The organism is Ruegeria hyattellae, from assembly GCF_041537925.1.
In the GTDB taxonomy this organism is placed as follows: domain Bacteria; phylum Pseudomonadota; class Alphaproteobacteria; order Rhodobacterales; family Rhodobacteraceae; genus Ruegeria_C.
Genome location: NZ_JBGOSH010000012.1, coordinates 114,785 through 172,455, shown reverse-complemented (window position 1 = coordinate 172,455; position 57,671 = coordinate 114,785). Strand labels below are relative to the sequence as shown.

At 58.9% G+C, this 57,671-nt stretch carries 45 protein-coding genes, 2 tRNA genes and 4 pseudogenes (2 of these 51 running past the window's edge); 19 read left to right on the top strand and 32 right to left on the bottom strand.

Annotation, left to right across the window (positions count from 1 at the left end; genetic code table 11):
• The 4 genes from AB1E33_RS22980 to AB1E33_RS22965 form a co-directional block, all read left to right on the top strand.
• Nucleotides 1-571 carry the end of a Na/Pi cotransporter family protein gene (locus AB1E33_RS22980; protein WP_372579575.1) on the top strand. 1,109 nt of this gene lie to the left of the window's left edge, so only the last 571 of its 1,680 coding nucleotides appear in the window; the start codon falls outside the window, past its left edge; its stop codon occupies nucleotides 569-571.
• A 150-nt stretch (nucleotides 572-721) separates the two neighbouring features.
• Nucleotides 722-1,825: a 3-isopropylmalate dehydrogenase gene (leuB, locus tag AB1E33_RS22975; protein ID WP_372579574.1), complete on the top strand. Its 1,104-nt coding sequence runs from the start codon at nucleotides 722-724 to the stop codon at nucleotides 1,823-1,825.
• A 127-nt stretch (nucleotides 1,826-1,952) separates the two neighbouring features.
• Entirely contained in the window at nucleotides 1,953-2,936 is a 984-nt protein-coding gene (locus AB1E33_RS22970; RefSeq protein ID WP_372579573.1) for a DMT family transporter, read from the top strand.
• A gap of 102 nt (nucleotides 2,937-3,038) precedes the next feature.
• Nucleotides 3,039-3,115 (top strand) — tRNA-Pro (locus tag AB1E33_RS22965).
• Nucleotides 3,116-3,450: 335 nt separating this feature from the next.
• On the opposite strand, the pseudogene AB1E33_RS29610 reads toward AB1E33_RS22965, so the two are convergent.
• The 3 genes and pseudogenes from AB1E33_RS29610 to AB1E33_RS22950 form a co-directional block, all read right to left on the bottom strand.
• Nucleotides 3,451-3,909 (bottom strand): annotated as a pseudogene (locus tag AB1E33_RS29610) (transposase).
• 827 nt (nucleotides 3,910-4,736) lie between these two features.
• Nucleotides 4,737-5,987: an ABC transporter substrate-binding protein gene (locus AB1E33_RS22955; RefSeq protein ID WP_372579572.1), complete on the bottom strand. Its 1,251-nt coding sequence runs from the start codon at nucleotides 5,985-5,987 to the stop codon at nucleotides 4,737-4,739.
• An 893-nt stretch (nucleotides 5,988-6,880) separates the two neighbouring features.
• A pseudogene (locus tag AB1E33_RS22950) lies at nucleotides 6,881-7,365 on the bottom strand (IS5 family transposase); the annotation flags it as partial.
• Between the two features lie 436 nt (nucleotides 7,366-7,801).
• Between AB1E33_RS22950 and AB1E33_RS22945 the strand changes: the two are divergent.
• Nucleotides 7,802-8,523 (top strand): annotated as a pseudogene (locus tag AB1E33_RS22945) (IS5 family transposase).
• Nucleotides 8,524-8,880: 357 nt separating this feature from the next.
• Here the strand turns inward: AB1E33_RS22945 and AB1E33_RS22940 are convergent.
• The 4 genes from AB1E33_RS22940 to rpsJ are packed head-to-tail and all read right to left on the bottom strand — an operon-like array spanning nucleotide 8,881 to nucleotide 10,843.
• A complete protein-coding gene (locus tag AB1E33_RS22940) occupies nucleotides 8,881-9,177 on the bottom strand; it encodes a 50S ribosomal protein L23 (RefSeq protein WP_039523333.1) in 297 nt (98 codons plus the stop codon).
• The gene (gene rplD / locus AB1E33_RS22935; protein WP_372579571.1) at nucleotides 9,174-9,791 is read right to left on the bottom strand and encodes a 50S ribosomal protein L4; all 618 of its coding nucleotides are present in this window, start codon (nucleotides 9,789-9,791) and stop codon (nucleotides 9,174-9,176) included. The genes AB1E33_RS22940 and rplD overlap by 4 nt, the downstream gene beginning before the upstream one ends.
• Nucleotides 9,788-10,513, bottom strand: coding sequence for a 50S ribosomal protein L3 (rplC, locus tag AB1E33_RS22930; protein WP_372579570.1), 726 nt, complete (start codon nucleotides 10,511-10,513; stop codon nucleotides 9,788-9,790). Before rplC ends, rplD begins: the two co-directional genes overlap by 4 nt.
• A 15-nt stretch (nucleotides 10,514-10,528) precedes the next feature.
• On the bottom strand, nucleotides 10,529-10,843 hold the full coding sequence (rpsJ, locus tag AB1E33_RS22925; RefSeq protein WP_005621947.1) for a 30S ribosomal protein S10: 315 nt from the start codon (nucleotides 10,841-10,843) through the stop codon (nucleotides 10,529-10,531).
• Nucleotides 10,844-11,242: 399 nt separating this feature from the next.
• Between rpsJ and AB1E33_RS22920 the strand changes: the two genes are divergently transcribed.
• Together AB1E33_RS22920 and AB1E33_RS22915 are read left to right on the top strand one after the other, a co-directional pair.
• Nucleotides 11,243-11,319: transfer RNA gene (locus tag AB1E33_RS22920), tRNA-Arg, on the top strand.
• A gap of 272 nt (nucleotides 11,320-11,591) precedes the next feature.
• A pseudogene (locus AB1E33_RS22915) lies at nucleotides 11,592-11,942 on the top strand (IS5 family transposase); the annotation flags it as partial.
• A gap of 115 nt (nucleotides 11,943-12,057) precedes the next feature.
• Here AB1E33_RS22915 and AB1E33_RS22910 read toward each other — a convergent pair.
• The 6 genes from AB1E33_RS22910 to AB1E33_RS22885 all read right to left on the bottom strand — a co-directional run bounded on the left by AB1E33_RS22910 (nucleotide 12,058) and on the right by AB1E33_RS22885 (nucleotide 18,145).
• Nucleotides 12,058-12,438, bottom strand: coding sequence for a RidA family protein (locus tag AB1E33_RS22910; protein ID WP_372579580.1), 381 nt, complete (start codon nucleotides 12,436-12,438; stop codon nucleotides 12,058-12,060).
• Nucleotides 12,439-12,662: 224 nt separating this feature from the next.
• A complete protein-coding gene (locus AB1E33_RS22905) occupies nucleotides 12,663-13,718 on the bottom strand; it encodes a D-TA family PLP-dependent enzyme (RefSeq protein ID WP_372579569.1) in 1,056 nt (351 codons plus the stop codon).
• The gene (locus AB1E33_RS22900; protein ID WP_372579568.1) at nucleotides 13,715-15,181 is read right to left on the bottom strand and encodes a M81 family metallopeptidase; all 1,467 of its coding nucleotides are present in this window, start codon (nucleotides 15,179-15,181) and stop codon (nucleotides 13,715-13,717) included. The genes AB1E33_RS22905 and AB1E33_RS22900 overlap by 4 nt, the downstream gene beginning before the upstream one ends.
• 88 nt (nucleotides 15,182-15,269) lie before the next feature.
• Nucleotides 15,270-16,310 carry a TRAP transporter substrate-binding protein gene (locus AB1E33_RS22895; protein WP_372579567.1) on the bottom strand — a complete coding sequence of 347 codons (1,041 nt, stop codon included), beginning with the start codon at nucleotides 16,308-16,310 and terminating at the stop codon, nucleotides 15,270-15,272.
• 36 nt (nucleotides 16,311-16,346) lie between these two features.
• Nucleotides 16,347-17,630, bottom strand: a complete 1,284-nt coding sequence (locus tag AB1E33_RS22890) for a TRAP transporter large permease (RefSeq protein WP_372579566.1) — start codon at nucleotides 17,628-17,630, stop codon at nucleotides 16,347-16,349.
• The gene (locus tag AB1E33_RS22885; RefSeq protein WP_372579565.1) at nucleotides 17,627-18,145 is read right to left on the bottom strand and encodes a TRAP transporter small permease; all 519 of its coding nucleotides are present in this window, start codon (nucleotides 18,143-18,145) and stop codon (nucleotides 17,627-17,629) included. The genes AB1E33_RS22890 and AB1E33_RS22885 overlap by 4 nt, the downstream gene beginning before the upstream one ends.
• Nucleotides 18,146-18,336: 191 nt before the next feature.
• Between AB1E33_RS22885 and AB1E33_RS22880 the strand changes: the two genes are divergently transcribed.
• The gene (locus AB1E33_RS22880) at nucleotides 18,337-19,272 is read left to right on the top strand and encodes a MurR/RpiR family transcriptional regulator (protein WP_372579564.1); all 936 of its coding nucleotides are present in this window, start codon (nucleotides 18,337-18,339) and stop codon (nucleotides 19,270-19,272) included.
• Nucleotides 19,273-20,149: 877 nt separating this feature from the next.
• On the opposite strand, the gene AB1E33_RS22875 is transcribed toward AB1E33_RS22880, so the two are convergent.
• The gene (locus AB1E33_RS22875) at nucleotides 20,150-21,256 is read right to left on the bottom strand and encodes a mandelate racemase/muconate lactonizing enzyme family protein (protein ID WP_372579563.1); all 1,107 of its coding nucleotides are present in this window, start codon (nucleotides 21,254-21,256) and stop codon (nucleotides 20,150-20,152) included.
• Between the two features lie 430 nt (nucleotides 21,257-21,686).
• Between AB1E33_RS22875 and AB1E33_RS22870 the strand changes: the two genes are divergently transcribed.
• The 7 genes from AB1E33_RS22870 to AB1E33_RS22840 are packed head-to-tail and all read left to right on the top strand — an operon-like array spanning nucleotide 21,687 to nucleotide 34,715.
• A complete protein-coding gene (locus AB1E33_RS22870) occupies nucleotides 21,687-24,062 on the top strand; it encodes a glycogen/starch/alpha-glucan phosphorylase (RefSeq protein WP_372579562.1) in 2,376 nt (791 codons plus the stop codon).
• A 2-nt stretch (nucleotides 24,063-24,064) separates the two neighbouring features.
• Complete coding sequence (gene glgB / locus AB1E33_RS22865) at nucleotides 24,065-26,275, top strand: 1,4-alpha-glucan branching protein GlgB (RefSeq protein ID WP_372579579.1); 2,211 nt, start codon at nucleotides 24,065-24,067, stop codon at nucleotides 26,273-26,275.
• A gap of 24 nt (nucleotides 26,276-26,299) precedes the next feature.
• Nucleotides 26,300-27,559, top strand: a complete 1,260-nt coding sequence (gene glgC / locus AB1E33_RS22860) for a glucose-1-phosphate adenylyltransferase (protein WP_372579561.1) — start codon at nucleotides 26,300-26,302, stop codon at nucleotides 27,557-27,559.
• 1 nt (nucleotide 27,560) lies between these two features.
• The gene (glgA, locus tag AB1E33_RS22855) at nucleotides 27,561-28,997 is read left to right on the top strand and encodes a glycogen synthase GlgA (RefSeq protein ID WP_372579560.1); all 1,437 of its coding nucleotides are present in this window, start codon (nucleotides 27,561-27,563) and stop codon (nucleotides 28,995-28,997) included.
• The gene (gene glgX, locus AB1E33_RS22850; protein ID WP_372579559.1) at nucleotides 28,994-31,099 is read left to right on the top strand and encodes a glycogen debranching protein GlgX; all 2,106 of its coding nucleotides are present in this window, start codon (nucleotides 28,994-28,996) and stop codon (nucleotides 31,097-31,099) included. The genes glgA and glgX overlap by 4 nt, the downstream gene beginning before the upstream one ends.
• Nucleotides 31,096-33,087 carry a 4-alpha-glucanotransferase gene (locus tag AB1E33_RS22845; RefSeq protein WP_372579558.1) on the top strand — a complete coding sequence of 664 codons (1,992 nt, stop codon included), beginning with the start codon at nucleotides 31,096-31,098 and terminating at the stop codon, nucleotides 33,085-33,087. The genes glgX and AB1E33_RS22845 overlap by 4 nt, the downstream gene beginning before the upstream one ends.
• Nucleotides 33,084-34,715, top strand: coding sequence for an alpha-D-glucose phosphate-specific phosphoglucomutase (locus tag AB1E33_RS22840; RefSeq protein ID WP_372579557.1), 1,632 nt, complete (start codon nucleotides 33,084-33,086; stop codon nucleotides 34,713-34,715). Before AB1E33_RS22845 ends, AB1E33_RS22840 begins: the two co-directional genes overlap by 4 nt.
• A 15-nt stretch (nucleotides 34,716-34,730) precedes the next feature.
• Here AB1E33_RS22840 and AB1E33_RS22835 read toward each other — a convergent pair whose 3' ends face one another.
• The 11 genes from AB1E33_RS22835 to AB1E33_RS22785 form a co-directional block, all read right to left on the bottom strand.
• Nucleotides 34,731-35,843, bottom strand: a complete 1,113-nt coding sequence (locus AB1E33_RS22835; RefSeq protein ID WP_372579556.1) for an alpha-hydroxy acid oxidase — start codon at nucleotides 35,841-35,843, stop codon at nucleotides 34,731-34,733.
• Nucleotides 35,843-36,397, bottom strand: a complete 555-nt coding sequence (gene comE, locus AB1E33_RS22830) for a sulfopyruvate decarboxylase subunit beta (RefSeq protein ID WP_249710699.1) — start codon at nucleotides 36,395-36,397, stop codon at nucleotides 35,843-35,845. The genes AB1E33_RS22835 and comE overlap by 1 nt, the downstream gene beginning before the upstream one ends.
• Complete coding sequence (locus tag AB1E33_RS22825; protein ID WP_372579555.1) at nucleotides 36,394-36,900, bottom strand: sulfopyruvate decarboxylase subunit alpha; 507 nt, start codon at nucleotides 36,898-36,900, stop codon at nucleotides 36,394-36,396. Before AB1E33_RS22825 ends, comE begins: the two co-directional genes overlap by 4 nt.
• A gap of 42 nt (nucleotides 36,901-36,942) precedes the next feature.
• Nucleotides 36,943-37,359, bottom strand: a complete 417-nt coding sequence (locus tag AB1E33_RS22820) for a universal stress protein (RefSeq protein ID WP_372579554.1) — start codon at nucleotides 37,357-37,359, stop codon at nucleotides 36,943-36,945.
• A gap of 30 nt (nucleotides 37,360-37,389) precedes the next feature.
• Nucleotides 37,390-38,370 carry an alcohol dehydrogenase catalytic domain-containing protein gene (locus tag AB1E33_RS22815; RefSeq protein ID WP_372579553.1) on the bottom strand — a complete coding sequence of 327 codons (981 nt, stop codon included), beginning with the start codon at nucleotides 38,368-38,370 and terminating at the stop codon, nucleotides 37,390-37,392.
• Entirely contained in the window at nucleotides 38,367-39,128 is a 762-nt protein-coding gene (locus AB1E33_RS22810) for an SDR family NAD(P)-dependent oxidoreductase (protein WP_372579552.1), read from the bottom strand. Before AB1E33_RS22810 ends, AB1E33_RS22815 begins: the two co-directional genes overlap by 4 nt.
• Entirely contained in the window at nucleotides 39,121-40,428 is a 1,308-nt protein-coding gene (gene hisD / locus AB1E33_RS22805) for a histidinol dehydrogenase (RefSeq protein WP_372579551.1), read from the bottom strand. Before hisD ends, AB1E33_RS22810 begins: the two co-directional genes overlap by 8 nt.
• 12 nt (nucleotides 40,429-40,440) lie before the next feature.
• Nucleotides 40,441-41,769: a TRAP transporter large permease gene (locus AB1E33_RS22800; RefSeq protein WP_372579550.1), complete on the bottom strand. Its 1,329-nt coding sequence runs from the start codon at nucleotides 41,767-41,769 to the stop codon at nucleotides 40,441-40,443.
• An 11-nt stretch (nucleotides 41,770-41,780) separates the two neighbouring features.
• On the bottom strand, nucleotides 41,781-42,293 hold the full coding sequence (locus AB1E33_RS22795) for a TRAP transporter small permease (RefSeq protein WP_372579549.1): 513 nt from the start codon (nucleotides 42,291-42,293) through the stop codon (nucleotides 41,781-41,783).
• A gap of 113 nt (nucleotides 42,294-42,406) precedes the next feature.
• Nucleotides 42,407-43,552: a TRAP transporter substrate-binding protein gene (locus tag AB1E33_RS22790; RefSeq protein ID WP_372579548.1), complete on the bottom strand. Its 1,146-nt coding sequence runs from the start codon at nucleotides 43,550-43,552 to the stop codon at nucleotides 42,407-42,409.
• 23 nt (nucleotides 43,553-43,575) lie between these two features.
• Nucleotides 43,576-43,761, bottom strand: coding sequence for a hypothetical protein (locus AB1E33_RS22785; RefSeq protein WP_372579547.1), 186 nt, complete (start codon nucleotides 43,759-43,761; stop codon nucleotides 43,576-43,578).
• A gap of 136 nt (nucleotides 43,762-43,897) precedes the next feature.
• Between AB1E33_RS22785 and AB1E33_RS22780 the strand changes: the two genes are divergently transcribed.
• Together AB1E33_RS22780 and AB1E33_RS22775 are read left to right on the top strand one after the other, a co-directional pair.
• A complete protein-coding gene (locus AB1E33_RS22780) occupies nucleotides 43,898-44,923 on the top strand; it encodes a LacI family DNA-binding transcriptional regulator (protein ID WP_372579546.1) in 1,026 nt (341 codons plus the stop codon).
• A gap of 35 nt (nucleotides 44,924-44,958) precedes the next feature.
• Nucleotides 44,959-46,536: a gamma-glutamyltransferase family protein gene (locus tag AB1E33_RS22775; RefSeq protein ID WP_372579545.1), complete on the top strand. Its 1,578-nt coding sequence runs from the start codon at nucleotides 44,959-44,961 to the stop codon at nucleotides 46,534-46,536.
• A gap of 21 nt (nucleotides 46,537-46,557) precedes the next feature.
• Here AB1E33_RS22775 and hspQ read toward each other — a convergent pair whose 3' ends face one another.
• On the bottom strand, nucleotides 46,558-46,884 hold the full coding sequence (hspQ, locus tag AB1E33_RS22770) for a heat shock protein HspQ (RefSeq protein ID WP_372579544.1): 327 nt from the start codon (nucleotides 46,882-46,884) through the stop codon (nucleotides 46,558-46,560).
• Between the two features lie 354 nt (nucleotides 46,885-47,238).
• Here hspQ and AB1E33_RS22765 point away from each other — a divergent pair, with 354 nt between their 5' ends.
• Entirely contained in the window at nucleotides 47,239-47,817 is a 579-nt protein-coding gene (locus AB1E33_RS22765) for a transglycosylase SLT domain-containing protein (RefSeq protein WP_372579543.1), read from the top strand.
• Nucleotides 47,818-47,936: 119 nt separating this feature from the next.
• On the opposite strand, the gene AB1E33_RS22760 is transcribed toward AB1E33_RS22765, so the two are convergent.
• The 4 genes from AB1E33_RS22760 to AB1E33_RS22745 form a co-directional block, all read right to left on the bottom strand.
• On the bottom strand, nucleotides 47,937-48,524 hold the full coding sequence (locus AB1E33_RS22760) for a LolA family protein (protein WP_372579542.1): 588 nt from the start codon (nucleotides 48,522-48,524) through the stop codon (nucleotides 47,937-47,939).
• Nucleotides 48,525-48,563: 39 nt separating this feature from the next.
• Complete coding sequence (locus AB1E33_RS22755; protein ID WP_372579541.1) at nucleotides 48,564-51,443, bottom strand: DNA translocase FtsK; 2,880 nt, start codon at nucleotides 51,441-51,443, stop codon at nucleotides 48,564-48,566.
• A gap of 16 nt (nucleotides 51,444-51,459) precedes the next feature.
• On the bottom strand, nucleotides 51,460-52,641 hold the full coding sequence (locus AB1E33_RS22750) for an aminotransferase class I/II-fold pyridoxal phosphate-dependent enzyme (protein ID WP_372579540.1): 1,182 nt from the start codon (nucleotides 52,639-52,641) through the stop codon (nucleotides 51,460-51,462).
• Between the two features lie 108 nt (nucleotides 52,642-52,749).
• Entirely contained in the window at nucleotides 52,750-54,078 is a 1,329-nt protein-coding gene (locus AB1E33_RS22745; protein WP_372579539.1) for an amidase, read from the bottom strand.
• 48 nt (nucleotides 54,079-54,126) lie between these two features.
• On the opposite strand from AB1E33_RS22745, the gene AB1E33_RS22740 reads away from it, so the two are divergent.
• Nucleotides 54,127-55,389 (top strand): FAD-dependent monooxygenase, encoded by a 1,263-nt coding sequence (locus AB1E33_RS22740; RefSeq protein WP_372579538.1) that lies wholly within the window; start codon nucleotides 54,127-54,129, stop codon nucleotides 55,387-55,389.
• Nucleotides 55,390-55,399: 10 nt separating this feature from the next.
• Here the strand turns inward: AB1E33_RS22740 and AB1E33_RS22735 are convergent, their stop codons facing one another.
• Nucleotides 55,400-56,926: an MFS transporter gene (locus AB1E33_RS22735; RefSeq protein ID WP_372579537.1), complete on the bottom strand. Its 1,527-nt coding sequence runs from the start codon at nucleotides 56,924-56,926 to the stop codon at nucleotides 55,400-55,402.
• A 91-nt stretch (nucleotides 56,927-57,017) separates the two neighbouring features.
• Nucleotides 57,018-57,671 carry the 3' portion of a LysR family transcriptional regulator gene (locus tag AB1E33_RS22730; protein WP_372579536.1) on the bottom strand. The gene runs 258 nt beyond the window's last position, so the window shows 654 of its 912 coding nt (coding positions 259-912); its start codon lies beyond the right edge, outside the window — the gene reads right to left on this strand; its stop codon occupies nucleotides 57,018-57,020.

The following is a 57,671-nucleotide window of genomic DNA, read 5'->3' as shown; positions in this document are numbered from 1 at the left end:
GAAGCACATCAATGAGCAGGATGAATTCGTCAATTCGGCCTTGGACGGGGTCCGCAGATATGCCGCGACGCTTCCCACCGATGAATTGGCCCGGCCTCAACGCAAAGAGCTTCGATCACTGGTCGATTACGCCATCGCGTTGGAAGCCGCCGGAGATATCATCGTCAAACGACTGCTTCCCCTGGCGGAGGAAATGCACGAAAGCGATCAGAACTTCAGCCCTGCTGGTCGCAGCGAATTGGAGTACATTCATGGAAGCGCGTCCAAAAACCTCAACTTGGCGACGAATGTTCTGATAAGCTCTGACCTGGAAAGCGCCCGTCAATTGCTTCAGCGAAAGACCGAAATGGGTCGCATAGAGCGAAAAAGCCGCAAGCGACATCTGCAAAGGCTCAATCAGGGCGATGTCGACAGTCTTGAAACAAGCGACAAGCATGTTGAAACCGCCTATCTCATGAAAGAGTTCAACTCGTGGATCGTGTCGATCGCGCACCCGATTCTGGATCGCGAAGGCCAACTGCTGAAATCGCGTTTGGCTAACGAAACAGCACCTGGGCAGGCTGCCAGATAATCAGGTTTATTGCGCCGAAGTCTGACAGTGCAAGTGTGCGTGCCAAAACAGCCCGCAATTGCCGCGTGAACTGCACCAATCTCCGCACCGCATTGACGCTGATCGGCTTGCGCGATAGGGCGATGTCGACAATTCGCAAGGAGAACCCTGATGTCCAACCCTTCGCTTCTCATTCTGCCCGGTGACGGAATTGGTCCCGAAGTCATGACCGAAGTGCGCAAGATCATCGGCTGGTTCGGTGACAATCGCGGCCTGGGTTTCGATGTCAGCGAAGATCTGGTGGGCGGCGCGGCCTATGACGCCCACGGCACGCCGTTGCACGATGACACGATGGCAAAGGCGCAAGAGGTGGATGCGGTTCTGTTGGGCGCGGTGGGGGGTCCGAAATACGATGATCTGGATTTCAGCGTGAAGCCAGAGCGCGGGCTGCTGCGGCTGCGCAAGGAGATGGACCTGTTCGCCAACCTGCGCCCGGCGCAATGTTTCGATGCATTGGCGGGTTTCTCGTCGCTGAAGAAAGACATCGTTGCTGGCCTGGACATCATGATCGTGCGCGAGCTGACGTCGGGCGTCTATTTCGGTGAACCGCGTGGCATCATCGAGGAAGGCAACGAGCGGGTGGGCATCAACACCCAGCGCTATACCGAGTCGGAAATCGAGCGCGCCGCCCGTGCCGCCTTCGAGCTGGCAATGCGCCGAAGCAAGAAGCTGTGTTCGATGGAAAAAGCTAATGTGATGGAATCGGGCATCCTCTGGCGCGAGGTCGTGGCCCGCATCGCAGCCGACTACCCCGAAGTCGAACTTAGCCATATGTATGCCGATAATGGCGCAATGCAGCTGGTGCGCGCACCCAAGCAGTTCGACGTGATCGTAACCGACAACCTGTTCGGCGATATTCTGTCCGACTGTGCTGCCATGCTGACCGGCTCGCTCGGCATGCTGCCCTCGGCCAGCCTGGGTGCTCCGATGGCCAATGGCCGCCCCAAGGCGATGTACGAGCCCGTCCACGGCTCGGCCCCCGATATCACCGGTCAGGGCAAGGCCAACCCGATCGCTTGTATCCTCAGCTTTGCCATGGCGCTGCGTTACAGCTTCGATCAGGGCACCGAGGCTGATCGTCTGGAGACGGCGGTGGAAAAAGTGCTGGCTGACGGTGTGCGCACCGCCGACCTGCTGGGCGAAGAGGGTGTTCAGCCGGTATCGACCTCGCAGATGGGCGACAAGATCGTCGAGGCGCTGAACGCCAGCCTCTGAAGACGCAGCATCGCGACAATGACAAACGCGGGCATTTGCCCGCGTTTTTTTGTTCGGGCGGTCTTTACCCTGATCGCGCTTTGCCCGATGATTGCGCCAACATCTCTCTTGAAAAAGTCGACCGACCATGCCGCAGCCGGGCAGAAATCTTCAGGGCAGCCTGTTCGGGCTGTTGGCCTTCGGGGTCTTTTCGACCCACGACGTCTTCATCAAATTCCTTGGCGGCAGTTATTCTCCGGTCCAGTTGCTTTTTTTCTCGGGGCTATTGGGATTTCCGCTGGTCGTGCTGATGATGATGGGGGATGCCAGCGAAGGCCATCTGCGCCCTGTGCACCCGTGGTGGATTGCCGGGCGCTGCACGGCAATGATTTGCAGCGCTCTCGGTGCGTTTTATGCCTTCACCAACCTGCCGCTGGCGCAGGTTTATTCGATCCTGTTCGCGGCACCGCTGATCATCACGGTGCTAGCGATCCCTGTGCTGGGTGAAAAGGTGGGGCTGCACCGCTGGGCCGCGGTGACGGTCGGTCTGATTGGTGTGATCATCGTGCTGCGCCCCGGCGACGCGCATCTGTCGCTGGGGCACCTGGCCGCTCTGATCTCTGCCATTGGAGGCGCCGCCAATTCAGTCATCGTGCGCAAGATCGGGCGCGAGGAACGCAGCGTCGTGCTCCTAATCTATCCGATGATGACGAGCTTTCTGGTGTTGGGCTGCGCTCTGTTCTTTGTCTACAAGCCGATGCCGGCCGCGGATTTCGGCAGGATGGCGCTGGTCGCTGCCTTGGCCTTTCTGGCGATGCTCTGCCTGATCCGGGCCTACCGGTTCGGAGAGGCCGCCATCGTGGCGCCGATGCAATATTCCCAGATTCTCTGGGCCACCGCATATGGCTATCTGATCTTTGGCGAAACCATCGACCAGACAACTGCGCTGGGGGCCTCCGTCATCATCGCCAGCGGGCTATATATCATTTTCCGCGAAAGCCGCGGCCCCACGTCAACAACAACGCCGGTCCTACGCACCCGAACCCGCGGCGGCACCGGCAACTCTCTGCGCGCGGGCGCCATCCTGCGCCGCATGCAGAGCCGCGACGAAGATGGGAACCCGGAGGCCTGAGAGGCCGTTGGGGGCGCATTGAGTGTTTTCCGAAAGTCACCGTTTTTCAAAGCAGATGGACTTGCCAAACAACTCACATGGCTATATTGCCCAGCGAACGGTCGGAGTGTAGCTCAGTCTGGTAGAGCACTGTCTTCGGGAGGCAGGGGTCGTGAGTTCGAATCTCGCCTCTCCGACCAATGATTTCAATGAATTAGTGTGATTATGCGCCTACCAAAGCGCTCGAAATCTGACATGAAACGCTGCGAAATCGGCAGTGACCTAGCACAGATTGTGCCCAGCTTGTTAGGTGGCGCAAAATGTCGGGTACTAAGTTTCGTGGCAAATCTGGGTCCCCGCCCAATCACCGAGAGGGGTATTTTCCGTCAACTTCCGTGGTACTTTGGTTCAGAACCCAAAAATCGTCTTGAGGTTGGTCTGCCAGCGTGTTTCACGGACCCTAACGAATGGCGGCATGATGGGCTTTGTTGCACAAATCCGCTGAAGGGCGTGTTCTCGGGTTCCCCGGACGGACTTATCCTGCGGCCTCTGCTACGGGTATGCCAAGAGCAGTGTAGCGATTGAGCACGGCGATACGGATTTGGATCTCCGCGAATTGCCGCTCGAAGTCCCTGGCCAAGAGGGATTGGCCGAGCAGTTTGATGCAGTGCATCCACTGCCCGGCAGGCGCATCCGCAGGATGCTTCCGAGAGGGGCCAACCTTGTCTGTCGTGACGTAGCCTGCCCGAACCTGCAGTGTTTCCTCGTCGCCACCCGTCTGCCGAAGCGGCAGCCCAAAAGCAGCCTTATCGTCAAAAAAGGCCTGAATCGCCGTGTCGCTGACTTACTGCTGGCGACCGCGCTTCCGGCTCGGTGGATGTGCCCAGATCATCTCTGGATCAAACCAGACCGACTAGGATCCTCGTTGCTTCAGCGCGGTGTCATACTTCGGCCAGTTCTTGATCTTGTACTTCGTAGCAGTCCGACTGCTCATGCCGCCCTTTTGTCGCGCCAACAGCCCATTTAGCGCAGCGGCCATCAGCTCTCGGCGGCCATCAAGGCTATCTGAGGCCACGGTCGAATGCAGGTTCTGAGCGGTTCTGATCAAACCATCCAGTGCGATACCATCCGCCGGAGGATTGAACCCATCCAAGACATAAGCCTCGATGCAGCGGATCATGGCGGTTACGGCAGAACTTGAGGTGCGTTCCGGTGTCTCCCCCAACGTTACAGTTGGATCGCAAATGATCACATCCGGCTGGAAACCTGCCGCCATGTTTGGAAGTGCATTGTCAGCTGAAAGTTGGACACCGGCGCCGTATGTGGGCAGGTTTTCAACTCCTGGAATTGCAAAAAAGAGAGGGGCGCTTTTGTCTGAGTTGATACTCAAAGCTGCGCCACTCGTATCGGCCCGGTGCGCTACACAAAATTCAGCCCGCCCGGCAACGGCAATCGCATTGGTGCTTCCAAACGCTATTATTACATCCGTTTTATGTGCGGCGCTGGCCTTGTTTAGTGCCTTGATATCGTTTTTGATAATCCGCCCAGATGCGATCGGATGCAATGCAACTTTGCTGCGATAAGGAAACCCCGAGACAAGACGGTCGAGAAAATCAGATCCGCCCGCGTATCGGTCGTTAAAGACAACCAAAGGCCGGGTGCACCGATTTCGCTCCAATTCGGAATGCAGCGCATCCTCAAGGATACCATCTGCAAAATGTACGCGTGAAAGGTAGTTAATCAAAGTCATGCCAACTGCCGCGTATCATTTCAGCGAATTCGCCCGACAGATGGATCTGCCGGGCGGTTGTACCATTTAGATTATTGGTATGACGTCTGACACGCTGGCGTATCCCGGCTTGGCAGGCCGATTTTTGCAAACGCCTCCGGGTCGACTCCCAGCTGTTGGTTCACGTCTTCGACCATCGACACCATCTTTGTCGATAGCGTGCCGTCCTCGTTTTCGACAACTTCGGACACAAAATTCGCTGCAATCGCCTGACGATTATCATCCAGACGGATTGCGCCAGTCGGTGCATCAAGTTTCAATGCGCTCAGGCAGGACCGGAACGCTGCCTGGCCTTCGCCAAGATCGCCGCCCACTTCTTCAACACAAGTCAGCGCAGCGGATGTGGCGTTGTAATAGGTTGTTGCCAGCAACGAAGGGCTTGGAAAGCGGTCTTCCGGTGCGAATGTTTCCTGGTAAGAGGCCACATATTCTTTCCAGCGCGGATTGTCCCAATTGTCCGCCTGCGGTCCTGCGGCCGGCGTACCTATCAAAGCATTCTTTGCATCGCCCTTAGAATTCAGAACCGTGCCATCAACCATGATCGAGCCGCCAATCAGGGCAGCATCGCCCCCCGCCTGCTGATACTGGCCCAGGAAGTTGACCGCGTCACCGCCACCCAATCCAAGATAAATCGCGTCCACATCATCCGGCAGGGCGGCGATGATCGAACCGAAATCCTTTGTTCCCAACGGAACCCAGAAACGTTCGGTCACTTCACCACCCGCAGCACAGAACTCAGTCACCAAGCCGAAGACCTGTGTGTAGATAAACGAGTAGTCTTCACCCACGGTCGCTATGGAGCGGTAGCCTTTTTCGTTGTAAATGTAATCGCCTAGGCCCACAGACCACTGCGCGCCATCAGTGCTGAAGCGAAAGAAATTGTCAGCAGGCGTCACATAGGTTGTTTCCTGTGCTGCAGACGATCCGTTCAGAAACGTGATATCCGGCTGGGTCTTTGCATAGTCGCGGATCGCTATACCCTCAGAACCAGAAAGCGGGCCAATAACAATGTCCACGCCGTCCTGTTCAACAACTTTGCGGGCGGCGCGAACGGCACTGTCTGGGCTGGTATCGGTGGAGGCGATGATGATCTCGATCTCGCGACCACCCGCCGCGTAGTTCGCCTCTGTCAGAGCTGTTTTCAAGCCTCTGACACCGTCTTCCCCAAGAACCGTATAGGTTCCCTCAAGCGTGGCCAAAACGCCGACCTTCAGAGGCTCGGCCATAGCGCCAGATGCCATGACTGCCATTGCAGAAGCTGCCATTGTGACTTGGTTTCTCATTTATTCCTCCCAATTCGATCCGGCCTGATCAGTTTGCTGACCTGGCTAACTCACTATTCGGGAATGCCAAGAAACAGCCAATTCCGCACAGTTTTATGCTGTACCTGACGGTCTCTTTCTAAGGGTACCCTGGAGGAATAAGCCCGCCAACGCGTGCGCTGGTACCGGCCTCTATATCCACTAGAGTCCCGTCTTACAGCCCTGTTCCGGCTGCGCGGTCAGAAATCGACCCGGCGCAGATACTTGAGGTATTTCGTCAATCGGCAAGCGATAGCTTTCTCTTCAAGCATTGGGTCCAAAACGTGTAGTAATTTTGCGGTTTTCATAGGGTTATCCTCATCCGTGTGGGGAATGGACCAACCGGTTTCTGCTTGAGTTATTGGAGACGAGGCAAGCACTCGAGGGTCAACCACAATTAGGCCTGATCAGGAAAACTGTATGAGGTGAATTTGCTGTGTCCAAGTCGTACATCGAAACATCAACAATCTGAGGAACTCGTCAGAACCTTAGGCAAATATCTCAAAAGGCATAGTGCGCCAGATCGGGAAATCTGGCGCACTCAATAATTCATACGAACAGGGGCTGTTGGGAACTTGTGCGCTAATACCCATAGAGCGCCCGCGCATGGCCGACTTCGCCAAATGGATCACAGCCGCCGAACCTGCCCTAGGCTGGCCACGGCGTGCGCTCCTGAACGCTTATTTTGCCAATCGAAAGACCTCCGACCAGGCGAACGTAGAAGGCAATCCCTAGTGCTGACCATCGTGAAATTCATCGCGGCGGAAAAGCGCTGGTCCGGAACCATCACCAATATGAACGCCGCACTAAGAAACCGCTGTCCGCATCTCACCGATGACTCGAACAGCTTCCCTTGCCAAGTCAACCGGCTTTCCAGCGCGAACCTCCAGTGTTTTTTCGTCGATCCCTATGTGTATCTTGCGCCAGACACGCGGCTTGGGACCGCCGTGCTTGCGGGCGTTCCACTCGCCTTCCGCCTCGGCCTTGATGTCGGTACTGTAGATGAGAAGGTTGTGCGGACCGTTTCCGCCGCGAAATCGAAGACTGACATTCAGGGTTTTCTGGCCGCGGCACAGCGTGCTGAAATCGGGCACAGCCCAATCCAGGCCGACCAACTCTAGCAAGCTTTGCACAAACCCAAGCGTCTGCCGCAGCGGCAGCCCGAACAGCACTCTCAGAGTGAGGCGGCCTGGATCGCAGTATCACTGAAGCACCGCTGCCGTCTGCGGTTTTCGCTCGGTGGCGGCACCCAGATCATCGCCGGATCGAACCAGATCGACAGCGATCCTCGCTGTCTCAGTGCGGTGTTATAGCTCGACCAGTTCGTGGTCTTGTATGCTGTTGGGGTCCAACGGCTCATGCACCTCAGCTATCATGCTGGATTCACGCTATGAATCCCCTAAGCTGATTTGTGCAACAAAGCCGGTCTACCCAATTAAGGAGACTGAGCCACACGGCAGCAACCATGCCAACTATCTAACCTCACAAGCCTGAACAAAATCACCGAATGACGACTGAGAGCCCGGCATTCCCCAATGCCGGGCAGCATCTTCTACGTAACTCACATTAAAATCGCGGTATCGCCGTAGGTCTTCTGGAGACCGTTCCTGCCTGTAGGTGCGGAATCCCAGTTCATCGCAGGTCATACCTGATCGTCAACGAGCCGCGTCGCTTGACCGCTTTCTTTTAGGCTGGCTTGGCTCAGCACCCTTTGATTTCCGTTGGGCGCCGTGATTCACCGCTGAAAAAATAAAGCGGTGACATGTCTAGTCTTTTTTTGGCTGACGGACGCGCAGATGCGCGGCTTGAGCCGTACTTCCCGAGATCCCCCGGGGAGCCTCGCGTCGATGACCGGCGTGTGTTGAGTGGGATTATCTCATCAATCGCAATGGGTTGCGCTGGCGAGATGCCCCAAGGAATACGGCCCCCACAAGACTCTTTACAATCGCTGGAAGCGATGGAGCGACAAGGGTATCTTCGCGCAGATGATGACCGGTCTGGCCGCTAAGAACGGCGCGGAGAAGACTGTGATGATCGATGCCACCTACCTGAAGGCGCATCGAGCAGCCTCCAGTTTGGGGGTCAAAAGGGGTGGCGTGGACGGCTGATCGGCCGAACAAAGGGCGGCATGAACACCAAATTCCCTGCCGTCTGCGACAGCCAAGGGCGCCCGCTGACCCTGTTTCTAACCGCCGGGCAGGTCAGTGAGTACATCGGAGCGCGGGCCATGCCAAGCAACTTGCCTGATGTCGACTGGCTGCATGGTGATTGCGGTTACGACGCAGATTGGTTCAGAGAAGCGTTGAAAGACAAGGGGATACGCGCCTGCATCCCCGGTCGAAAGCAGCGCAAGACACCCGTGAAGTATGACAAGCACCGGCATAAACGGCGCAATCGTATCGAGATGATGTTCAGAACGCTCAAGGACTGGCGGCGTGTGGCGACCCGATAGGACAAGTATCTAAAGGAGTTCTTGTCTGCCATCGCTCTCGCCGCATCCGTTATGTTCTGGCTATGAAACAAAAACGAGTTCGGACACTAGGACCGGAACTCATCAATCCTTGGGCGCATCACTCAAAACAGATGCCACAACGGCGCAAGAGTATCGTCTTCTGGCCAGTTACAAAACGAGTTGGCACCCAGCGCGGAATCAAGGCCGGAGGCCGCCGCGCCAGCGACTGCCCGTCCCGGCGGGCTGGCGCTTTGGGGTGGTTTGCGCCTCACGACGAGTTAGGATGTATCTGGCAGCATAAAGCACGCGGTTCAAAGGGTGCGGCGCCATCCCACGGGCAGTCACCGGCATGGATTGTGTCGTCACATAGGAAAAGGCCCCCGCTTTCGCGAGGGCCTTCATTTCTTGCCAATGACGTTCTGGTCAGAGACCGGTGGACACGTCGATGGTGTTGCCCTCTTCGAGGGTCACATAGGCTTTCTTGACGTCTTTACGCTTGCCCAACTGGCCGCGAAACCGCTTGACCTTGCCTTTGGTCACAGTGGTGTTGACCGCCTTGACCTTCACACCAAAGAGCGCCTCGACGGCTTCCTTGATCTGCGGCTTGTTGCTGTCAATCGCCACTTCGAACACAACCGCGCCGTTCTCGGATGCCATAGTCGATTTCTCGGTGATGACCGGCTTGCGGATCACGTCGTAATGTTCTGCTTTCGCGCTCATTTCAGACGAGCCTCCAGTGCTTCGACGCCCGCTTTGGTGAGCACCAGCGTGTCACGGCGCAGGATGTCATAAACGTTTGCACCCATCGACGGCAGGATATCCAGACCTTCGATGTTGCGCGACGCCTTCAGGAACCCTTCGTTCACGGTTGCCCCGTCGATGATCAGCGCGCGTTTCCAGCCCAGGTTTGCAACCTGTTTGGCCAGAGCCCCGGTTTTGCCTTCGGCGGCGGCGTCCTCGATCACGACCAGTTCACCGGCTTTCGCCTTGGCGGACAGGGCGTGCTTCAGACCCAGCTTACGGAACTTCTTGGGCAGGTCGTGACCGTGCGAGCGCACGACTGGACCTTTATACACACCACCCCCGCGGAAGATCGGTGCCGAGCGTGCACCATGGCGTGCGCCACCGGTGCCTTTCTGGCGGTAGATCTTCTTGGTTGAGTAGTCGACTTCCGAGCGGGTCTTGACCTTGTGGGTACCGGCCTGCGCGTTGTTACGCTGCCAGCGGACCACACGGTGCAGGATGTCCGCGCGCGGTTCCAGACCGAACAGTTCGGCATCCAGCTCGATGTTACCGGCTTTGCCGCCGTCGAGTTTGATCACATCAAGTTTCATGCTTCACCACCTTCCGCGGGTGCTTCTTCCGCAGGGGCCTCAGATGCGGCCGATTTGACAGCAGCCGGGAAAGGCAGGCCTTCCGGTGCTTTCTTCTTCACGGCGTCCTTGACGGTGACCCAGCCACCTTTCGAACCGGGAACCGCGCCTTTGATCATGAGCAGGCCACGATCCGCATCGGTTTTCACAACTTCAAGGTTCTGGGTGGTGACACGGGCAGCGCCCATGTGACCGGCCATCTTCTTGCCTTTGAACACCTTACCGGGGTCCTGACACTGACCGGTAGACCCATGCGAACGGTGCGAGATCGAGACACCGTGCGACGCGCGCAGACCGCTGAAGTTGTGCCGCTTCATGGCACCGGCGAACCCTTTACCGATCGAGGTACCGGTCACGTCCACTTTCTGGCCTTCCAGGAAGTGTTCGGCCGAGATTTCGGCGCCAACGTCGATCAGGCCGTCTTCTTCAACCCGGAACTCGACAAGCTTGCGCTTGGGTTCGACCTTCGAGGCTGCGTAATGGCCGCGCATTGCCTTCGAGACACGCTTGACCTTGGGCGAACCTACACCAAGCTGAACGGCGGTGTAGCCGTCTTTTTCAGTTGTCCGTTGAGCAACGACCTGCAGGCCGTCCAATTGAAGCACGGTCACAGGGATCTGCTTGCCGTCTTCCTGGAACAGCCGGGTCATGCCGACTTTCTTTGCGATAATACCAGAGCGCATTCTCATACCCTCCGATTACGATTGCAGTTTGATCTCGACATCCACACCAGCGGCGAGGTCGAGCTTCATCAGCGCGTCCACTGTCTGGGGGGTCGGATCTACGATGTCGAGCAGACGCTTATGCGTACGAATCTCGAACTGATCGCGGGATTTCTTGTCGACGTGAGGACCACGGAGAACCGTGAACTTCTCGATCTTGTTCGGCAGCGGGATCGGGCCACGCACTTGCGCGCCGGTCCGCTTGGCAGTGTTGACGATCTCTTGCGTGCTGGCATCCAGGACGCGATAGTCAAATGCCTTGAGCCGAATACGGATATTTTGGCTTTGCATTCTAACAGCCTTTTTCTTCAGGCGTTGGAGTTGAGAGGAGGACGGGCGCCCATCGCCCACCCTCATCGAACCCAAAAGGCGGGAATCACCCCGCCTCAATGTTCTTGATGAGAACCCGCGCGCTATACAGGTGTGCATGAGGGGTGGCAAGAGGGAATGACAACACCACGTTACCGAAGATGTCGCGTCTTCATGTTTTGAGGTCCACTCGTCCCCGTCGCCTTTCATATTGCGGCATTCCCATTAGTCACGACCAAGCCCGTAACAGAGTGACGGGCTACTCGGGAATCTGTTCAATCATTGGGTACAACCAGTGAAAGTTCAATGCACTTACGAAAATGCAAAAACCTGCCAGACCGCCGATGACAATTGCGTAATTCCCGGCTAGACAACCGCCAAGGCCCCGTGGCTCAACTGGATAGAGCAGCCCCCTCCTAAGGGGCAGGTTGCAGGTTCGAATCCTGCCGGGGTCGCCACTTTTTTCAATATAAATCAATATACTAAGAAGCTTTTTGGTTTTCTGGTCGCTTGGCGAACGTGGGCCAAAACCAGAACAAACAGGGCTCAATCGGCTAGTGTTCGTACAAAACTCGTACAGTCCCTCTCAAATTGCTCTCTGTTTGCCCCACCTGTTTCGGTTGCCGGCCGGTACGCATGCTATCTTTCATGCCCTGGCAATCTGAGTTTGAGATGTATCAATCAGATTTCTCAACAGCTCTGAGAGAATGCGGATCGAACGGTGCTCGACGGCCGCCCGATCCGTTTCTTCATCACTGCCGGTCAGGTGAGCGACTAAACAGGTGCAGCAACTTTGCTGAATAGCATGCCAGATGCTGAATGGCTTCTCGCTGACCGAAATTATGATCCCGATTGGTTCCGAGAAGCCATGATAGACAGGGGAACGAAGCCCTGCATCCCTGGGCGCAAGACACTCAGCAAGGCCGTTCGACACCACAAACGTCGCTACAAACTGCGCAACCGGATCGAGAGGATGTTTGGTAAATTGAAAGATTGGCGGCGCGTGGCGATCCACTATGACCGATGCCCAAAAGTGTTCCTGGCAGCCATTGCCATCGCAGCGACCGTCATATTCTGGTTATGCGTCCCGAACCGAGAAAGTGACACAGCACTTTGCCGCAAAAATGAACGATCGAAGACTTCTGTATGCGCTGGCAACCAATCCAGCGCATCCAAGAAACTAAGATCATTTTGTATCAACCCAATGGCTTATACACGACCGCGTCTATCTCGACCTTAGCGTCTACCATAATCTGCGAGCGGACGGTCGAACGTGCCGGGCCGCCGTTAGGAAAATAGGTCGCATAGACCCGGTTGAACGTCCAAAAGTCGCGGGGATCGTCCAGCCAGACACCAACTTTTGCGATATCATCCAAGGTACAGTCAGCCAGCGCCAATGCCGCGATCAGGTTTTCCATTGTTTTGCGGGTTTGCGCCTCAATACCTCCTGCTTCGATTTCGCCGTCTTCTTTCATTGCAACCTGTCCAGAAATGAACACAAAGTCTCCGGCCCTTACCGCAGGCGCAAAAGGAAGCGGTTGGCCACCCGCTCCGGTTCTGTCATCGCCCAAACGCATGATCTTGTTCTCAGTCATTGACGGGTATTCCTTCTGTTGGATCTTTTCCGAATGGAATTGGTTTCACGGCGCCAAAGCCCGTGGTTGATAGAGCGGCTCCCTAGCTCGCGAGTTTGGCGAACTTTGTGACATTCCCGCTGCGCAGATAAACAATTGAGGTCAGTCATATTGCACCACGTTTATGCTCGTCGCCTTCAGCAGTATTGAAGTTGCGTTGCCGTGCGTTACTGAACTTTGCCTCGCGCCGAGACAGTTACGGCCCCTCGTGCGCGATCCCCTCGAATGGTTTCCACTTGATCGACCATATTGGTGACGACACAGGCATGGTTCGGGATGATCCGAATACGCTCGCCCACCTTCAGATTAATCTTGTGGGCCTTCAGCACACCATGCTCCTCTGACAGGCCCTCAACAAGAATGTCAGGTCGACCAATCACGTGCCCGTGACCTTCCAGCCCCAACAGATCGGAGGTCAGAACTTTTGACCCTGCATCGATTACGGCACGGTCCATTGCTGGAACCGAGATTACCGTTGCAAGAACGCTCAGAGCACAGTCTGCCCAGGTGCAGACACCCCGTGCCTGCAAAGATCGGTCGTTATAGATATAGGTGCCAATCCGATATTCGGTTGCAATCGGGACATCCTGCGCTTGCCACATACCCGGTGAGCCGCCGTTGGATACGACACTCACGGTCAATCCGATTTTTTCGATTTCAGTCTTGGCCTGGGTGAGCCACTCCTGAACCGCCGCCTCTTGCCCCACTGGCGGGTAGGTCATCAGGCCAAGGAACGAAAGGCCGGGTTTGGCACTGATATAGCGCGCGAGATCTCGCGCGTGCTTCGGAGTGGTCACGCCGCATCGTGATGCGCCCGTATCGCATTCAACCAATACACCAAGCGGTTGCGGAGCGTCCGCAAAGAACTGCGACAACCCGTCAACGATTTCGGTGTTATCCGCGACAACAGACAATTGCACTTTTTCAGAAAGGTCGCGCAACCGGGCCAGTTTCGTATCCCCGAAGATGTTGAATGTGATCAGAACATCGTCAATGCCTCCCTCGGCAATCATCGCCTCGGCCTCGCTGACCTTCTGGCACGTTATGCCAATGGCCCCGGCCTGTAACTGCCGTTGGGCCAGTATGGGCAGTTTGTGGGTTTTGATGTGCGGACGAACAGCGAGCCCATGGTCAACACAATGGCCCTGGAAACGGTCAATGTTCGCTTCGGCGATATCAAGATCGACCAGCACCGCTGGTGTGTCGATTTCGGGGAAGATCATTCCGCAACCTCCTTGTGAGGGTTTTTTACAATGGGCCAGATCGGACGTGACAGGTTTTCATAGTGCGTTTTAGTCGGGTCATTTGGGTAAGGGCCTTCGACAGCCGCATAGATTATTTCACTGGCGACATCGGAAAACGCACCATGGAAATGATTTGTTGATTTGACGACCAACACCTTCCTTTTGCTGATATCGACGCCAAGATTTGTGAACAGATCTGGCGAGAAAGCCTGGCTTCGGTTTGAGTTCAGAACAACCTCGATCCCGCCCAGACGAATGACTGAGCAATCCCCCATCGGCACGACCGAGGCGCCAAAGCTCTGGACCGCATTGCGCTCGTTGCGTACGACTGTAACCCTGGCGTCAATCGGGTTCCCGGCGAGAGCCGATGTTTTGCCGCCAAATCTCAGATCGAATACAGCACCTTCGCCAGCAGCATGGCAGAGGCGCACTGCCATCGGGTCCCAAATCGTGCCAAATGCCATGGATGACAGGTTCTGAGCTATGGCTTCCTCAAGAATCAGCGTTGAATCCCCCGCCACGCCACCACCGGGATTGTCCCAGACATCCGCAACCACGACCGGCCCGTGCGTCGCCCTTTGTGCTTGTGCCAGCGCGTCGGCGGGCGAGAGGTAATCGGGCTTGGTTTGCCCGCGAAAGGAAAACAGCTCTGCCCCCAGAGACCGAGCAATGCGATCTGCTTTGGGCTGGTCATTGTCCGTCAGGACGACAATCTTGGCACCAAGGTCCGGAGAATCTCCGGCCATGAAACCATGAATGACCGAGACGGACAGAACCTCGCCCTCGATTTCCATCCGTTTCATCCGGTCAACAAACCCACGCATAGGCTGCTGGTTGGTGGGCAAAACGTCCAACATGCGAACATCAAAAACCGATGTGACGGGGTGGATTTCTCCCTTGATCGTACGCAGGGTCAGGTCGACACAGGCCTCTCCGGCTTCGACAAAATCGGTATGCGGAAACTCCTTGAACACAGTAATGATATCCGCGTTGACCACCCGTTTTCGGCTGAGATGACTGTGGGGATCGAAACTTGCGCCTATGACCGTATCTGGCCCGACGATTTCGCGTATGGCTTCGATCAGTTCGCCTTCGCAATCAAGGCAGCCTTCGGCGATCATAGCGCCATGCAGACCCAGAATAACTCCGTCAAGCGGCAGCGCGGCGGTCACCTGATCCAACACTTCCCACTTCAACCGGACCCAAGTTTCTTTGTTCAATAAGCCGCCCGGTTCGGCCCAGGTGGCGGTGCCTTCGATCAGTTCAATTTCATTGGATTGCGCTCTTCTCCTCAGCGCGGGAAATACCGCGCTGCACAATGTAGGAGTCTTGGGGTGTTCGCCCGGTTGTGCATAAAAGCTCTGCTGGAAATCGGAAAAATCCGTGCGCAGGGGAGAGAAAGTGTTTGTTTCGGTAGCAAGAGACGCACAGAAAACCCGCATGTTAATTCCAATTCGTTGTTGGGATCGGAGGCCAGTTCATGGCCACCGATTTGATGTGCTGCCGGTTGGTTCCGGCAGTCAGGGAGAATCAATCGAGGTAGGAGGCGTTGTTGGCGTTCTCAACCGCAGCCTTGAAGCTCGCCAGCAACTCTGCTGCCTTTTCGTCCAGGCTTTCCTGAACATGCGCATCAAACGCGGGTTGCGTTGCTGCCGCCATTGCGCTGCGTTGTTCGTCGGTCAATGCGGTAACCTGAATTTGGTCCATCAAGCCCGCGAGCCCGCGATCCGACGCCTCAATGATACGTGACAAACCACGGCTTGCTGTAACGCAGTTTTCGGCTGCTGTTCGGATCGTCGCCTGCTCGGTTTCCGACAGGCCTTCAAAAAAGGGCCGATTAATCATGAAGGTGTAGGGAGAGAACAGGTGATTGGTCAACGTCATGTACTGCTGAACTTCGGCAAAATTTGCGAACGAAATAATCGGTACGGGATTCATCTGTCCGTCAATTACACCAGTTTGCAGCCCGGAATACACTTCGCCCCAGGACAGGGGATAGGCTTCCGCACCCAACGCCTGGATGATTTTCTGATGTGACGGCAGGGTCATAGTGCGGATGCGAATACCGTCAAAATCCTGCAAGTCGGCGATGGGGCGCTGCGAGTTGGTTACAGCAAAAAAACCACCAGTATCCGGGAAACCCAGAACCACAACATCGCCCAACTCCGCTTCGATATCGGCGGCCAGAGCTTCACCGAACTCGCCATCAAAGACTTCGTAAGTAGACGCGTTGCCGGTAAAGGCGAAGGGCAGGTTCAGCACGTCAATACGCGGATAATAACTGGCCAATGCACCGGTAGAGGTTAGGGTCGCTTGAATGATCCCGTCTCGCATTTGTTGGACGTGTTCTGCTGCGGACCCCAATTGATTGGACCCGAAGACCTCTACGGAAACACTGCCATTTGTGCCCGAGTTCACAAGGTTGGCAAAGACGGCCGTGCAGGCATGTGCTGGATTTTCAAACGGGTCGGTCTTGTTGTCGTGGCCAAATTTGATGACTCCGCCTTCGGCTAAAGCACTGCTTGCAAGCATCGTCGCTGTCAACGCAGCACCTGTCAGAATGTTTTTCATGATACTTCTCCTGTTAGTATGGTTTTAGAAGGGCATTTACTGGGCAAAGCCCAACATCCGGGGAAGCCACAGCGCTGCGTCCTCCCAGAAAGCAAAGGCAAAAAGGATCGCGATTTCGGCAATCAGAAACGGGAACAGTTTGATAGAAATCCGTTCAAGTTTTTCGCCGGTCACGGAGGACAGAACAAACAGGCAGGCACCCACCGGCGGCGTCATCAGCGAGATATTCAGAGCCAATACAAATATGATGCCGGCGTGGATCGGCTCCAGCCCGACCTGCTGCGTCAGCGGCACCAGCACAGGGGCAAGGATGATCAGGATGGCCGTGATATCCATCACCATGCCAACAACCAAAAGCAATCCTATGATGATTGCGATGACGGCATACCGGTTGTCTGAAAGGCCAAGAACCGTTTCGGCAATCAGCTGCGGAATGCGCTCAAAGCTCATCCACCAGCCCAGGATGCCAGCGAAAGCGATAATAACGAAGATCACCCCGGTGATGCGCGCCGTACGCACCAACATGGCGTAGAAGGATCTGAAGGTCAGCGTCCTATATATGAAGATCCCTATGAACATCGCATATGCAACCGCAATCGAGGCTGCCTCGGTAGGTGTCACGATGCCGCCGAGAATGCCGCCCAGAATGATGACGGGCATGGCCAGCGCGGTGAGAGAGGAAACGAAGGTTGCCCAAACTTCGCGCGGGGTAGCGCCGCGCACGGCCTTAGGCAGGTTCTCCCGCTTTCCGCCAGCAACGATGACGGCCATACAGACAATGCAGATTACAAGACCGGGCAAAACTCCGGCAGCAAACAGGCCGGCAATGGACACGCCCATCAACGATCCGTAGACGACCATCAAACCCGAGGGCGGGATGGTTGGGCCAATGATGGATCCTGCTGCCGTGACAGCGCAGGCATAATCTCGTTTGTAGCCTTCCTTAACCATGGCTGGCACAAGGGTCCGACCAAACGCGGCCGCGTCCGCAGTCGCCGATCCCGTCAATCCGGCAAAGAACACCGACGCCAGCATGTTCGTATGGGCCAGACCGCCACGAAATCGGCCAACCAGAACCTGCGCCAATTTTACAAGGCGGCTGGTAATGCCAATGTCATTCATGATCTCGCCAGCCAGAATGAAGAAAGGCATTGCGAGGAATGGAAAAATATTGAGGCCGTTGAAAATCTTGCTGGGACCAATGGCGAGAAACTGTGTGCCGCCCATGTCGATAAGCCCAACGACACCGGCAAGACCGATGGCAAAACCGATCGGCATTCCGAACAGGATGAGGGCCACAAAAACAACTGCTACGATCACGGCGTTTCCTCCGCCTCTATGGCAAAGGGTGGTTCATCTATGTGCGAACCCAAGTCGCGAAACAGGACAAGGACAAGCTGCACAGATGACAAGGCCGCTGCAACGGGAATTGCTGCGTAGAATGGGGCAAGGCTGGCCCCAAAAATCATCGCCTGCCGAGGCGCGCCGCTTTCCGCAAAGCTGACCCCAAAGAACGCAACGTACAGAAACAAAGTCAGCGCCAACACATCCATCGCGATAAGGAGTACGCGCCGCAAACTGATTGGAAGCATCATAACGAATGCCGTAAGGCCGATGTGATCCCGGCGGGCAACTCCAGATGAAACTGCGAGCAACGCCGCCCAGATCATCAGATATCGGGCCAAGACTTCCGGCCAAGGGAGTTGCCAGTGAAAATAGTATCGGTCAATGACGCCAAGCCAGACGTCGAGAACCAAAGCCAGCATCAGAACGGCTACAATACCTTCTACGACCGAATTTATCCGTGAACTTGCGCCGGCAAACCAGTCTGACATTCGTAGTCCTCCCCAGGTTCCGAATCTGTAACTCAGTTACACAGTGCGTGATTTGGGGCAAGATTTCAACAGACATACGTAACTAAGTTTCATAATTTACGTGATATCGTGCAAATTTCCATGATTTTCTTGCTCACCTTCATCCATTTGTGTAACTAAGTTTCACATCCGGGCGAAAGGAAACTACTGATTTGCCAACTGAAACCCGAAGCCACAAAAACAACGAAGCACCTCCACAAAAAGGTAGAAAAGGGGCAGTGGACCTGATCCCGGCGCTCCATAACGCACAGACCAAACTGGCGGTCCAAGAGCAGAAAGTTGCGGATTACGTAATAGAGAACCTCAGCGAAATCAGCGCAATGACGATCGGAGATCTGGCGAAACGCTGCTCAGTCAGCAAGCCAACCGTAGTACGTTTCTGCCGTAGCCTTGGTTGCGAAGGGTTTCGGGATTTTAAACTTCGTCTGGCTCAGAACATCGCCGTTAGCGCGCAGTATCTTTACGGAGGCACCAACGACGAAAGCCCAGACGCCGACGCGGCATTAGACCAAGTCCTCGGGGCAATATTTTCGACCCTGGATATAATGCGTCGTCAAATCGACACGGAAAAGCTCGAAGCAGCCAGAGACGCCTGCTTGGACCGGCGGCAGATCCTTTTTGCGGGAATCGGCGGAGGATCTTCATTTGTTGCTCAGGAAGCGTCCAATCGTTTTTTCCGACTTGGCATCCCGTCATTCTTTGTGAATGACAGCTACGTGCTGCAAATGCGCGCCGCTGCGCTTGGACCCGAAGATGTTCTGTTCCTTGTCTCCGCCAGCGGCGAGGCGGATGCCATTGTAGGCGCTGCCGAAGTCGCCAACGGTTATGGTGCGACGACAATAAGCATCACAAAGCCCGACACCCGGCTTTCAAACATATCCAAAATTGCTCTACTGACGGACCCACCCGAAGACAGCCACATCTACAAACCGACGGCATCCCGATACGCCCATCTAGCTATTGTCGATGCATTGGCCATGGTTGTAGCTCAGGAGATGACCGATGAAACGAAAGAAAATCTGCGACGAATTCGAGCATCGTTAACGGCCTACCACGGAAGAACAGGTCCTCAGCCCTTGGGTGATTAAGCTCCAGGCTTTTGTAAAGGGGCTTGCCCGGTTAAGCGTTTTTGCGCAGAGAAATTGACCCGCCAAAGCGGTGCCGTCAGCGTAGTGAATGTTCGGCCTACTTGCTGTCGCGGCTTGCGTCCTAAATGGTGCGGTCCATGCGTTCGACCTGACCATTGGTCCACCGGCCCTTCGGCTTCGTCAAGCGATGCTCAATACTGTCTGCGTTGCAGGTCACGTCGAAGCGCTTAGGCCGAGAATAGACTGTATTCCTGGTCCTGGGCTGATCGGCGAACTGGGTACCGTCATCTGTCAGGATCGTGTGGATGCGGTTGGTAACGGCTTTGAGCAGATGCTCGAGGAATTCCCAAGATGTTTTGCGATTGGCATTGCCGACGAGTCGGGTAACAGCGTATTTGCTGGGCCGATCAATTGCGGCGAAGAGACAGAGCTTGTTCTCAGCGGTCTGAACCTAAGCGGTGTTCAGGTGGAAGCAACCGATAGGACATCGCTTGAACCGCTGCCGCTTTGGTTCTTCCACTGGCTGAGATTATACTTGCGACACGCCTCCGCTGTCGGCACCCCGGCATCCCGGCCTTTGATCATCCGAATAATCTGGACTTTCGTGAAACACTCTTTCGCATCCGTTTGCCCTTCGAAAAGTTGGGCAACTTCTACACTACAATGCGGGGAGTTTCGGAGGGCAAGTCAGGATCAAACACCTAAAGTTTGGCCTATACCTTTGGCAAGAAACACTGTTTAGCGAAAGTTAGTCAATGAAATGTTCTGCCGGGGTCGCCAACATTTCCATGACGCGCTTTGCCAGGCACCAGAGCAGAGCCCTTCGAACCGCCATATCTACTCCGTCATCGCCATTTGCCGAGAATAAGTCGTGGGTCTATACGTCGGAGACAGGCCGCTGGTTGGCGGCGTTCAGTTTCTGCCAGTCGAATGTGACACCAATACCAGGAACATCAGGCGCGATCGCCAGGTGGTTTTCAACCATCAGAGGGCGGGTCGTGTAGCTGTCTATGGGAAAGGAATGCACTTCGATCCAGCCAGCATTAGAACAGGCCGAGACCAAGCTGACATGCAGTTCCTGCATGCCGTGGCTGCAGACAGGCAAACCATGGGATAACGCACGCCCCGCGACCTGTAGAAAGCCGGTGATGCCGCCGCAATTCGAGGCGTCGGGCTGGATGTAGCTGAGTTGTGAGTGCGCGAAGGCGTGGTCGAATTCGTGGATTGTGTGCAGGTTCTCACCCATGGCAAGCGGCATTCCAGTAGCCTCGGCGATCTGACCGTAACCGGCATAGTCATCCGGGATCGTCGGCTCTTCGAACCACAGCAGATCGAAAGGCGCAAACGCCTCAGCCGCCGTGATGGCCTGCGACACGGACATCGAATAATTCGCATCCACCATGAACGCGATATCGGGCCCGATGAGGTCGCGTACGGCTTTGATGCGGGCCACATCCTCAGCCAGGGTCGGTTGCCCGATCTTGATCTTCACCCCGTTGAAGCCGCGATCCAGATATCCCTGCACAGATGACAGCAATTTCGGCAGGTCAAAGCCCAGATCGATGCCCCCGCAATAGGCCTTGCAGGATCGCCCTGCCCCGCCCGCCATTTTCCAGAGCGGCTGACCGCTGTACTTGCCCCGCAGGTCCCACAGGGCAATGTCGATGGCAGAAATGGCGAATGAGGCGATCCCGCCGCGCGCCACATAGTGCACATGCCATTGCATCGCCTCATAGAGATCTTCGACGTCATCCGCCTGATGTCCAATCAGAAACGGCGTCAGATCGTGGACGATCATCGAGGCAATGGCGTGCCCGCCCTTGCCGCCGGTATAGGTATAACCGGTGCCCTCACTGCCATCAGCAAGGCGCACCGTTGCAGTGATAAGTTCGAAGAAATGATGATCGCCGTGTTTCGCATCGACCAGCACCTCGGTCAACGGAATGTGAAACAGCCGCGTCTCAATGGCGGTGATGCGGCTCACGATGATGGTCCATGGATGGCGCCCGTAGATTTGAGACCAGTTTTTCCGACCGCCGGCTCTGTTCGCCAGAGCATGACGTGTCGCGACAGTAGGTCAAACATCTCAATTCCTCAAATTTGGTACGACAAAAAATTCACACCAATAATGGCTTTGAGTTGTAAAATGTCAACGTGTATTGAAGAATGGAAATAATATACGTCTGCAATCTCGCTTCAGGTTTGGCAAATTTTGTAGCCACCAACACTTTTGGTCCTATCAAAATTCACTTCCTAGTTACGCCGCGGGGCGCATGGATAGCGAGGGAAAGGCCGTGATGCGGCGCAAAAACAGGCAGAAAATTCGGAAATACAACACGCATAGGGGCTGAAACCGGGCCCGCGCATGGATTATGAGTTGCGGCGGGGGCCAAGGGCAAGGCATCCTCGGCAGCATGAAAAACAATATTCTGAAACGTCTGCGGTATTCTCTGGGCAAGGACGCAAGTGCTGCCTCTGTCCAGGACTGGCGCATGGCGCTCTCACTGGTTCTGCGCGACCAACTTGTCGATGTCTGGCTCGACAGCGCGCAAAGGGCCGAGGCCAACGCGTCCAAGCGGGTGTACTACCTGTCGATGGAGTTTCTGATCGGACGCCTGATAGAAGACATGATCTCGAACCTCGGACTCGACGTTGCAGCCCGCGACGCGATCAAGGCGCTGGGGCAGGATTATGACACGATCGTGCATGACGAACCGGATGCGGCGCTTGGTAATGGCGGGCTTGGTCGTCTGGCCGCATGTTTCATGGATTCGCTGGCGACACTGGGCATCCCCGCCTTCGGCTACGGTATCCGCTATGAGCACGGCCTGTTCGAGCAGAGCTTTGTCGATGGTGAGCAGGCCGAAAGCCCCGAGACCTGGCTGTCGCAGCGCCACGTATGGGAATTCGAACGCCCCGAGGTGCAGCACCGTATCGGGTTCGGCGGCCATGTAAGCCGTGACGAAGGGCGCGCGACATGGCATCCCGACAATATGGTGGTTGCCACTGGGTACGACACGCCGGTGGTGGGTTGGAAGGGGGAATGGGGCAACACATTGCGGCTGTGGTCGGCAAAGCCCGTGAACCCGTTCGACCTGGAAAGCTTCAACCGCGGAGATTACCTCGCGGCCAGCCGGTCCGAAGCGCTGGCACGTACGATCTCACGCGTCCTCTATCCCGATGACACCACCGAGAATGGCAAGGAATTGCGGCTGAAGCAGGAATACTTCTTTACCGCCGCCTCGATCATGGACCTCTTGTGCCGGCACCTGGGCGAACATGGCGACATTCACGGATTGCCGGACCATGTTGCGATCCAGCTCAACGATACCCACCCCGCGATCGCCGGACCGGAACTGGTGCGGTTGCTGGTGGACGATCACGGCTTGGCGATGGCTGAGGCGATCGTCCTGGCCCGACGCTGCCTGGCCTATACCAACCACACCCTGCTGCCCGAAGCCCTGGAACGCTGGCCCGAGGGGCTGTTCGCGCGCGTGCTGCCCCGGCACCTCGAGATCATTCGCGAGATCGAGGCGGCACAACAGGCCGAATTCCCCGGCAGCCCGTGCATTCTGGAACATGGCGACATCCGCATGGGTGAATTGGCCTTTGTGATGGCGCACAAGGTCAATGGCGTCTCGGCGCTGCATACCGACCTGGTCAAGAAAACGGTCTTTGCCGACCTGCACCGCATCCATCCCACGCGCATCGTTAACCAAACCAACGGCATCACGCCCCGCCGCTGGCTGCAGGGATGCAACCCGGCGCTGCGCGACCTGATCACGCAGCAGCTTGGTGACACCTGGGTGAGCGATCTGGAACAGCTTGCCGCGCTGAAAGCCAAACGCTCTGACGCGGGTTTCATCGAGGCGTTTCAGCAGGCCAAGCGCAACAACAAGGTGGCACTGTCCAATTGGATCGGCGAGACCTGCGGAGTTGCTTTGGACCCCGACGCGATGTTCGACGTGCAGATCAAGCGTATCCATGAATACAAACGGCAGTTGATGAACCTGCTGGAAACGGTCGCGCTCTGGAACGAGATGCGCGACGACCCCGACAGGGACTGGACACCACGTGTGAAGATCTTTGGCGGCAAGGCGGCACCGGGCTATGTACTGGCCAAGCAGATCATTCATCTGATCAACGATGTCGCCCGCGTAGTGAATACCGACTCCGCCATAAAGGGACGGCTCAGGATCGTATTTCCACCAAATTACAACGTGACGATGGCAGAAAGGCTGATCCCCGCCGCCGATCTGTCGGAACAAATCTCAACCGCGGGCAAAGAGGCATCGGGCACCGGCAACATGAAATTTGCTCTGAACGGTGCGCTCACCATCGGGACGCTGGACGGCGCCAATGTCGAGATCCGCGATCATGTCGGCAGCGAGAACTTCTTTCTCTTCGGACTGACCGCCAGCGAGGTGGTGGACCGCCGCCATCAGCACGGATTCTCGCGCGCCGCGATCGAGGCCAGCCCGCGTCTGCAGCGGGTTCTTGGGCAGATATTCGAGGGCCGCTTTTCGCCCGAGGATCCCTATCGCTATCACGGCCTGATCGGGATGCTGTACGACCATGACCATTTCCTGGTGACATGTGATTTCGACAGCTATTACGACACCCAGCGCCGCGCCGATGTCGTATTTCAAAATCCGAAGAACTGGGCGTCGATGGCGTTGATGAACACAGCCAGCATGGGGTGGTTCTCGTCGGATCGGACGATCCGGGGATATGCCAGGGACATCTGGCATGCGGACGCACCAAGATCGGCGCTGGAGCGGTCCGCATGAACATGACGGCAGAGCTTGTCGACCCTGCCGAAGCAGCGGCACTAGTCGCGGGGCAACACGGCGACCCGTTTGCCGTGCTCGGACTGCACCGGCAGGGCAACAGGCTGGTTCTGCGTGCGCTGCGGCCCGAGGCGGATGGGGTCGAGGTTCTGGAGGCCAAGACAGGCCGCAAGCTTTGCGCGCTCGAACCGGTGGCGGATGGCCTGTTTGCCGGTGTGATCCCGCGGCGCAAGAACCGCTTTGCTTACAAGTTGCGCCTGAGCCGGGGCGGCGACGTCTGGGAAGAATACGACGCCTATGGCTTTGGACCGCGATTGGGCGATCTGGACGAATACCTGCTCGGTGAAGGTACTCACGGTCAGCTCTGGCGCGCGCTTGGCGCTCATGTCGGGAGCCATGAAGGCGTCGAAGGCACGCATTTTGCGGTCTGGGCCCCCAACGCCGCGCGGGTTTCCGTTGTCGGCGATTTCAACGGTTGGGACGGTCGGCGCAATGTGATGCGGCGGCGCGGGGCCACCGGGATACACGAGATATTCCTGCCCGGCATCACCGACGGGGTGACCTACAAATACGAGATCCTCAATGGCGATCACGCCTTGCTGCCCCTCAAAGCCGATCCGGTCGGTTTTGGCGCCGAGCATCCACCGAAAACCGCCTCGATCGTGCGGGATCTGCGCGGCTATGACTGGGCCGACGTGGGCTGGATGCAGTCACGCGGCGCGAAGCAGAAGATAGACCAGCCGATCTCGATCTATGAGGTACATCTGGAAAGCTGGCGGCGTGTACCCGAAGAGGGCAACCGGTCGCTCAGCTACCTAGAGCACGCAGAGCAACTGGTGGGCTATGTGCGCGACATGGGCTTCACCCATATCGAGCTGACACCGGTGTCCGAGTATCCGTTCGGCGGATCCTGGGGATATCAGCCGGTGGGGCTCTTTGCGCCCACCTCGCGTTTTGGCACACCAAACGACTTTCGCACCTTTGTCGATGCCTGCCACGACGCGGGCCTGGGTCTGATCATCGACTGGGTGCCGGGGCATTTCCCGAGTGATGAACACGGGTTGGCCCGGTTCGACGGCACCGCGCTCTACGAACATGCCGACCCCAAGGAAGGCTATCACCCCGACTGGAACACGCTGGTCTACAACTATGGCCGCAGCGAGGTTCAGAACTTTTTGATCGCCAATGCGCGGTTCTGGTTCGAGGAATACCATATCGACGGGCTGCGCGTGGATGCGGTCGCCTCGATGCTTTATCGCGACTATTCCCGCAAAGACGGCGAATGGATTCCCAACCAACATGGCGGGCGCGAAAACCTCGAAGCCATCGCCTTCATGCAGCGCATGAACGAAACGGTTTACGGTGCCGATGAGAGCATCCTGACCGCAGCCGAGGAATCCACCGCCTTTCCGGGGGTCAGCGCGCCTACGGATACGGGCGGGTTGGGCTTTGGCTTCAAATGGAACATGGGGTGGATGAACGACACTCTGCGCTACATGTCCGAAGATCCGATCAACCGGAAATACCATCACGACAAGATGACCTTTGGCCTGCATTACGCGTTCTCGGAAAACTTCATCCTGCCGCTCAGCCATGACGAGGTCGTGCATGGCAAGGGCTCGTTGCTGAGACGGATGCCCGGGGATGATTGGCAGCGCTTTGCCAACCTGCGCGCCTATTTCGGCTTTATGTGGGGGCATCCCGGGAAAAAGCTGCTGTTCATGGGCGGCGAATTTGCCCAGGTGCAGGAATGGAACAACGAGACCAGCCTCGACTGGCACCTGCTTGAACAAGCCTCCCATCGCGGGATGCAGGCTCTGATACGCGACCTGAACCATTTCTATGCCAAGACGCCTGCGCTTTATCAACGCGACAGCGAACCAGACGGGTTCCGCTGGGTCGATGGGGGCAATCAGACGGATTCGATCCTGTCCTGGCTGCGTTTCGGCAACGAGGGCGTTCGCCCGGTGCTTGTGGTCGCCAATTTCACACCGGTGCCACGCGAAGGATTTCGAATTGGCGTGCCGCAATCGGGCCACTGGGATGAACGGCTGAACTCTGACGCCGCAATCTATGGCGGCAGCAACATGGGCAACCCAGGCGGCAGGCAATCGCAGGAGATTGCCGCACACGGGTGCCCGCATTCCATCGAGATCACCGTGCCACCGCTGGCCACGGTTTTCTTTGAACTGGCGGAGAACCGGCACGCCTGAATCAACAGCCGGAGGGAGGCGATCATGAAAGAAGACAGGTTCGGATTGGCGCGGCAGACCATGGCCTTTGTGTTGGCCGGGGGGCGTGGCAGCCGCCTCAAGGAAATGACCGATATTCGCGCCAAACCCGCAGTCTATTTCGGCGGCAAGACCCGGATCATCGATTTTGCCCTGTCGAACGCCGTCAATTGCGGCATCCGCCGTATTGGCGTGGCAACGCAATACAAAGCCCACAGCCTGATCCGCCACATCCAGCGCGGCTGGAGCTTTTTTCGGGCCGAGCGCAACGAAAGCCTCGATATCCTGCCCGCCTCGCAGCAGCTGGATGAAAACAACTGGTACAAGGGCACTGCCGATGCAGTGACCCAAAACATCAAGATCATCAAGGGATACGGGCCGAAATACGTCCTAATCCTGGCAGGTGACCATATCTACAAGCAGGACTATTCGCTGATGATCGAGCAGCATGTGCGCTCGGGCGCGAAAGTCACCGTAGGATGCATTGCCGTTCCGCGCGACGAGGCCAAGGGTTTCGGCGTCATGGCCGTGGACGAAAACGACAAGATTCTGGACTTTGTCGAAAAACCCGCCGAACCGCCGACCATGCCCGGCGACCCGACAAAATCGCTCGCCAGCATGGGGATTTATGTTTTTGAGGCGGAGTATCTCTATGAGGTTCTGAAGAAGGACGCCGCAAACCCGGACTCGAGCAATGATTTCGGCAGCGACATCATTCCTGAAATTGTTGCGTCAGGCGGCGCGCAGGCCCATCCATTCAGCCGCTCTTGTGTGATGTCCGGACTCGAAACCGAGCCGTATTGGCGCGATGTCGGCACCATCGACGCTTACTGGCAGGCCAATATCGACCTGACTGATTTCAAGCCCGAACTGGACATCTATGCCACTGATTGGCCTATCTGGACCTATTCGGAACTGACCCCACCGGCAAAGTTCATCCACAACGAAGAAGGTCGGCGGGGACAGGCTGTTTCTTCGATGGTGTCGGGGGGCTGCATCATCTCGGGTTCAACGCTCTATCGGTGCCTTTTGTTCACGGGTGTCAGAACCCATTCCTATTCACAGCTTGAAGGCGTCGTGGCGCTTCCTTATGCCGAGGTCGGGCGCCGCGCCTACCTGAAAAACGTCGTGATCGACCGGGGAGTGAGAATACCACCCGGCCTGGTTGTCGGCGAGGACGCGATAAGCGATGCAAAGCGGTTTCGGCGCTCGAATAACGGGATATGTCTGATCACGCAGGACATGATTGACAAGCTGGAAGGGTGACATGCAGGTCTTGATGGTCGCGTCCGAGTGCGCGCCTTTTGCCAAAACCGGTGGGCTTGCGGATGTGGTGGGCGCCCTGCCCGCCGCGCTCGCACACCATGGCGTCGAAGTGCAGGTCCTGATGCCCGCTTACCCGGCCCTGTTCCCGCTTCTGCCACTAGGTGAGGAGGTGGCCCGATTTGACGACCTGCCCGGCGGGACCGGGCGGCTCGTGCGGGTGATCTCAGATGGCGTGCCGCTGCTGCTGTTCGATGCGCCGCAGCTCTTTGACCGGCCCGGTGGGCTTTACGTCGATGAAAACGGGCAGGACTGGCCAGATAACGACCTGCGCTTTGGTGCGCTTTCGCAGGCTGCGGCGCGGGTCTGTGCGGGGACCATCGACGGATTCCAGCCTGACATCCTGCACGCGCATGACTGGCAGGCGGCCCTTGTGCCGGTCTATCTGAAAATGGAAGGCCGATCAGAGCCCCGCTCGGTCCTCACCATCCACAACATCGCGTTTCAGGGCCGCTACGGCCCGCAAGCACTTGGCCCGCTGGGCCTTAAACGCGATTGGTTTCATCCTGAAGCGCTGGAATATCACGGCGATCTGAGCTTTCTCAAGGGCGGGTTGATGTTCGCCGACCGCATCACCACCGTCAGCCCGACCTATGCCCGCGAAATCCTGACACCGGAATTCGGCATGGGCCTCGACGGTGTGCTGCGCGCCCGCAAAGCGGTTCTGAACGGCCTTCTCAATGGTATCGACCTGAATAGCTGGAACCCCGCCACCGACGACAATATCGCCCGCTCTTACGACGCACGCAGCCTGAAGCGCAAAGCGGAGAACCGGGCGGCGATCTGTGATCGGATGGAACTCGACCCCCTCGCGCGAGGCCCCTTGTTCTGCGTGATCAGCCGATTGACCCAGCAAAAGGGTTTGGATGCGTTGCTGAACGCGGTGCCGCATCTGGTCGCGCGCGGTGCGCAACTTGCCGTTCTGGGTGCCGGAGAGCCGGAATTGGAAGCCGGATTCAGGCAGGCAGCTCAGGACCATTCTGGCAGTGTCGGCGCGTTCATCGGGTATGATGAGCCTCTGTCGCATCTGCTGCAGGCAGGTAGCGATGCGATCCTGATCCCCTCGCGATTCGAACCCTGCGGGCTAACCCAACTTTACGGTCTGCGCTACGGCACTTTGCCGGTGGTCGCGCGAACCGGTGGTCTTGCCGACACGGTGATCGACGCCAATGTTGCGGCCATTGCGATCAAGGCGGCAACCGGATTTGTCTTTGACGATGTCAGCGCCGACGGGCTAGCGCAGGTGATCGACCGGGTGGCGGATGCCCATGCCGATACCCGCCTCTGGCAAAGCATGCAGCGCGCCGCGATGCGCCATCCGGTCGGTTGGGACGATGGCGCCAAAGGCTATGCCGACCTCTACGCCGCGATGGTTGCATGACATTCCAGGCGCGTATTTCCACTCGGTTTGAACCGGGCAACCCACACCGTCTGGGCGCGCATTTCGACGGTGGTGGCACGAATTTTGCTGTATTCTCTGAAAACGGACAGCAGGTTTACCTGTGCCTCTATTCAGCGGACGGGAACCGTGAGGAACACCGCCTGCCGCTGCCCGAGCGCACGGGCGGAATCTGGCACGGCTATTTGCCGGGGCTACAGCCCGGAACGCTATACGGTTATCGCGTTGCCGGCCCTTATGACCCCGATCATGGACATCGGTTCAACATCAACAAGCTGCTGCTCGACCCCTACACGCGCGAGTTGTCGAGTGACTTCACCGATCATGGCGCAACATTCGGCTACCAGTTGGGCGCGCCTCAAGCCGATCTGTCTTTCGACGCCCGTGACAGCGCGGCATATGTGCCAAAGTCAGTTGTACCCGACCCCGTCACCTATACACCCGATGCAGAGCCGCTTTCGCGCGGATGGGACAACACGGTGATCTACGAGGCGCATGCCAAGGGCGCCACCATCCGCAACCCGGCTGTTCCGGAAGCTTTGCGCGGTACGTTCGACGGGCTGGCCTCGCCGCAGATGCTGGATCATCTGACTGCGCTCGGGATCACAACGATCGAATTGCTCCCGGTGCAGGCGATCAAATCGGAAAGCGCACTGATCCAACGCGGGCTGGTAAATTACTGGGGCTACAACACGATCGGTTTCTTCGCACCCGAGCCGCGTTATCTGGGGCCTAGCGGTGTGCGAGGCTTCCGCGCGATGGTGCAGCGTTTCCACGCCGCCGGGATCGAGGTGATATTGGACGTGGTCTATAACCACTCGGCCGAGGGCGATCACCTTGGCCCGACGCTGTCGTTCCGTGGCCTCGACAATGCCGCATATTACCGATTGCTGGACGGCCAGCCGCGCTACTATGTCAACGATACCGGATGTGGCAATACGCTGGATGTGCGCCACCCGATCGTGACCCGCCTGATACTGGACAGCCTGCGGCACTGGGTTCAGGTCATGGGGGTCGACGGGTTCCGCTTTGATCTGGCAACCACGCTCTGCCGGGAGGATCACGGTTTTGACCGGCGCGGCGGATTTCTGGATGCGTTGCGTCAGGACCCTATTCTGAGCGCCGTCAAGCTGATCGCAGAACCCTGGGACATCGGCCCCGGTGGCTATCAATTGGGTAGTTTCCCCGCCGAGTTTGCCGAGTGGAACGACCGGTTCCGCGACACCGTGCGCCGGTTCTGGCGCGGCGATAGGCAGAGCGCGCAGGATCTGGGATCAGCGCTGCTGGGCTCTGCCGATATCTTCGATACGCAAGGCAGGCGGGTCTGGTCTTCGATCAATTTCGCCGCCGCCCATGACGGGTTTACCCTGACCGATACCACGCGTTACGCGCAGCGCCACAACCACGCCAATGGCGAAGACAATCACGATGGACACCACGCCAATTTCAGCGAGAATTTCGGCGTTGAAGGGCCAACCGACGATCCCGACATCACCGCAGCGCGGCTCAGACGGCAGCGCAACCTGCTGGCTACCACGCTGCTTTCGCAGGGCACGCCGATGCTGCTGGCGGGTGACGAGGGTGGTCATTCCAAACGCGGCAACAACAACAGCTATTGTCAGGACAACGAGGTCAACTGGATCGACTGGAGCGCCCTGGACAGTGATCTGATTGCCTTCACCGCCGCGCTGACCCGGTTTCGGCGCGACCACCCGGTACTGCGGCAAAGCAACTTCCTGCACGGGGCCATCAGAACCTCGGACGGCAAATCCGACGTGGAATGGCGAGACTTTGACGGCAGCGCGCTGAACTGGCGTGATCCTGGGCTGGCCTGCCTGTGCCTGCACCTGCGCGGCAATGCCGAAACCCCACGTGGCACTGCCGAGACCGACGAAGTTCTGCTGGCCTTCAACCGAGCCGACGACCCGCAGGAATTGATCTTGCCAACTGCCTCGCGAAGCTGGGCGCGCGAGATTGACACCTCTGTGATGCAGCAGCGACGACTGTCCCTGCCTTGTGCCTCAATCGTGGTTCCACCTCACGCGATTGCCGCTTTCTGCCTGTGCGATGGAACAGCGAAATGAGCCAGGCCGACACAGATCTGCGTGATCTGGCGCGCGCGCATGGGGTTCACACCGAGTATTCCGACCTGCAAGGCCGGCAGCATCTGGCTGGTCCGGATACGTTGCGCGCATTGTTGCAGGCGCTGGGCGTCGAGGCTGGTTCGGAAACCAAGGTGCGCGATGCGCTGCACCACACCCGGAACGAAGAACGCAGACGTCATTTGCCCCTCGAACATATCGTCGAGGCGGAACAGACCAGCTCTTTGCCCCTGCGCGCGGCGTGCCAGTGGTGCGTGACCGGCGAAACCGGCTCGGTGCTTGCCGATGGGCGGGCGGATGGGGTATTGAACCTGCCTGGGCTGCCCATCGGCTACCATAATCTGCAAACCACGTTTGCAGATCATCGCGAAACCACCCGTATCCTCGCCCCTCCCGCCAGAGCGCCCGATCTGCAGTCCCGCACCGCGCGACACCATAGCTGGGGCATGACCGGCGCGCTTTATGGGTTGCGCAGCGCAGAGAATGGCGGACTGGGAACCTATGCCGACCTGAGCGCGGCGGCGGCATCACTTGGGGAGATGGGCGCGCAGTTTTTCGGCATCAACCCGGTGCATGCTTTGGGCTGGGCGGACAACAAAATCATAAGCCCCTATTCACCGTCCCATCGGGGATTTTTCAACACCGATCACATCGCGATCCAAGGTGGCATGGGCCCATCCCCCCAAACGTCCCTGATCGACTATGCCGCATTTCGCAAGCATCACGCGTCAGCGCTGGAACAGGCCTATGCAGAGTTCAAATCCAGCGCAGGCCAATCCGCCTTTCTCGACTGGCAATGCCGTGCCGGACCAGAGCTTGCCAAATTTGCCCAGTTCGAGACCCTTAGCGAGACATATGGGCCTGACTTCCGAGGCTGGCCGCAAAAGCTCCGGCAGCCGGGGCCGGAGGCCGAGATGGCCGCAGGAGAACGCACTGAATTCCATGTTTGGCTGCAATGGCAGGCGGACACGCAGATCGGCACCGCGCAGCGGGCGGCGCAGGATGCAGGCATGTCGCTGGGGCTTTATCTTGATCTGGCGGTTGGTCCCCGACCCGACGGGGCCGAGGTCTGGATGAACGCCGCCACCATCGCGCGTGGCGTCACCATTGGCGCGCCGCCGGATCACCTGAGCCCCAAAGGCCAGTCCTGGGCGCTTGCCGCTCACGCGCCCGGCCCCCTGGCCACCGCCAACTACGCCCCGTTCCGCGCTATGCTGCGCAAGCTTATGGGTAAATGCGGCCTGCTCAGGATCGACCACGCGCTTGGCCTCGCCCGCAGCTATTGGCTGCCCGATGACGGCAGCGCGGGTGGCTATGTCACCCAGCCATTCACATCGCTGCTGGCGGTGATACAGATAGAGGCCGCCCGCGCGGGATGCGTGGTGATCGGCGAGGATCTGGGCCTTGTCCCCGCAGGTTTCCGTGACCAGATGAACGCCGCGGGCCTCTACAGCTATGCGGTCTGGCAGTTCGAAACCCGTTCTGACGGAACCATCCTGCCCGCGAGCAGCCTTGCGCCATATGGGTTGGCCTGCTTTGGCACCCACGACACACCGACACTCAGCGGGTTCTGGCATGGCACCGATATCGAATGGTGGCGCAGGGTCGGGTGGCTGGATGATGCCGGGCACGCGATCCAACATTCGCGCCGCGCCCGCCAGCGCAGCAGTTTGCGCAAGGTCTGCGGCATCGCGCCAGAGGCCGGACTGACCGGCATCATCGACAAAGTCCATGCGCAACTGGCCGCAGCGCCATCGGAACTTGTGTCAATCCAACTTGATGACGCCCTTGCCGTTACCGAGGCCCAAAACCTTCCCGGTACAATTGACGCGCATCCGAACTGGCGCCGCCGCCTGCCGGTCCCGGTCGACGGATTTGGCACCTCCAGTGCGCTCCGACATGTTGCCGACATGATGAATACCTGCCGACACACCGAACCCATCCGCCAAAAGGAAGAGGCCCCGACATGACCATCCTGACCCAAGCCTGCACACCATTCGAGGGGCAGAAACCCGGTACCTCGGGTCTACGCAAGAAGACAAAGGTGTTCATGCAGCCCGGATATGTCGAATGTTTCGTGCAGTCGATTTTCAATGCGATCGGCGGTGTTCAGGGCAAGACGTTGGTCGTGGGGGGCGATGGTCGGTACTTCAATGCCGAGGCGATCCAGACCATTTTGCGTATGGCATCGGCAAGTGGCGCAGAGCGGGTTGTTGTCGGACGCGGCGGGCTGCTATCGACCCCGGCAGCCTCGAACCTGATCCGCCAGCGCAAGGCCGATGGTGGGCTGATCCTGTCGGCCAGTCACAATCCCGGCGGGATCGACGCGGATTTCGGGCTAAAATACAACATTTCGAACGGCGGTCCCGCACCTGAAAGTGTGACGGGCGCGATCTTTGAGCAGACTCAATCACTCAGCAGCTATAAGACACTGGATACCGGCGATATCAACCTCGCCCGAATGGGGGAGGTTATGCTGGGGGACACGCGTGTCGAAATCGTCGATCCGGTGTCAGACTATGCCGCGCTGATGCAGGCGCTTTTTGATTTCGACGCCATCCGCGCGCTGATCTCTGATGGTTTCAGCATACGATTCGACGCGATGCACGCGGTCACCGGACCTTATGCCCGAACCATACTGGAGGACATGCTGGGCGCACCCGAAGGCACGGTGCTCAATGGCGTGCCCTTGGTGGATTTCGGCAAGGGCCATCCCGATCCCAACCCGATCTGGGCGAAACCGCTGGTGGACATGGTCATGGCCGAGGATGGCCCCGATTTCGCGGCGGCCTCGGACGGTGATGGCGACCGAAATATGATCCTCGGTCGCGGTGTCTATGTCACGCCATCCGACAGCCTTGCGGTGCTGGCGGCCAATGCGCATCTGGCACCGGGATATTCGCAAGGGCTGGCAGGCGTCGCCCGCTCCATGCCGACCAGCCGCGCCTGTGACCGCGTGGCCGAGGCCATGGGCATTGCCTGCTATGAGACGCCGACCGGCTGGAAATTCTTCGGCAACCTGCTGGATGCAGGCCGGGCCACCCTGTGCGGCGAGGAAAGCGCCGGCACCGGAAGCGATCATGTGCGCGAGAAGGACGGGCTTTGGGCGGTCCTGCTGTGGCTCAACATCCTTGCGGTGCGGCAAATCGGTGTGCAGGAGATTTTGCAGGACCATTGGCAGACCTATGGGCGGAATTACTATTCGCGCCACGATTATGAAGCGATTGCCACAGACCCCGCACAGGATCTTATGCAGAACCTATCGAACACCCTCGCGGAATTACCTGACAAGACCGCCGGGTCACTTACCATCGAAACCGCCGATCAGTTCACCTATCATGATCCCGTCGACGGGTCGGTGAGCCACAATCAGGGTCTGCGGATCAGTTTCGCGGGTGGCGGGCGCGCCGTTCTGCGGCTGTCCGGAACCGGTACAGAAGGCGCGACACTGCGCATTTATCTGGAACTTTACGAGCCGCCAACGGGCCAGCTGGACATGGAATCGCAAGAGGCATTGCGCGGCATTTCCGCAGCAACGCGCGAGTTGTGTCAGTTGACCGAGCGGACCGGTCGGACCGAACCCGATGTCGTGACCTAGCAGGAAAGGTGTATCTCAGACCTTGCTACCCGCCTCGGCGGCTGGCACGGAAGTGGCCCCGATCTGGGCCAGGGCGATGGAAGTTTCCTCACTCAGCACCTCCCAAAGTTGTTGCAACCCCGCTTCGCCCCCGGCCGCGATGGCGAATTGCAGGATCCGGCCAAAAAAGACAAATTCCGCACCGGTGACGAGGGCCTTGAGAGCGTCCTCGCCCGAACGCAACCCGCTGTCAAAAAACAGCGGATACTCCGCACCGACGGCTTTACGGATGTCGGACAAGGCCGAAATCGGCGCGGGCGCGCTGTCCAACTGGCGTGCGCCGTGGCTTGAGACCTGAATGGCATCGACGCCCGCCTTTTTCAGGGCCACGGCATCCTCGGGATCAAGCACGCCCTTCACCACCAGCTTGCCGGTCCACATGTCCCGCAACCTGGCAAGCGTGTCCCAACTCGCTTTGGCGCGGCTTTCGGTCCGGTCAAAGCTGTATCCGGCCATGTGGAAATTCGCCATCTGCGGCCGACCATGCGCCAGCGTCGATAGCGACCAGTGCGGGTGCAGGGCGAAGTCCAGAAATTGTCGCGGACCGATACGGAACGGCATGGTGAAACCGTGGCGCAGCTCACGCGGGCGACGGCCCACTTCGGGTACATCTACCGTCAGCACCAGCGTTTCATAGCCCGCATCCCGTGCCCGTTCCGCCAGCTTGAACGTGCCAGAGCCATCGCCGCTAAAATAGAGTTGAAACCACGCGTTACCCTGCGCCGTTTCGATCATCTCTTCCATTGGGGTCGAGGCAACGGTCGACACGCCCAGCGGGATCGAATACCGCGCCGCGAGACGGGCCAGCATCAGGTCCGCGCCCGGGGCGGCAAGGTTACACATGCCCATCGGCGCGATGCCGAAGGGTCGCTGTGCGGTCTCGCCAAAAAGGGTGGTCGACAGCGATCTTTCACTGACATCGCGCAAGATACGCGGACGCAAGGTCAAGGCGTCGAGGGCCGCGCGGTTGCGGGCGGCACCTGTCTCTGCACCCGCAGCCCCATCGATATAGTCAAACACCATCCACGGCAGACGCCGCCGTGCAAGACGGCGGGCGTCCTCGGCGCTGTGGATGGTGCTTGCTGCCATCAGGCCTGAACGGCCTTCATGAAGCGGTCGCGAATCACCACCGGGTCCATCGTGATCACCGGGTTCTTGGCATTACCGCTGTCGCACTTGACGACGAGCACATGCATCTTGCCGCTGTCCAGCGCCTTTTGCAGGACCTCTCCGGTGTCCACATCCCGACATTCGATGACATTCTCGCAGCCACAGGCCTCGGCCACTTTGGCCAGCGACGTCTTGCGACCCGCATAGGTCGGCTGATCGCCCGTGGACCCGTAAGATCCGTTGTCAATGATCATCAGGATGTAGTTGTCCGCCACATTGTTGGCGATGGTCGGCAAGGTACCCATATTGGTCAGGATCGAGCCGTCGCCGTCGATCACAATCACCGGTTTGGGCTGAGCCAGCGCCAGTCCCAGCCCGATGCTCGAGGCCAGCCCCATGGTGCCCAGCATGTAAAAATTACTCGGCTGGTCGTCGATTGCATGCAGCTCCTGGCTGGGGATACCGATATTGCAGACCACAAGCTGGTCGCGCAGGATCGGGGCAATCTCTTTCAGAATCTCAGAACGGATCATTGGTCGCCATAGCCTCCCCAGAAGTTGGCATCAGTCAGGATCGCCACCGGCTTGTTGCACATGAAAGTATATTTCAGGATCGCGTCGAGTTCCTCGACATCCGCCTGATGGTGAAAATGGTAGGTCGGAATGTTCATCTGCGCCAATAGCGCCTTCGTATGCACCGCCATCTCGACCTGACAGGCCACCGGTTCGCGCAATTCGCCGCGATAGGAAATCAGCATCGGCAAGGGCATCCGGTAATACTGGATCAGCGTGGCCAAGGTGTTGATCGTCACGCCGATGGCGGTGTTTTGCATAATGATCGCAGGGCGCTTACCCCCCATCCATGCCCCGGCACACAGACCCATGCCCTCGTCTTCCTTGTTCGAGGGGATGTGGAAGATGTCGTCGCGCACATCGAGCTCTTCGATCACGCCGGCCAGCTGTTTGCACGGCACGGTGGTCACGAACGAGATGTCATTGGCGACAAGATCATCCGCGATCTTCTTGTCGATATTCATTTCTGATTTGCCTTTTCGGTTCGAGGCGCGTGGCGCGCCTGTTCAGGGTTGTGAATTGCGGTGGACATGCACCGCGCAATGGGCGTGCCGGACCACGCGCGCAGCGGTGGAGCCAAGAAAATAGTCGCTCAGGCCGGGTTTGTGCGAGCCGATCACGATGCAGTCGATGCGATTAGCATTCGCGTAATCGATGATGGAGCGCGCGGTATGCCCCTTGACCAGTTCGGGCGTTATCCCTTCCAGTCCCTGGAGCTTTGCATCCAGCGTTTTCCGTGCCTTTGCGAACCCTTCCTTGATGAGGGATTTGTCCAGATAGGCGCTGGCCGAGCCCTGTGGCGACTCGTAGACATGCAGCGCGATGATCTCAGCGCTGTCGCCACCAAGCGCACGCGCCACTTTCAGAGTGTGCTGGGAAATGTCGTGATCCAGCGCCATCGGGACAAGAATTTTAGTGTACATGTAACGCCTCCATGGAGTGAACGATTGGGCCTATACCCAAGGTGTTAGCACGATTTTGGGGGCTGCGACCGCACCTGCGCGCAAATTTCTGAACGCCTCGAAACCATCTGCCAGGGGGCGTTCCTCGAACCAGTCCAGCGCACCCAGGCTGCCATCAAAGATTGCATGGGCCGTATCCCGGAAATCCTGCGCCGTGTAGGTGTAGGTGCCAATGAAGCGGATTTCCTGCAAGGTCATTCGGCGAATATCGAGACCACCGCGATCCTCGCCCAGTCCAACATGCGCGATCACCCCACCGGGAGCGGCCTGTGCGGACGCCGTTTCGCGGGTCGCGGCATAGCCAACGGCATCAATCACCACCGGATAGAGACCCTCGGCTTGTACAACCGCATACTGGCCGCAGCGATCCCGCAAAAAGGCGCGGCGCTTTTCATTGGGCTCCGCAATCACCACATCATCGACACCCATTGCCTTCAGCGCGAGTGCGGCGGCAAGGCCAATCGCACCGCCGCCGATCACCAGCGCGCGCCTTTCCGTGTCGGCATGCAGCCCCTCCAGTGCCAGCCTGACGGCGTGCCAACTGACTGCCAGTGGCTCGGCAAGGGCGGCTTTGGCCAGCGGGACATCTTTGGGCACTTCGACCAGATTGACCTCGGGCATGGCGACGTATTGCGCAAAGGCGCCTTCACGCGGCGGCATCGAGATGATCTGACGGTCCGGGCAGATATTCTCGCGCCCCGCCCGACAAGCGGCACAGGTTCCGCAGCACACCAGCGGATTGATCGTGACGTGGGTCCCATCGCGCGCGCCACCAACAATGACTCCGGCCGCCTCATGCCCGAGGATCAGCGGCGCGGGGCGCCGCGCATCATGGCCCAGATAAGCGTGCATGTCCGAGCCGCAGATGCCAACGGCCTCGACCCGGATCAGATGTTCTCCGGCGCCCGGCACCGCATCCGGCACCTCGCGATAGCCCATCTGTTCCACACCCTCATATACAAGCGCCTTCATTTCGCGGTGAACCCCCCGTCGACCATCAGGACCTGCCCGGTCACATAGCTGGAGGCGTCAGAGCACAGAAACAGGATCGGCCCGTCCATGTCCTCCATCCGCCCGTTGCGCTTCATACAGGTCTGTGCCGCATTGCGAGCCGTACGGTCTGCATCCTTGAAAACAGCCTGTGTCAACTCGGTCGGAAAGAACCCCGGCCCGATTGCATTTGCGGTAATGCCGTCGCCCGACCAGGCCTCGGCCATGGCGCGTGTCAATTGCGCAATGCCCCCCTTCGAGGCGCCATAGGCCACGCCGCCGGGAAAGGCCCGCGTGGTCTGTAGCGACGCGAAATTGACGATGCGGCCCCAGCGTTTTTCTTTCATCGCCGGAATCAGCGCCTGGCTGAGAAAGAACGGCGCGGTGAGGTTCAGCGCAAGCGTCTGATCCCAACCTCGTACGGTCACATCATCCGCCGCCTCGCGCGTGTTGACACCAGCGGCATGAATGACGATGTCAGGCGCGCCGAATATCGCGTTCACGCGCTCTACCAGCCTGTCCAACCCCTCTCGATCAGACACATCCGCGACAACACTGGCCGCATTCGGACCAATCTCGGCGCAGAGAGCATCCAAAGCGTCTTGCCGCCGGGCAAGGCCAACTACCTGCGCCCCAGCCTGCTCCAAAACCAGCGCCGCGCGCCGTCCCAGACCAGAGCTTGCACCGGTCACAAGGGCGACCCGACCAGTCAGATCAAAGAGCGCCTTCGGGTCAGCCATCTGCAGAGAGATCGAACTGCTCGTCCGGGAAATACTTGGCAAGACGCACATCCGCCGCGCGGGCATGCCCCTCCATGCCTTCCAGCCGCGAGATCCGTGCGGTAGCTTCAGCGATGGATTTTGAGCCCTCGCGCGTTGCCCGCTGCCATGTGACTATCTTCATGTACTTGTGGACACTCAGACCGCCGGTATAGCTGGCCGCACCCGAGGTGGGCAGCACATGGTTGGTGCCAGTAGCCTTGTCGCCATAAGAGACCGTCGTTTCTTCGCCCAGGAACAGTGACCCATAGCAGGTCAGACGACCTAACCACCAATCCAAGTCCTCAGCCTGCACGGTCAAATGCTCGGGCGCGTAATCGTCGGAGCAGGCCGCCATTTCCTCGCGATCCCCGCACAAGATCACCTCGGCATAGTCGCGCCAGGCGGCAAAGGCGTTGTCGCGGTTTACCTCGGGGAGGTCGTCGATCAGAGCGGGCACCATTTCCATGACCTTTTCGGCAATCGCCCGATCATCGGTCACCAGCCAGACCGGCGAGTTGTAACCATGCTCAGCCTGGCTGACCAAATCGGTCGCCACAACATGCGCGTCCGAGGCCCCGTCGGCCAGGATCAGGCTGTCGGTCGGGCCTGCGATCATGTCGATGCCGACACGACCGAACAATATGCGCTTGGCTTCAGCGACGAACTGGTTTCCCGGCCCCACAAGAATGTTGGCCTTGGGCAGACCGAACAGACCATAGGTCATGGTGGCAACACCCTGCACACCACCCATCGCCAGAATCTTGTCTGCACCGCAGATTTGCGCGGCATAGACGATAGCGGGAGCAACGCCGACGCCGGGGCGTGGAGGGGAACAAGCCGTGATATGACGGCAACCGGCAACCTTTGCCGTGGTCACCGTCATAATGGCGCTCGCGATATGGCTGTAGCGGCCACCGGGCACGTAACAGCCCGCCGCATCCACAGGGATGGCTTTCTGGCCCGCGACAAAACCCGGGACGATTTCCAACTCGACATCTGACAGCGTTGCCTTCTGGGTTTCGGCAAACCGGCGGACATTGTCATGGGCAAAGCGAATGTCGGCCTTCAGCTTTTCCGGAACCAATGCACAAGCGGCTTCGATCTCTTCAGGCGTGAGTAGGACGCTGCCCTCGTAGCGGTCGAACTTCTTGGCAAACTCCAACGCCTTGTCATCGCCGCCCGCCTCGATTTCTTCGAGGATCGTTTTCACGGTCTCATGGACCTCGGACGCATGGGATTGTGCGGTCAGGGTTGCCTTTTTCAGGTATTCACGAGGCATATTCAACAAGTCCTATTGGTAGATTTCTGGAAGGAGAGTGGTCGAAACCGCAGGAATGTAGGCGATCAGAAGAACCACGATCAGCATAGTCAATACGAAGGGCACGGCCCGGGCGGCAATCTTCAGAATCGACTCACCGGTAATGCCAGATACGACAAACAGGTTCAGACCCAACGGAGGAGTGATGAAGCCCACACCCAGAGCAGTGATCATCATGATGCAGAACTGAATCTCGTTCATGCCTATATTGTCCGCCAGCGGCTTGAGGATCGGCGCAAGGATAACGATATTCGGCGTCGTCTCCATTACGCAGCCCGCAGCAATTAGGATACCGATCATCAGCAGGATTAGCATATAGGGATCATCCGTCAGCGAGGTGATCGACGTGACGAAACCCTGCGGCACGCCCATGATCGCCAGCGCTTCGGCCAGTGGGGCGGAAAAGGCGATGATGGGCAGAATGACGCCGTTCACCTTGGCCGAACTGACCAGCATCGACGGGAAATCCGCCAGCGACAGCGTGCGCATCAGAAAGCCCATGATGATGGTGACAACCACCGCTGTGGCACCGGCTTCGGTCGGGGTCAGTCGCCCCGAGAAGATGCCATAGAAGATGATGCCCGGCACGATAAAGGCGTACCAGCCGGATTTCAGTGCCTTGCCTAGATTGGCCAGCCACTCACCCATGGTCATCATACCGCCGCCCTCATAAGCATAAAGGCGATTCATGATGATGTTAGTGACAAGGATCGACACAAGGATCGCCAGTCCGGGGATCAGCGCCGCGAGGAAAAGCGTCGAAGCTGAGATGCCCAGAACCAGGCCGATAATGATATAGGCGATGGAAGGCGGGATCAGGATGCCGGTACAAGCTCCTGCCGCGACCAGAGCACAGGCATAAGGGCGCGGATAGCCGCTTTCGACCAGCCGATCGATGGTCATCCGGCCCACGGCGGCAGCGCCTGCCGCGTCTGAGCCCGAGATGGCGGCGAACATACCGCAGACCAGAACCGTGGCCGAGCCAAAGCCGCCCTTGGCAAAACAAGTCAGCGCTTCTGCCACATCGAGAAACTTGCGTGACAGCCCGGTGCGCACCAGTACGTCACCGGTCAGGATGAACAGCGGCACAGCGGTGAGCGCAAAGGCGTCAATGCCGGTGAACAGGCTCTCGCCCACAAGGCTGAGCGGCAGATCTCCGGACATGACCAGCATAACGATCGCCGCCGAGCCGATCGCAGCCCAGACTGGCACGGCCAAAGCGATCAGCGCCACAAACATCATGACCGGCACATAGAAATCCCAGCCTAGTTCGACCGTTTGATTGAGAGTATTCCAAAGCATCGTCTATCCCCTCAATCAAACAGCTTGTCGCCTTCGAAAACGGGTGTGCCGTCTCGCAAGGACTTGAAATCACGTAGGAAGGACTGAATGAGGCGCCAGATCATCAAGGCAAACCCGGTGGGTACCGCCATCAGGAACCAGACCTTGGACACCCGCAGACCGTCGGTGACCGACCCGAACTTGGCCGAGACATGCACCGCCTCGTAGGACCAGTAAAGTGCGATGATGGCGACCAAGAACATCACCAGATCGCCGAAGATATAAAGCAGCGCCTTGGGCCGTGGCGGCAGGTAGTGCATGACCACGTCGATACGAATATGCGCGCGTTCCTTGACGGCCGCTGCGGCCCCGATCCAAGCGAGATAGATGAAGGAATAGCGAACAATCTCTTCTCCCCAGATCGAGGAGTAGGCGAAGATCTCGCGCCGCAGAACTTCGATCGCCATGGTAATGACCAACATGACGTAGAACACCAGCAGCAGCCAACGTTCGGCATCGCGGTCTATTCTCTGAAATAGAGTCATCTTCTGCCTCGGATCCTGGCAAAACCTCATTGTCCGGCCCCAGAAGTGGCCGAAGTTTGGTGATGCTGATGGTGATATGAGCGGGTGCGAGATCGGCACCCGCCCGGACGATATTAGGCGTCGTGGACGTAGTATTTGCCCTGCGTGTCAGCCGCCTCGACCAGTTTGTCGAACGCTTCCATCGACCCGGCCAGTTCCGTTTTGAACGGATCCCATTCCGACCGCTGATAGCCACCGGCGTCTTTCCATTCCGCCAGTTGATCGTCGTTCAGCGAATGGAACTGCACGCCCGCCTTGTTCAGTTCGGCCATCGCATAGGCCCGCGCCGAGGGCACCTTGGACAAGTTCTGGTGACTGGTCATTTCCGCCGCCCACATGATCCCGTCCTGCACATCCGCAGGCATGGAGTTGAACCATTCCAGATTGCAGGAATAGACCTGACTGTCCGGCACCGCCTGGGTGAAGGTCACGTTGCTGAGGATGTCCTTGAAGCCAAAGACATAGAGCGCCCCAACCGACGGGTCGAGCGCATCGGCCACGCCCTGTTTGATGGCAGACGGCGTCTCACCCCAGGCAACCGGCGTCGGGTTCGCACCAACCATCCGGTAATATTGCTGCAGCATTTTCGAGCCCGGAACCCGGAACTTCACGCCGCTCATGTCGGACGGCGTAAGGATGGCGTTACCACCCTGGCGCACCGCGACAACGCGGGGGTCGATGACCACATAGAAAAGCGCCTTGAAGCCTGCTGCTTCGACCTTGGGATGCACCTCGTTCTTCCATGTGTCGGAATGCACCAGATTGGTGAAGCGTTGGTTCGAACCGCAGAGATATGGCATGTTGATCAGATCGACGGTCGAAGCAAAGGGCGCGAAGTTCGACAGCGAATGCTGCGCGGCCTGGATGGTACCGCCCTGCACTTTCTGAACCAGCGAACCGCCCGCACCAAGCTGTCCGCCCGGCGCCAGCTTGACATAGACCTTTCCGTTGGTGGCGTTCTGGATGTTCTCTTTGAGGTCCAATTGCATGATTGGATAACTGCGCGAGGCCCCCAGAACATAAGCCGTCGCAACGGTCATGATGTGATCAGCGTTCTTTTCGCGCTCACTTTCTTCTTTTGCGGTTTGCGCTGCGGCCTCCGACGACCAGAGCACACCGCCCGCCCCCGCCACAAGCGCCGCGGTGAACGCACCACCAGCGCTGAGTTTCAGAAAGTTCCGGCGTTCTGCCGAAGCGAGATGTTGTTTTTCGTTGTCCATCAATTGTCCTCCCATTGGACAAGTCAGCTTCCGTCTTTGGCGTTGCGGTCAGCTTCTCTTTTTAAGATTGCGACAACGAACAGGATCGACGCCGCGAACAGAACCAGCATTTCCCCCACGTCGCCCAGAAAGGCGCTGCCTGCAAAAGCACCCAACGCCACATTCGCAAAATAGATGACAAACACGACAATGGATGCGGCGAGATACATTTTTTGGGCTCCGGCTGGAATCGGCTCTGCCCCCTTTGTAAGCGCTTACATAGATAATGCAAGCGCTTACATTACTGGCTTTCAAACCCATTGCAATGTGCTAGAAGTTAAGCAATGACAAAACACGAGTTTTGAAATGTCGAAACTGAGATCCGCGCCCACGCTCGACGACGTCGCCAGGAAGGCCGGCGTTTCGACGGCAACGGTGTCACGGTGCCTCAACGCCCCCGACAGAGTGGTCGAGGCGACGCGCCAGCGCGTCATGCAAGCGGTCGAGACGCTTGGCTATACGCCGAACTTCGCAGCCCGCGTCATGGCCGCGAAACGCACTTTCACCATCGGTGCTATCATCCCGACCATGGAAAACGCGATCTTTGCACGGGGCCTGCAGGCCTTTCAGGAAGAACTGCACAAGCGTGGCTATACCCTGCTGGTCTCCAGTTCGGCGTACCGTCCCGACGTTGAAGAGGAGCAGATTCGCACGCTAGTCGCGCGAGGTGCCGACGGCCTGCTGCTGATTGGTCACGACCGCGACCCAAAGATATATGACTACTTGGAGCATCAAAAAGTGCCAGCCATGGTGGCCTGGTCATATATCCCCAACACCCGCGCGCCCTCAATCGGATTCGATAACCGGCAGGCGATGCAGGCGCTGGCCGATCAGGTGATCGGGCTGGGCCATACCCGCATCGCGATGATCTCAGGCTTCAGCACAGGCAATGACCGCGCAAGACTCCGAATCGAAGGCGTCCGGGATGCCCTTCGCAAAACTGGCCTGAAGCCTGAGGCGCTATCCATCATCGAGACCTCATACGAGGTCGAAAACGGGGCCGAAGCCTTCGCACAACTCATCTCGCAGGACCCACGCCCCACGGCCATCCTGTGCGGCAATGACGTGCTGGCCGCCGGGGCGCTGCGCCAGGCGCAAAGCATGGGGCTAAATGTGCCCGGTGATGTCTCGATCACCGGGTTTGACGACATTGAATTGGCCCGTATTGTCAGCCCCGCCCTGACAACGGTACATGTGCCACATCGCGAGATGGGCGGAAAAGCGGCGCTTGAACTGGTCGAAATGGTTGAAAACAGCACGCCCGGCAGTACCATCCGCCTGCAAACCGAAATCGTCGAGCGCCACTCGCTTGGCCCGGCCAACAAAAGCTAAGACTTCGCTCTGCGCGGGCAAGAGGACCAAACCATATGCGTGATTTTCAGATGCCGGGCCGTTCCGAGGTGTTGGCGACAAACGGTATGTGCGCAACGTCGCACCCGCTAGCTGCGCAGACCGCTATCGATATTCTGAAACGAGGTGGCAACGCGATGGATGCGGCAATCTCGGCGGCGGTGCTGCTGGGGATATGCGAGCCCCAAATGACCGGCATCGGCGGTGATTGCTTTGTGCTCTATACTCGCTCCGGATCGCAGCGGGTACATGCCCTGAACGGGTCAGGCCGCGCCCCGCGCTCAGCGGACCCGGTCTCCTTGCGCGCGACGGGTATAAGCAAGGTCGACCCGGGCAGCGCCCACGCGGTCACCATACCCGGCGCGATCGACGCATTCTGCCACCTGTCCGAGACTGAGGGCCGGATCGGGCTGGACGCGATCCTGCACCCCGCGATCCACTATGCCGAATCTGGTGTGCCGGTGGCGGCGCGGGTGGCGTTCGATTGGAAACGGGACGCCGCCTACCTGCAGGGCGCAGCCCGCGACTATTATTTGCTGGATGGCAAGGTTCCGCAGCCCGGAGAGATCTTCCGCTCCACTCAGCAGGCCGAGGTCCTGCGCCGGATTGCACGCGCGGGGCGGGACGCGTTCTATGCCGGCGAAGTTGCCGAGGATATGGTGGCAACGCTGCGCACGCTGGGCGGTGCCCATGATCTGGAGGATTTCGCCGCTACACGCTGCATGGAAGCGACGCCCATTGACGGCAGCTATAAATCCCTCGATCTGGTTGAACATCCGCCCAACGGCCAGGGTGCCACCGCCATCCTGCTGCTCAATATCCTCAGCCAGTTCGACCTGCCTGCGATGGACCCGCTTGGCAGTCAGCGCGCCCATATCGAGGCGGAGGCCACCAAACTGGCCTATGACGCCCGCAACCGGTTCCTGGCCGACCCCGACCATACCCATCGCACTGCCCACATGCTGGACACCGCCACTGCCCGCGCGCTGGCGGCACTGATCGACACGTCGCAGGCGATGCCCGATCCCGCACCCTTGAGTGAAGAGGTGCATAAGGACACGATCTATATCACTGTGGTGGACCGCGATGGGATGGCGGTGTCACTGATCTACTCGATCTTCCGCGGGTTCGGGTCGGGCATTGCGTCGGACAGGTTCGGCATCTTGTTTCAGAACCGCGGATCGGGCTTCACGCTTGCGCCGGGCCACCCGAACGAGTTTGGTGGTGGCAAGCGACCGATGCACACGATCATTCCGGGCATGCTGCGCCAGAATGACCGGATCACCCTGCCTTTTGGAGTGATGGGCGGTCCCTATCAATCAACCGGCCACGCGCGCTTTGTTTCCAATCTGGCCGATTACGGCATGGGATTGCAGGCCGCATTGGACGCGCCGCGTTGCTTTGCCGATTCGGGTAAGCTGCTTGTAGAGCGTGGATATTCCGACACGGTGCGCCAGGAACTGACTGATTTGGGCCACACGGTCGCCATCCCCGACGTGGCCATTGGCGGCGCGCAGGCCATCCGGATCAGGGATGATGGTGTACTGGAAGGCGCAAGCGACCCCAGAAAGGATGGTTGCGCCCTGGGGTACTGATTGGGAACAGCGCCTGTGCGCTTAGTTCAGCTGGAAATGTAGCGGATAGGAGCCGTCCTCGAACGGGCCAAACATGTCTGGAATATCAGGGTGTTGCACCGGTTCCCCGGAATAATCGGCAATCAGATTCTGTTCTGACACATAAGCCACATAATAGCTTTGGTCATTCTCGGCCAGAAGGTGATAAAACGGCTGTTCCTTGCGCGGACGGCTGTCTTCGGGAATGGCAAGATACCATTCCTCAGTGTTTGAGAATTCCGGATCAACGTCAAAAACGACACCGCGAAACGGGTGTTTTTTATGACGCACGACTTGTCCCAAATGATATCTGGCGCGTGTCTTTAACATTGTACTATTGCCCCTACTGCGTTCCAGTATCCCGAAACCGGCGCGTTTTGTCCAACAGAAGTGCCCGTTTTGCAAGGAAACAGACTGTGAACGTCACTCGGACAGTGACCGGTTTTTCGGCTTTGTGCGTCCTGCTCAGTCTGGGTATTACGCCGTTGGGTCCGGAAATCGAGCGGAAAATCCCGTTGACGTCGCGTAGCGTCCGGTCTCGGCGGTCCGTCGCCTGTTCGCAAAAGGGCAAGAATTCACTGGCGAAGCCGCCATCTTGTTGAATCCTGCGCCATTTTCACGGTGAATGTGATTTCCTATACGGACGTTTTGCGGTATGATTACCAAAAAAATAGGCAAGAGCAGATGAGCAGATATCTCAGCGCATTGATGCTGGCGCTTCTTTTGGCGTCTTGCGGGGGTGGGTCCTCGACCCCACCGCGCAATCTCGACAACGCCTGCAGCATCGCGAAACAACGCCCTGAATACATGAAGGCGTTCAGAAAGACCGAGCGCAAATGGGGCGTGCCGGTCCATGTGCAGATGGCGACGATCTATCAGGAAAGCCGCTACAAGTCGAATGCGCGTACCCCGCACAAGTACGCACTTGGTGTGATCCCGATGGGCCGGCAGAGCAGCGCCTATGGCTATAGCCAAGCGCTGGATGGCACTTGGGACGAGTACAAACGCGAGACCCGCAAGCGCAGCGCCAAACGCAACCGGATGCGCGACGCGTCGGATTTCATTGGCTGGTACATGAACAAGAGTCTCAGCCGAAACGGGATCCCGCTGCATGATACGCGCAATCAGTATCTGGCCTATCACGAGGGACATACTGGCTATGCCCGTGGTTCGCACAATTCCAAAAGCTGGCTACTGAGGGTGGCCAACAAAGTGGATTCACGAGGCGAGATGTACCGCCAGCAACTGGCTTTTTGTCGCTGAACCGTAAAGCGTAATCCAAAAAGTAAAATGCGGTTTTCGGAACCGATCGCACGTCAAAGAAAACGAATTGAACAGAAACCATCATACAGAAATCGTGGTTCCTGTTCTAACACTTCGCCTCAGCGGTTGTTGTCCGATGTCACGGAGAAGAAGCGCGTATTGTGCTTTTTGCCCTTCTCCAGCTCACCCAGCACCACCGTGGTCTTGGCGCCGCTGCTGTCATGCACCACCCATTTGCGCAGTTCGACCGGATCGCCGGTGAACATAAGTTCGATCTTGCCGTATTCGGGGTTCTTGGGATCCTGCGCGGTGACCACAGTGGCGGTGCCGTCAAATCCGTGACCCACCACCATATTGGCGCGGCTCAGATCCACGTTGCGCGCCAGGATAAGCGACAGAGGTGTTTTCCTAAGCGGGTATTGTTCGGGCGCCTGGTTGGATTTCTTGTCATCGACAAACACCGTGCCCGCGCGCACCAGAACCAGCGCGCTGTCAGGCGGGTTATATTCGAACCTCATCTTGCCGGGACGGTCAATCCAGACCTTTCCGGTGCTCAACGAGCCATCATCGTTGATCTGCGAAAAGCTCGCCTCGACGGTTTTCAACCCGTTGAGGTAGTTCGATATCGCGTTCAGCGGCAGCTTATCCGCCGCCCAGGCCGCAGGCGCGGCCAGGGTAAAGGCGAGTGCAAAGGCAATCTGTTTCATAACACCTCAGATAAGGGCTCTCGCCCTGATGTGAAGCACCTATTGCTGCTCGGGCACGAGGATTTCACGTTTGCCGACATGGTTGGCGGTGGAGACGATACCTTCATCCTCCATCTGTTCAACCAGACGCGCGGCCTTGTTGTACCCGATGGCCAGTTTCCGCTGAATATACGAGGTCGAGCATTTGCGGTCCTTGATCACAATCGCAACAGCGGTGTCATAAAGCGCGTCTTCGCCATCGGTATTGCCGCCGGTGTTCAATCCCAGCACCGCGTCGATATTGTCGGCCTTTTCGTCCGCCGGGCCTTCGACCACGCCGCCGATATATTCGGCGGGACCGAACTGCTTGAGGTGATTGACCACCTCTTCGACCTCTTCATCGGACACGAACGGTCCGTGGCAACGGGTGATCTTTGAACCACCTGCCATGTAGAGCATATCGCCCATACCCAGCAGTTGCTCGGCGCCCATTTCGCCCAGAATGGTCCGGCTGTCGATCTTCGAGGTCACCTGGAACGAAATCCGCGTCGGGAAGTTGGCCTTGATCGTGCCGGTAATCACATCGACCGAGGGACGTTGCGTGGCCATGATCAGGTGAATGCCGCTCGCCCGCGCCATCTGCGCCAGGCGCTGGATGCAGGCCTCGATCTCCTTGCCCGCGACCATCATCAGATCGGCCATCTCATCGACGATCACCACGATAAAGGGCAGTTTCTCGGGTGCGAATTCTTCTGTCTCGAAGATTGGCTCGCCGGTTTCATCGTCAAATCCGGTCTGCACCGTGCGGCTGAACATCTCGCCTTTGGACAGCGCCTCTTTCACGCGGCCGTTGAAGCCCTCGATGTTGCGGACGCCCATCTTGGACATCTTGCGATAGCGGTCCTCCATTTCGCCTACAACCCATTTCAGCGCCACGACCGCCTTTTTGGGGTCGGTGACGACCGGTGACAGCAGGTGCGGGATGCCGTCATAGACGGACAGTTCGAGCATCTTGGGGTCGATCATGATCAACCGGCATTCCTCCGGCGTCAGCTTATAAAGCAGCGACAGGATCATTGTGTTGATTGCCACCGATTTACCCGAGCCCGTGGTGCCCGCGATCAGCAGGTGGGGCATCTTCGCCAGGTTCGCGACGACCGAATCGCCTCCGATATCCTTGCCCAGTGCCAGCGGCAGGCTCAGATTGCTGTCGCCAAAGCCGCGGCTGGCAAGGATTTCCCGCAGCACGACCTTTTCGCGGTTCTCGTTGGGTAGTTCGATTCCGATCACCGAGCGGCCCGGAACGGTCGAGACCCGCGCCGACAGCGCCGCCATCGAGCGGGCGATATCGTCGGCCAGACCGATCACCCGGCTGGCCTTGAGGCCCGGGGCGGGTTCCAGCTCGTACATGGTCACGACAGGGCCGGGGCGGACCGAGGTGATCTCTCCCTTGACACCATAATCATCCAGCACGTTCTCCAGCATCCGCGCGTTTTCCTCCAGCGCCTCATCGCTCAGATGATGGCGCTGGATGCTGCCCGGATTGGTCAGCAGGTTGAGAGGCGGCAGTTCGAAATCGCCGCCATCGTCCTCGAAGGCCAGCGTTGGCTGTGCCTCGGCCTGCGCCCGGAGCGAGGGCTGCGGGGCTTTGCGGACAGGTTGTTCCACCACCGCCTTGCGCGGTTCGACAACCGGAATCTGCGGTGTCATTGGCGCAGGCTCGGCCAGGGGCAAAGCCTCGATCGGGTCTTGCTCGTCCATGTCGATGGGCATGTCGGGCAGAATGTCATAGCCCTGCGGGGCCATCAGCGGCGGTTCAGGTGGCAGGCCCATGCCAGCGGTCAGAGGCGGCTCGGGCGGCAGGCCATCCGGCTCTCCCCTTTCCAGAACCAGCGGATCGGGTCCACGGCCGCGACCCTTGGTCAGCGGGCGGGTTGGATCAGGCGGCGGCGGGGCACCGGCGGCTTCTTTGCGGACACGCACGGCGTCGGCAATCTTGGCGCTGATCCGGTCGTCACCCGGCATGGCATCGAACTCGGCCAGCGGCATGGCTTCTATCAATTCTGGTTCAGGCATCGGGTCCGCGCGGCGGATCAGTGAAGGCATCCGGGCCAGCAAGCCGCCCTTGGGCTCGGGCGCGGGATCGTAAAATACCGGTTCTTCGAGTACAGGGTCAATCTGATCAGTGTAAGCTGCCTCTGAGGCGTGCTCAGCCGTCAGGCGAACATCCGTCTTGCGCTCGGCCCGCAGGGCTTGATGGTTGCGCGCAGCCTGCACAGACGCAGAAGCCCCCCGACCCAGCAGCGTCATCAGTGCGCCGTAACCCATGATCAGGTTAATCCCGACAAAGCGCAGGCCGCATTTGGCCTCTGGTCCAGTAAAGCCCATTACAAACGCGCCCAAAGTCACCATGCCCATTGCCATCAAGAGCGACATCAGCTTGACCATGAAATGTGATCCAATCGGCAGCAGGGTCAGCAACGCCCCCATCACCGTATCGCCAAAGAGGCCACCCAAACCAAAGCTGTGCGTGGCCTTCCATTCGGCACCCGGTACCAGAGTCGCGGCATAGATTGACACCACGGCAATCCAGATTGGCGCAAAGATCAGCCGGGCAAGGGCGCGATCCTCGCCGGAATGCGCCGCAAAACGCAGACCCCAGACGATCAGCACCAGCGCGATGCCCCAACTGCCCCAGCCCACGATCATGAACAAGGGTGCGGCAATCGATGCCCCAAGGCGACCGGTCCAGTTCTGCACCGGCGCATCGGTCGAAACCATCCAGTTGGGGTCGTCCGGTGTGTAGGATCCGATCATCGCCGCTGCCAGCAGCCCCAACACGATCAGCGCGATGCCGATCAGTTCCTTGCCCCGCTTCTCGATCGCCGCCTGCATATTGCTGTCCAGCAGCGGATCGCGGCCACGCGTATTAAATGCCATGCCTAACCTCGTACCCTCATCCGTACACACAGTCGCGGAGCGTGATCAGCCCGCGCTGCAATTCTTCTTTTGGGGCCACCAGCGCGACCCGAATATATGCTTTGCCTGGGTTGCCTCCGGCCCCGTCCTGCGACAGATACGCGCCGGGCAGCACCCGAACCCCGGTCTGCAGCCAAAGGTTAAGCGCGGTCTCTTCGCCGTTTTCGACCGGCAACCACAGGAAAAAACCCGCCTCCGGCGACATGTAGCCCTGCACATTGCCGAATATCTCATCCGCGATCTGGTATTTCTCGCGATAGAGCGCGCGGTTTTCCTCCACATGCGCCTCGTCGGCCCAGACCCGCGCGGCGGCTGCCTGCAGCGGTCCCGGCAGCGGGGCACCGGAATAGGCACGTAGCTGCTTGACCCGTTTGATCGATTCCGGCCCGCCCGCGATCAGGCCCGAGCGCAAACCGGCAAGGTTCGAACGTTTTGACAGCGAATTGAACAGCGTGATGCGTTCAGGATCCGCACCCAGCTCCTTCGCGACAGTCAGGATTCCGGTGGGGGCCGCGTCGCGGTAGATCTCGGAATAGCACTCATCGGCGAAGATGCGGAAATCATATTGCTCGGCCAGACGGATCAGATCGGCCCAGTAATCCCGGCTCGCCACCGCACCCTGCGGGTTGGCGGGTGAGCAGATATAGGCCACAGCGGTGCGATTCAGAATATCCTCGGGCAGGCTGGAGTAATCCGGCAGATGCCCGGTTGACGCCGTGGCGGACACGAAATGAGGCTCGGCCACCACCGAAATCGCCGCCACCATATAGACCTGGTAAAACGGGTTCGGCGTCAGCACGATGGGCTTTTGCCCGTTCTTCTCTTCCGGACAGAGCGCCATGGCCGCGTTATACAGCCCCTCGCGCGTGCCGTTCAGCGACATCACGTGCGCATCCGCGTCCAGCGTCACGTCATAGCGCCGCACGATCCAGTCGGCAATGGCAGCGCGCAGCTCTGGCGAGCCTTCATTGGGGGGATAGCCCTGAAACGTATGGGCATTTTCGATGATGACCTGCGTCACCCAGTCGGGGAACGCATGTTTCGGCTCGCCAATGGTCATATGCACGGGTTCACCGCCCGGCGCGTGATGGTCGAGCAAGGCGCGCAGACGCGGAAATGCATAAGCCGGTAGGTTCGAGAACCGCTCGGGGTAATTCATATCAACTGCCTCAACACGGGATCATTGCCGTCCCGCTTTGAAGCCAAGTTACAGATGTGGCGCAGGCCCGTCCAGACAAAGCATTGCCCGGATTGGCAATTGTGGCATTCAGGTCAAGGCCGCCTCGACTGCCGCACCAACCCGCAACAGTGCCTCTTCCTGCCCCGGCGGGGCCATAATCGTCACCCCGCAACTGGGTGTCCGAGTGGGCAGCGTCAGCGCGCATAGACCCATCAGATTGCCAACACGGGTGTTGCGCAGTGCCAGCAGGTTCTCGGCGATATAGTAGTCGTGATCGTTGAGTAAACGCTCACGATCCGGCGGAAGGATCGGTGCGGTAGGGGCCAGAATCGCGTCAAACCCGGCAGTGGCCGCATCCCAGGCCGCGCGGCAGGCCTCAAGCTTGGCCCAGGCGGCGACATAGTCAGGACCGGAAAAGTTCTTGCCCTGCCGGAACCGTTCCAGGATTTCTGGATACATCACATCCGGCTTCGCTTCGATCACGTCGCGCCACAGCCCGTAGGCCTCGGTGGTATATAGCACCCCGCTGAGCGCCATTGCATCCGGCAATTCGGGCACTTCAAGCGGCACCAGCTGCGCGCCGGCTTTGGAAAGAGCTTGCAGCGCGCCGTGAAAGGCCTTGCTGGGCGCATCGCGGATGTCGTCCATCACAACGGTCTGCAATACAGCAAAGCGGCGGCCCTGCAGCGAGGTACCGCGCAGATCGGCAGGACTGCCGCCCTCCAGCAGCGCCAGCATCTGTGCGGCATCCTCGACCGAGCGAGTCAGCGGCCCGATCGTGTCAAACTTTAGACAAAGCGGCACAACGCCTTCTAGGCTCAACCGCCCGGCGGTGGTCTTGAGACCGACAAGATCGTTCCAGGCCGCCGGAATGCGCACTGAACCTCCGGTATCTGACCCGACACTGGAGGCCGCGAGATTAAACGCCACCGACGCGCCCGCGCCCGAAGAGGACCCGCCCGGCACTGCCGCTTCGTCATTGACGCAGGGCGGCGTTGCAGTGATCGGGTTCAGCCCAAGGCCAGAGAACGCCAACTCGCTCATATGGGTCTTGCCCAGACAGACACTACCTGCTGCGGTGGCATTGGCCAGCACCACGCCATCCTGATCGGGCACCCGACCTTTCAGCAGCGCAGACCCGGATTCGGTCGCGGCACCCGCACTGTCCACCAGATCCTTCCAACTGATCGGCACCCCGTCCAGCAGTGACAGGCGCTGACCGGATTGGGCGCGTTTGCGGGCGGCTGCAGCCTCGGACCTCGCCCGGTCATGGGTCACGCAGGAGTATATCCGGTCGCGATGCGGATGCGCGTCGATGGCATCGAGATAGCACTCGGTCAGCGCCACCGCGTCGATTTCTCCGGCGGCGATCCCCCGCCCCAGATCGCTTGCCGTCATCGTCAGCCAGTCCTGCATCGCAACCTCCATTTCGTGGTGAAAGTGACGGTAGCGACAGGACCGCACATGGACAATCCCGATCAGGCGCGCATAGTGCAGCGCATGACAATGACGCAAGACATCCTGATCGTGGGCGGCGGGCTCAATGGCCCGGTACTGGCACTTGCGCTGGCGCAGGCCGACCACAAGGTGGCAGTGATCGACGCGCTGCCGGAGCAGGCCCGATCCGAGGACGGGTTTGACGGGCGCGGTTATGCGCTGGCGTTGACCTCGCAGCGCTTGCTGGCCGCGATCGGTGTCTGGGACCGCGTTGCCGCACACGCGCAGCCAATGCTTGAGATCAAGGTCACCGACGGCCATGCAGGTGCCGGACCGTCGCCGTTCTTCCTGCATTTCGATCATGCCGAGATCGAAGAAGGCCCGATGGGCTATATGGTCGAGGACCGCCATCTGCGCCCTGCCCTGCTGGCCGCGATGGCCGAGACGGACGGGATCACGGCGATCAATGAACGCCGGGTTGTGGCGCAAGAATCAGATCACAACGGGGTCAGCGTCACGCTAGACGACGGCACGGCACTGACCGGCACTCTGCTGGTCGGCTGTGACGGGCGCGCCAGCGGCACGGCTGAACGTGCGGGCATCAAGCGCACCGGGTGGGATTATGGCCAGACCGCGTTGGTCTGCGCCATCGAACATGACCGGCCCCATAACGGCATCGCACATCAGTTTTTCATGCCTCCGGGGCCGCTGGCGATCCTGCCGCTGACCGGCAACCGCAGCTCCATCGTCTGGAGCGAGCGTACCGAGCAAGCCCACCGCATCAATGACCTGCCCAAGGAGGACTATTTGCAGGTGCTGCGTCCGCGCTTTGGCGATTTTCTGGGCGACATCCGGCTCCGGGGTGGCCGGTTCACCTATCCGCTGAACCTGACCATCGCAAATGCGTTCATCGCCGAGCGGGTGGCGCTGGTGGGCGATGCCGCCCACGGAATGCACCCGATCGCGGGTCAGGGCCTGAACGCGGGGCTGCGCGATATCGGCGCGCTGGCACAAGTGCTGACCGAGGCGCGGCGGCGGGGCGAGGATATCGGCTTCCCTCCGGTGCTGGAGCGCTATCAGCAATGGCGGCGGTTCGACACGGCGACGATGGCGGTGGCGACCGATGCATTCAACAAGCTGTTCTCGAACGATAATCCCGCGCTGAGACTGGCGCGCGATGTCGGCATGGGGCTGGTCGGTTCGGTCCCCGGTCTGCGTCGCGCTTTCATGCGCGAAGCAGCGGGCCTGTCGGGCGATCTGCCGCTACTGCTGCAGGGGCGGCAGCTATAGGGCAATCAGGTCAGGTGTTCGAGGACTGAAGCTTTTTCTCGTTTAGCATCGCAGACAGCACCAAACCGACAAGCGCCGACAGGCAGGCAAAGACAAAAGCCATGTCCATCCCGCTATTGAAGGCCGTGGCCAGCGCATCCCTGATCTGCGTGACTTGCGCGGTGTCGAAGTGGCTGACAGCGGCTTTCGCCTGATCGGTGGCAAGCGCTCCGCCATTGATCGCGTGCTGATCCGCGTTGGACATGTCGATCTTGTCGGCGGCCAGTTGTTGCGCCAGCCGCGCAAGGCTGGCCGCGTACATCAGCGCCGTTGCAAAGGCGACCGCGATGGCACCGTAAACCAGGTGCACCATGAAACTGAGCCCCCCAACAAGCCCGGCACGCTCAGGTTTGACTGCGCTCATCGCGGCGGTGCCTGCCGGCCCAACTGACAGAGTCGACCCGATCCCGATCAGAAGCATGCCCGGCAGGATCTGAAAATATCCCAGCGACTCTGGCAGAAGCACCACCAGAACGGCGCCGAGGGCGGACATGACATAGCCAGACAACAGCAGCCGTTTCGGACCAAAGTCATTGTAGAGCCGACCGGAGATGATGGAACCCGCGCAAAGCAGCGCGGTCATCGGCACCAGACCGAAGGCCGAGGCCATCGCGGACCACCCGAGTGTTTTTTGCATGTATTGCGGAAAGTAGAGCAGCGCGATGAACAGGGCGGGAACCTGTAGCGCATTCAGCGACAGCGTGATCATGAATTCGCGGTTGCGCAGCATCTGTGGGATGATCAGCGGCTCTTTGACATGTCTTTCGATGGTGGGAAACAGCAGCACCAGCACGAAGCTAACTGCAATCATCACCACAATCGGGGTTGAAGCCCAACCCAGATCGGCCCCCACATCCAGGCTGTAGAGCAACAGCAGCACGGCGATGGCCAGAACCGCCACACCTACAAGGTCAAGATGCTGGCCAGATTTGTGGGTCTCTTCCCTGGGCATCAGGGTGCGGATGGTGACCATCGACAAGATGGCCAGCACAACATTGGCCACAAAGAAATAGCGCCAGTCGCCGAGGGTGACCGCGACGCCGCTAAGCAGCGGTCCGATCACGTTGCCGATGGTCACACCCGACAGGATCAACCCCATCACTAGCCCCTGTTCTTCGGGTTTGGCGATCCGTGTCGCACCGAAAGCCAACGTGCAGGGCCAGATCAACCCGGAGCCGATCCCTTGCAGGGCGCGTGCGCCGATCAGAGTGATCAGGTCCGGCGCGACCAAACACAGGACCGATGCCAGAAGAAAAATCATCAGACCTATCATCAGCACCGGGCGGTGCCCGTACATGTCGCCCAGCCGCCCGCCCGTTACCATGGTCATGGCAAAGAACAGCGCATAGATGTTCAGCACCCACTGGGTCGAGGTGATGTCGGCGTCGAAAGACAACTCGATCGCGGGCACGAGCAGCATCGCGCCGGTGAAATCGATGCCCACCGCAAATGCCGTCACCATGAGTGCAGCAATGCTCAGGGTGCTTTTTCTGTCCATTCCGCCCCTCCCACCGGGTCCATCGTTCAACTGTGCCGCCCGTTTTGCAAGAAAACAGGCATTTTGCGAGGCCTGAGCCGGCGCTGCCGCGCTACGCGCGCTGTTCCCAGACCGGCGCCCTGCCGATCCGGTCCAGCAGAAAATCCATGAACACCCGCACTTTCGCCGACAGGACATTGGCCTTGGGATAGACCAGCCAAAGCACCGATCTGTCCGCGACCTCATAGTCTGGCAACACGCGCAGCAAGGTGCCTTGCGCGATCTCTTCATGAACGCTCCAGAGCGAATTGACCGAAATGCCCGCGCCGACACGCGTGGCCTGTTTCTGGCTCGATCCGTCATCCACGATTAACCGGCAGGCGGCGCCGCTCGGATCAAAACTGCCCTCTTGCCCCTGCTGCCCGACAAGCACACGCGGTTTGCGTCCGCCGAACGCGATCAGTTGGTGGGCCTTCAAATCGTCGGGCACTCGTGGGGTGCCGTGCTGGTCAAGGTAACTGGGCGCGGCGCACAGAATGCGCCGGTCATCGGCCAGCTTGCGGCCCTTGAGGCTGGTATCCTCCAGCGCGGAATTGCGCAGCGCCAGATCAAAACTGCCCTCGATCAGATCGAAGGGCTTGTCCGACAGGCGCAGATCCAGCGAGACACCGGGATGAGCCGTCAGAAACTCCGGTAGAAGAGGCGCGATGTAAAGCTGCGCAAAGCTGCTGGGCGCGGTAAAGCGCAGCGTCCCCGTCGCCTGCGG

Bases quoted from the DNA above. Each gene is read 5' to 3' on its own strand.
- glgB (WP_372579579.1), top strand. From the start codon at position 24,065: ATGACGGCAGAGCTTGTCGACCCTGCCGAAGCAGCGGCACTAGTCGCG.
- AB1E33_RS22800 (WP_372579550.1), bottom strand. From the start codon at position 41,769: ATGCTTTGGAATACTCTCAATCAAACGGTCGAACTAGGCTGGGATTTC.
- AB1E33_RS22790 (WP_372579548.1), bottom strand. From the start codon at position 43,552: ATGGACAACGAAAAACAACATCTCGCTTCGGCAGAACGCCGGAACTTT.
- AB1E33_RS22955 (WP_372579572.1), bottom strand. From the start codon at position 5,987: ATGAGAAACCAAGTCACAATGGCAGCTTCTGCAATGGCAGTCATGGCA.
- AB1E33_RS22910 (WP_372579580.1), bottom strand. From the start codon at position 12,438: ATGCGTTTGGGCGATGACAGAACCGGAGCGGGTGGCCAACCGCTTCCT.
- AB1E33_RS22895 (WP_372579567.1), bottom strand. From the start codon at position 16,310: ATGAAAAACATTCTGACAGGTGCTGCGTTGACAGCGACGATGCTTGCA.
- AB1E33_RS22970 (WP_372579573.1), top strand. From the start codon at position 1,953: ATGCCGCAGCCGGGCAGAAATCTTCAGGGCAGCCTGTTCGGGCTGTTG.
- glgX (WP_372579559.1), top strand. From the start codon at position 28,994: ATGACATTCCAGGCGCGTATTTCCACTCGGTTTGAACCGGGCAACCCA.
- AB1E33_RS22750 (WP_372579540.1), bottom strand. From the start codon at position 52,641: ATGAATTACCCCGAGCGGTTCTCGAACCTACCGGCTTATGCATTTCCG.
- leuB (WP_372579574.1), top strand. From the start codon at position 722: ATGTCCAACCCTTCGCTTCTCATTCTGCCCGGTGACGGAATTGGTCCC.
- AB1E33_RS22735 (WP_372579537.1), bottom strand. From the start codon at position 56,926: ATGGACAGAAAAAGCACCCTGAGCATTGCTGCACTCATGGTGACGGCA.
- AB1E33_RS22775 (WP_372579545.1), top strand. From the start codon at position 44,959: ATGCGTGATTTTCAGATGCCGGGCCGTTCCGAGGTGTTGGCGACAAAC.
- rpsJ (WP_005621947.1), bottom strand. From the start codon at position 10,843: ATGCAAAGCCAAAATATCCGTATTCGGCTCAAGGCATTTGACTATCGC.
- AB1E33_RS22870 (WP_372579562.1), top strand. From the start codon at position 21,687: ATGAAAAACAATATTCTGAAACGTCTGCGGTATTCTCTGGGCAAGGAC.
- AB1E33_RS22845 (WP_372579558.1), top strand. From the start codon at position 31,096: ATGAGCCAGGCCGACACAGATCTGCGTGATCTGGCGCGCGCGCATGGG.
- AB1E33_RS22840 (WP_372579557.1), top strand. From the start codon at position 33,084: ATGACCATCCTGACCCAAGCCTGCACACCATTCGAGGGGCAGAAACCC.
- rplC (WP_372579570.1), bottom strand. From the start codon at position 10,513: ATGCGCTCTGGTATTATCGCAAAGAAAGTCGGCATGACCCGGCTGTTC.
- AB1E33_RS22745 (WP_372579539.1), bottom strand. From the start codon at position 54,078: ATGCAGGACTGGCTGACGATGACGGCAAGCGATCTGGGGCGGGGGATC.
- glgA (WP_372579560.1), top strand. From the start codon at position 27,561: ATGCAGGTCTTGATGGTCGCGTCCGAGTGCGCGCCTTTTGCCAAAACC.
- AB1E33_RS22815 (WP_372579553.1), bottom strand. From the start codon at position 38,370: ATGAAGGCGCTTGTATATGAGGGTGTGGAACAGATGGGCTATCGCGAG.
- AB1E33_RS22765 (WP_372579543.1), top strand. From the start codon at position 47,239: ATGAGCAGATATCTCAGCGCATTGATGCTGGCGCTTCTTTTGGCGTCT.
- AB1E33_RS22900 (WP_372579568.1), bottom strand. From the start codon at position 15,181: ATGCGGGTTTTCTGTGCGTCTCTTGCTACCGAAACAAACACTTTCTCT.
- AB1E33_RS22810 (WP_372579552.1), bottom strand. From the start codon at position 39,128: ATGGCTGACCCGAAGGCGCTCTTTGATCTGACTGGTCGGGTCGCCCTT.
- AB1E33_RS22940 (WP_039523333.1), bottom strand. From the start codon at position 9,177: ATGAGCGCGAAAGCAGAACATTACGACGTGATCCGCAAGCCGGTCATC.
- rplD (WP_372579571.1), bottom strand. From the start codon at position 9,791: ATGAAACTTGATGTGATCAAACTCGACGGCGGCAAAGCCGGTAACATC.
- AB1E33_RS22795 (WP_372579549.1), bottom strand. From the start codon at position 42,293: ATGACTCTATTTCAGAGAATAGACCGCGATGCCGAACGTTGGCTGCTG.
- hisD (WP_372579551.1), bottom strand. From the start codon at position 40,428: ATGCCTCGTGAATACCTGAAAAAGGCAACCCTGACCGCACAATCCCAT.
- AB1E33_RS22760 (WP_372579542.1), bottom strand. From the start codon at position 48,524: ATGAAACAGATTGCCTTTGCACTCGCCTTTACCCTGGCCGCGCCTGCG.
- AB1E33_RS22785 (WP_372579547.1), bottom strand. From the start codon at position 43,761: ATGTATCTCGCCGCATCCATTGTCGTGTTTGTCATCTATTTTGCGAAT.
- hspQ (WP_372579544.1), bottom strand. From the start codon at position 46,884: ATGTTAAAGACACGCGCCAGATATCATTTGGGACAAGTCGTGCGTCAT.
- AB1E33_RS22740 (WP_372579538.1), top strand. From the start codon at position 54,127: ATGGACAATCCCGATCAGGCGCGCATAGTGCAGCGCATGACAATGACG.
- glgC (WP_372579561.1), top strand. From the start codon at position 26,300: ATGAAAGAAGACAGGTTCGGATTGGCGCGGCAGACCATGGCCTTTGTG.
- AB1E33_RS22755 (WP_372579541.1), bottom strand. From the start codon at position 51,443: ATGGCATTTAATACGCGTGGCCGCGATCCGCTGCTGGACAGCAATATG.
- AB1E33_RS22820 (WP_372579554.1), bottom strand. From the start codon at position 37,359: ATGTACACTAAAATTCTTGTCCCGATGGCGCTGGATCACGACATTTCC.
- AB1E33_RS22905 (WP_372579569.1), bottom strand. From the start codon at position 13,718: ATGATCTTCCCCGAAATCGACACACCAGCGGTGCTGGTCGATCTTGAT.
- AB1E33_RS22885 (WP_372579565.1), bottom strand. From the start codon at position 18,145: ATGTCAGACTGGTTTGCCGGCGCAAGTTCACGGATAAATTCGGTCGTA.
- comE (WP_249710699.1), bottom strand. From the start codon at position 36,397: ATGATCCGTTCTGAGATTCTGAAAGAGATTGCCCCGATCCTGCGCGAC.
- AB1E33_RS22835 (WP_372579556.1), bottom strand. From the start codon at position 35,843: ATGGCAGCAAGCACCATCCACAGCGCCGAGGACGCCCGCCGTCTTGCA.
- AB1E33_RS22780 (WP_372579546.1), top strand. From the start codon at position 43,898: ATGTCGAAACTGAGATCCGCGCCCACGCTCGACGACGTCGCCAGGAAG.
- AB1E33_RS22825 (WP_372579555.1), bottom strand. From the start codon at position 36,900: ATGAATATCGACAAGAAGATCGCGGATGATCTTGTCGCCAATGACATC.